The sequence below is a fragment of the Pseudomonas sp. DSV-1 genome (genome assembly GCF_035830915.1).
In the GTDB taxonomy this organism is placed as follows: Bacteria; Pseudomonadota; Gammaproteobacteria; order Pseudomonadales; family Pseudomonadaceae; genus Aquipseudomonas.
Genome location: NZ_JAYMYG010000001.1, coordinates 1,703,316 through 1,758,705 on the forward strand (window position 1 = coordinate 1,703,316; position 55,390 = coordinate 1,758,705).

The window sequence follows — 55,390 nt, forward strand, 5'->3', positions numbered from 1 at the left end:
CGTACCGACTCGTAACCCACCACGCGTTCGTTCTCGAAGATCGGGGTGACATACGCATTGACCCAGTAATGGTCGCCATTTTTGCAGCGGTTCTTGACGATACCCATCCACGGCGCACCCTTTTTCAGGGTGCTCCACATATGCTCGAACACGGCAGGCGGCACGTCGGGATGGCGCACAAGATTGTGCGGTGCGCGTATCAGCTCCTCACGCGAAAACCCGCTGATTTCCATAAAGTCATCGTTGCAATAGGAAATCACGCCTTTGGCATCGGTCGTGGAGATCAAGCGTTGTTGCGCGGGGAATGTGCGTTCGCGTTGAGTGATGGGCTGGTTGTTACGCATGTCGTTTCAATCCGCAAGACTTTGACAGGCTGTCGGCATGAGTAAGAAATTGTTTAATTTATATTTCAGGCGCCGGCGCGTCAGGGGGTCAGCATCGGGTAGGTGAAAAACACGAAATGCAGCACGTTGAGCCCAAAGTGGGTGGCAATTGCTGCGCCCAACCCGCCAAAGCGGTAAGCCAGGCCATAGCCGACCCCGGCCAGCCCCGCCAGCAACATCCATTGCCAGCCAGCGGCGGCATGCGCCAGGCCAAACAGCGTCGAGGCCGCGATCAGCGCTAAAGTCTGGCCATAAGGCAGCATTTTGAGTTTTCGGCTCAGCCCGCCCTGGATGTAGCCGCGAAACAGCGCCTCCTCCACCAGTGTTACCAGCAGCAGGTTGTTCAGCAGCCAGAGAGTGCCCTGGGGCGGCCATTTCGGTGCCCATGCAATCATGCCCAGCAGCATCGCACCGCCCAGCGCCATGCTCGCCGCCAGCGCCAGGCCCATTAAAGTGGCGCCCAAAGACACGCGCCAGGCAAAGCGTGGCGCGATCCACGGGCACACCAACAGCAGCCAGAAACCAATCAGTGGTTTGTCCAGATTGAAGTACATCGAAAACGGCACTGCATCAGGCGTCAGTCGCATGGGGCCGATGGCTTTTCCGTTGTGGAAACCGGGTAGCCAGTGCAGGGCCAGCGCGACAGCCAGCAGAACAAACAGTGCGTGCCCGGCATAGCGCAGGTAATGATTTTTGGTTTGTAGAACGGCGAGCCCGCTGAGGGTCAGCAGGCCAAGTGCGATAAGGGTTTGAACACCCAATTGCCCAAAGCTCAGGGCAAGGCCGTAGCCGAGGGTCAGAAGTGCCAGATAAGGCCATGGCAGAACAATCATGAAAATCCTTGGAATCGTTAAAAAAGCACCCCGGATCCAGTCCGGGGCGCGCCAGTATAACGACTCAAAAGGCTGAGCATGCGGGCAAGCCCGCTCCCACAGTGTTCAGGTGTGGCTAAGAGGCAATCAGCTGACGCAACACATAGTGCAAAATCCCTCCCGCTTTGAAGTATTCCACCTCGTTGAGCGTATCGATCCTGCACAGCACCTCGACTTTATCCTGGCTGCCATCCTCGCGGGTGATCACCAGCGTCAAGTTCATCCGTGGTTGTAGTTGCGCGCCGGTAAGCCCCAGGATATCCAGCGTCTCCTTGCCTGTGAGGTTCAGGCTCTTGCGGTTCTGGTCGAGCTTGAACTGCAATGGCAGAACGCCCATGCCCACCAGGTTCGAGCGGTGGATACGCTCAAAGCTCTCGGCAATGACCGCTTTGACCCCCAGCAGGTTAGTGCCTTTGGCTGCCCAGTCACGGCTTGAGCCGGTGCCGTATTCCTGACCGGCAATCACCACCAGCGGTGTACCGGATGCCTGATAGGCCATGGCTGCATCGTAGATCGGCAGTTTCTCGCCGGTGGGAATGTAGATCGTATTGCCGCCTTCTTCGCCCCCGAGCATTTCGTTGCGAATGCGGATATTGGCAAAGGTGCCGCGCATCATGACTTCGTGGTTGCCGCGTCGTGAGCCATAGGAGTTGAAATCCCGTGGCTCGACGCCTTTCTCACGCAGATAGCGTCCGGCGGGGCTGTCCGCCTTGATGTTGCCCGCGGGGGAGATGTGGTCGGTGGTGACCGAATCGCCCAGCAGTGCCAGGATATTCGCCGCCTTGACGTCAGCAATCACCGGCAACGGCCCGCTGATGTTGTCGAAAAACGGCGGGTGCTGGATGTAGGTCGAATCGGCCTGCCAGACATAAGTCGCGGCTTGGGGGACTTCAATGGCCTGCCACTGGGCATCACCGGCAAACACTTCGGCGTATTCCTTGTGGAACATACCGGTGGTGACCTGGGCCACGGCGTCGGCGATCTCTTTCTGGCTGGGCCAGATATCACGCAGGTACACCGGTTGGCCGTCTTTGCCGGTGCCCAGCGGGTCACGGCTGATATCAATCCGCACGGTGCCCGCCAAGGCATAGGCCACCACCAGCGGCGGTGAGGCCAGCCAGTTGGTTTTCACCAGCGGGTGGACGCGCCCTTCAAAGTTGCGGTTGCCCGACAGTACCGAGGCCACGGTCAGATCGGATTGGGTAATTGCCTTTTCAATCGGCTCAGGCAATGGCCCGGAGTTGCCGATGCAGGTCGTGCAGCCGTAGCCCACCAGGGCGAAACCCAGTTGGTCGAGGTAGTGGGTCAGGCCGGCGGCCTTGTAGTAATCGGTCACGACCTTGGAGCCTGGTGCCAGGGACGTCTTGACCCAGGGCTGGCTCTTCAGGCCTTTTTCGACGGCTTTCCTGGCCACCAGCCCGGCAGCCATCATCACACTCGGGTTCGAAGTGTTGGTGCATGAGGTGATGGCTGCAATCACCACGGCGCCGTTTTTCAGGCGATAGGTATGGCCATCAACGCTGTAATCCGCCTCGCCGATCAAGTCAGCATTGCCCACGGCCACACCGCCGCCGCCTTCGCTTTCCAGACGGCCTACTTCTTTAGGGGTGGGTTTGAATTGCAGGCTGAGAAACTCATCGAAGGCCTGGCCGACATCGGGCAGCGACACCCGGTCTTGCGGGCGTTTTGGCCCGGCCAGACTGGCTTCGACGGTGCCCATGTCCAGTGCCAGGGTTTCCGTGAAAACCGGTTCCTGGCCCGCTATCCGCCACAAACCCTGGGCCTTGCAATAAGCCTCGACCAGTTTGACGGTGGCGGCAGGGCGTCCGGACAAACGCAAGTAGTCCAGAGTGATTTCATCCACCGGGAAAAAGCCGCAGGTTGCGCCATATTCCGGGGCCATGTTGGCAATGGTGGCACGGTCGGCCAGAGGCAGATCGGCAAGGCCATCGCCATAAAATTCGACGAACTTGCCGACAACGCCCTTGCTGCGCAGCATTTGCGTAACTGTCAGCACCAGATCCGTCGCGGTGATGCCTTCTTTGAGTTTGCCGCTGAGCTTGAACCCCACCACTTCCGGGATCAGCATCGACACGGGCTGGCCGAGCATGGCGGCTTCGGCTTCGATCCCGCCCACACCCCAGCCCAGTACGCCGAGGCCATTGATCATGGTTGTGTGGGAATCGGTACCCACCAGCGTATCCGGGAAGGCATACGTGCGACCGTCTTCGTCTTTGGTCCAGACCGTACGACCCAGATACTCCAGGTTGACCTGATGGCAAATTCCGGTGCCGGGCGGGACAACGCTGAAGTTATCGAAGGCATTCTGCCCCCAGCGCAAAAACGCATACCGTTCGCCGTTGCGTTCCATCTCGATGTCGACGTTTTGCTCAAAGGCGCTGGCGCTGGCGAACCGGTCAACCATCACCGAGTGGTCGATCACCAGGTCAACGGGAGACAGCGGGTTGATTCGCTGCGGATCGCCACCCGCCTTGGCCATTGCGGCGCGCATGGCGGCCAGATCGACCACTGCCGGTACGCCGGTAAAGTCTTGCATCAGCACACGGGCAGGGCGGTACTGGATTTCCCGGTCGCTGCGCCGCTCCTTGAGCCAGGCAGCCAGCGCCTTGAGGTCAGGCGCGGTAACGGTTTTGCCGTCCTCCCAGCGCAGCAGGTTTTCCAGCAACACCTTGAGCGACATGGGCAGCCTGTTCAGGTCGCCCAGTGATCGGGCGGCGAGTTCAAGGCTGAAGTAGTGATAAGTCTTATCGTCGACTTTTAGTGTGGCTAGGGTGTTCAGGCTATCGAGGGAGGACATGAAATGACTCCTTTAGACGGATCACGTGGCACAAACAGAGCTTCTAACCTAGCTCTGATTCCGGGCTCTGGCTAATAACTGGACTGTCTATGGGGGTTCAAGGTTCCGAACTCGGCTATCATGCCGACCTTTTCGTGACAGTCCTTGCGCCAAATCAAGGATGCGCAGCTGGCCAATTCCTGCCAGCTGCCCAGGAGTAATTCAATGAACACCGTTTTTATGCACTGCCGGCCCGGGTTTGAAGGCGAAGTCTGCTCGGAAATCGCCGAACACGCCGCCCGCCTCAATGTGTCTGGCTATGCCAAGGCCAAGCCGAGCACTGCCTGCGCCGAATTTGTGTGTACCGAAGAAGGCGGCGCTGAACGCCTGATGAAAGGTCTGCGTTTTGCCGAGCTGATTTTCCCGCGGCAATGGGCCCGTGGCGGCTTTGTCGATCTCCCGGAAACCGACCGGATCAGCGTTATTCTTGAGCACATGGCGGACTTTCCGGTGTGCGGCAGCCTGTGGCTGGAAATAGTCGACACCAATGACGGTAAAGAGCTGTCCAACTTCTGCAAAAAGTTTGACGCCCATCTGCGCAAGGCGTTGATCAAGGCCGGCAAACTGGTTGAAGACGATGCCCACAAGCCGCGTCTGCTGCTGACCTTTAAAAGCGGGCGCGAAGTGTTTCTCGGGTTGGCCGAAGCCGATAACTCAGCCATGTGGCCCATGGGCATTCCGCGTCTCAAGTTCCCCCGTGAAGCGCCGAGCCGCTCAACACTCAAGCTGGAAGAGGCCTGGCATCACTTTATCCCTCGTGATCAATGGGATGAGCGCTTGCACAGTGACATGACCGGTGTGGACCTCGGCGCGGCGCCAGGTGGCTGGACCTGGCAGTTGGTCAATCGCGGCATGATCGTGACCGCCATCGACAACGGGCCGATGGCTGAAAGCCTGATGGACACCGGCCTGGTCCAGCACTTGATGGCCGATGGCTTTACCTTCAAGCCCAAGCAACCGGTGGACTGGATGGTCTGTGACATCGTTGAGAAGCCGGCGCGCAATGCCGCGATGCTTGAAGAGTGGATCGGCGAAGGTCATTGCCGTGAAGCGGTGGTCAACCTGAAACTGCCGATGAAGCAGCGTTATGCCGAAGTGCGCCGCTTGCTGGACCGTATTGCAGATGGCTTCAAGGCGCGGGGTATTCAGGTCGAAATCGGCTGCAAGCAGCTGTATCACGACCGTGAAGAAGTGACCTGTCATTTGCGTCGACTGGACGTTAAAAAACCTAAATCACGCTGATTCGGGAGTAACTGATGAGTTTTACTGACCTGCCGGTTGACGGCACCCTGGACGCCACCGGCCTTAACTGCCCTGAGCCGGTGATGATGCTGCACCAACACATTCGCGACCTGGCGCCGGGTGGCTTGTTGAAAGTCATTGCCACCGATCCCTCGACCCGGCGCGACATTCCCAAGTTCTGCGTGTTTCTTGACCATGAACTGGTGGGGCAACAGGAAGAGGCGGGCAAGTACCTGTACTGGATCCGCAAGAAGCAGGATTGAGCTGGATCCGTAGTCGCTGCCGAAGGCTGCGAAGGGTTGCGGAGCAACCCGTTATATTGAAGGCCCCGCAGTCCTTCCCGCAGCCTTCGGCAGCGACCACGTGTTATGCGGCGCGGCGAATGTGTTTCTTCGCACTGCGCGCCAGCCGCACGCCGAGCATCAGCGCGGCGCAGGTCAGGCCGACGATCAAACCTTGCCATAGCCCGCTCGGGCCATTGGCCTCGCCAAACCAGTCGGTCAGCCCCAGCGCGTAGCCCACCGGCAAACCAATGCCCCAATACGCGAACAGCGTCAGAACCATCGTCACCCGCGTGTCTTGATAGCCCCGCAGGGCACCGGCTGCGGTGACCTGGATCACGTCCGAAAACTGATACAGCGCAGCAAACATCAGCAGCATGGTTGCCACCTCGATCACCAGCGGGTCGGCGGTGTAGACGGTCGCAATCTGCTCACGCAGCAGGAGGATCAGGCTGGCGGAAATCGCCGCCCATACCAGCGCTGTGCCCATGCCCACGCCAGCGACAAATCGCGCTTCGCGAGGCTGTTGACGGCCCAGGGCCTGGCCAACACGCACGGTGATGGCCATGCCCAGCGAATACGGAATCATGAATACCAGCGAACTGAAGTTGAGGGCGATCTGATGGCCCGCCACCACGGTTGCACCGAGGCTGCCGATCAGCAGCGCAATCACCGCAAAAATGCTCGACTCGGCAAATACCGCGATACCAATTGGCAGGCCCACGCTGAGCAAGCGCTTGAGGATCGCCCACTGTGGCCATTCAAAATGGCTGTACACCTTGCTCGACTGGTAGACAACCCCTCGCCAGGTGCAGACCACCATGCCGATGGCCATGAACCACATCACAATGGCCGTGGCCCAACCACAGCCCACACCGCCCATGGCGGGGACGCCAAAATGGCCATAAATAAAGATGTAGTTGATCGGGATATTGAGTGCCAGGGCACTCAGCCCCAACACCATGCTTGGTCGGGTTTTGCCCAGGCCATCGCTGAAATTGCGTAATACGCAATACAGCCCGACTGCGGGCATGCCACTGGCGATCCCGTACAAATAACCCATGCTCGGCTCGATCAAGTCAGGGTCGACCTTCATTCCATGCAGCAGGGGTTCGGCACCGATCAGAATGAGGGCCGCACACAGGCCGGTAATCAGTGCCAGCCACAGCGCCTGGCGCACGATCGGGCCGATGTCGCTGTGGGCATCCGCGCCAAAACGTTGAGCCACTTTGGGTGTGGTGGCTAACAAAATGCCCGACATCAGCAAAAACACCGGGACCCAGATGGAGTTGCCCAGCGCCACGGCCGCCAGATCCCGCGGGCCGACGCGCCCGGCCATCACCGCATCGACAAACCCCATTGCGGTGGTGGCGATTTGCGAAATGATGATCGGAAACGCCAGTGCCAGGAGTGCGCGCACTTCTGTACGAACCCGGGCCGGGCGGCTGACAGCGGTAGAAGGGGGAGTATGAGTGACAGAGTTCACAAGCGTGCATCCACAGTGTTTAACGCGCAAAGCTGGCGATTGTACCCTTGACCAAATGGTCAGAAAACATTGAGTTGTAGGAGCTTTGTAAGCGTGACTGTGAGTACCTTCCACACCCGGCTGGCCCATTCATCGCAACAACGCCTACACTGCCACTCCGCGAAAGGAGCCTGCCATGTTGATTGTTGCTGACGAAAATATTCCGCTGATCGAAGAATTTTTTGCTGACTTCGGTGAAATACGCCGTTTTCCGGGGCGCCAGATCAGCCGTGCCGACGTGCATGACGCCGATATCCTGCTGGTGCGCTCCGTGACGAAAGTCGACCGCGACCTGCTCGAAGGCAGCGCGGTGCGGTTTGTCGGAACATGCACCATCGGCACCGATCACCTGGCCCTCGACTACTTTCAGCAAGCCGGAATTCAGTGGTCCAGCGCCCCCGGTTGCAATGCCCGGGGCGTGGTCGACTACGTGCTCGGCAGTTTGTTGACCCTGGCCGAGATCGAAGGTGTCGATCTGACGCAACGCACCTATGGCGTGATTGGCGCCGGTGAAGTGGGCGGGCGTCTGGTCAATGTGCTGCGTGCCCTGGGCCTCAACGTGCTGGTGTGTGATCCGGTGCGACAGGCAGTCGAGGGTGGCGATTACGTCAGCCTCGAACACATCATTGAGCATTGCGATGTGCTCAGCCTGCACACTCCGCTGGATAAAACGGGCGACTACCCGACCTGGCACTTGCTCGACCAGCAGCGTCTGGAGCAACTGAAGCCGGGCACCTGGTTGATCAACGCCAGCCGGGGCCCGGTGATTGATAATGCCGCATTGCGCACAGTGCTCACCCGGCGCGAAGACCTCCAGGCGGTACTGGATGTGTGGGAGGACGAGCCGCAAGTTGACGTCGAACTGGCTGACTTGTGCGTACTGGCGACCCCGCACATCGCCGGTCACAGCCTGGATGGCAAGCAGCGGGGCACCGCACAGATTTATCAGGCGTTGTGCGATTTCCTGGGCCATACCCCGCAGGTAAAACTTGCCGATCTGTTGCCTGCCCCTTGGCTGGCGAAGGTCGAGCTGAGTGCCAACACCGATCCTGGCTGGGCAATGGCCATGATCTGTCGCGGCGTGTACGACCCGCGCCGTGACGATGCGGATTTTCGCCGTAGCCTGATCGGCAGTGTCCAGGAGCAGAAGCTGGCGTTTGATGCTTTGCGCAAGCACTACCCGATTCGCCGCGAGATCGAAGGTTTGCCCGTACATATCGAGGGCGAATCAGTCGCCTTGACCCAACTGGTCAAAGCGTTGGGTGCGGTGCCGGTCTAAAAGTCCAGGGCACAAAAAAACCGGCCCTACGCAGTAGGGCCGGTCAGTGTCGCGAATGCAGTTTGATCATGAACAAGGTCTTGCAGGCAAGGATCAGTCCTTGCGAGACGGCTTGACCAGGCGTTGCTCCAGTTCGTGGCAAGCGTCCTGGATCATGGCTTCAGTGATCAGGATCTCCTGTCCATTCTCGTCGATAAACGCGCACCCCAGGGATTGCTGTGGTTGGGTGCGAATCACCGGTACGGCTTGAGCGTTCTGTTGCAAATCCATGGCCTGTCTCCTCATCAGGGTGTAGCGCTACTGTAGATCCGATTAATGACCAAGCGGTTACAAACTTGGCCACCAGCCCAGTCCAACAGAAATATCCTGAAACTTCCAGCCCGACTTTAGAACATTACTGCCTAGGGGTTGTTGTTGCGGGTCATAATCAAAGCAAGTGAGAAAGGTTTACCAGCGTAAGCCGAACTTCGTTGTAGGCTGTGTAAGGCTTTTTACGCTGATCCTCATTCTGGATACCCTCCCATGCTTTCGTCCCGTCATCGTCGTGCCATCCGCCTGGCCACCCATTTCATTGCGCCCTATCGTTGGCAGGCAGGTGGCGCACTGTTGGCCCTGATTGTGACAGCGGGTATTACCTTGTCGATGGGGCAGGGCATTCGCTTGCTGGTGGACAAGGGTTTTATGACCCAGTCCCCGCACCTGCTTAACCAGTCCATCGGTTTTTTTCTGATGCTGGTGCTGGGATTGTCCGTGGGCACCTTTGTGCGTTTTTATCTGGTGTCGTGGATCGGTGAGCGGGTGGTCGCGGACATTCGGCGCCAGGTGTTCAATCACCTGATCGATTTGCACCCGGGGTTCTACGAGAACAATCGCAGTTCGGAAATCCAGTCACGACTGACCACCGACACCACCTTGTTGCAATCAGTGATCGGTTCTTCGCTGTCCCTGTTCTTGCGCAACAGCCTCATGGTGATCGGCGGCGTGGTGCTGTTGTTTGTCACCAACCCCAAGCTCACCAGTATCGTGGTGGTCGCCTTGCCACTGGTGCTGGTGCCCATTCTGTTTTTTGGTCGCCGGGTGCGCAGCCTGTCGCGCCAGAGTCAGGACCGGATTGCCGATGTCGGCAGCTATGTCGCCGAGGCCCTGGGCCAGATCAAGACGGTCCAGGCCTATAACCATCAACAGCAAGACCAGCAGCGCTTCGCCAGCACCGTTGAGCATGCGTTTGCCACCGCACGCAAACGTATCCTGCAACGGGCATGGCTGATCACGTTGGTGATTTTGCTGGTATTGGGCGCCGTCGGGGTGATGCTGTGGGTCGGTGGCATGGACGTGATCGCGGGGCGCATCACCGGTGGCGAGCTGGCAGCCTTTGTGTTCTACAGCCTGGTGGTGGGCAGCGCGTTTGGCACCCTGAGTGAAGTCATTGGCGAACTGCAACAGGCGGCGGGTGCGGCCGAGCGAATTGCCGAGCTGCTGCAGGCAAAAAGCCTGATCTTGCCACCGAGCACGGACCTGCGCGTTTTACCCGAGCGGGTGGACGGTAATCTGCAACTCGAAAACCTGCGGTTTTCCTACCCGTCACGGCCTGAAAGCTACGCGATTGACGGGCTAAGCCTGTCGGTCAACGCGGGGGAAACCCTGGCGTTGGTGGGGCCTTCGGGGGCAGGCAAGTCCACGTTGTTTGACCTGCTGCTGCGCTTTTACGATCCCCAGCAGGGCCAGATCCTGCTTGAGGGGCAGCCGATCACCCAACTTGACCCGCAAGACCTGCGCCGTTGCTTTGCCCTGGTGTCGCAAACCCCGGCACTGTTTTTCGGCACCATTGAAGACAACATCCGCTACGGCAATGCGGGTGCCAGCGATGGGCAAGTTGAAGCCGCCGCACGGATTGCCCATGCCCATGACTTCATCCTGCAAATGCCCGAGGGCTACAAAACCCACTTGGGCGACGGCGGTCTGGGGTTGTCCGGCGGTCAGCGCCAGCGTCTGGCTATCGCCCGGGCGCTGCTGGTGGATGCCCCGATCCTGTTGCTGGACGAAGCCACCAGTGCCCTGGATGCCCAGAGCGAACACTTGATCCAGCAGGCACTGCCCAGCCTGATGCAAGGCCGCACGACGCTGGTGATTGCTCACCGCCTGGCCACAGTGCAGAACGCCGACCGCATTGCGGTCATGGATCAGGGCAAGCTGGTTGCCATCGGCACCCACGCACAGTTGATCGCCAGCAACCCGCTGTATGCGCGGTTGGCGGCGTTGCAGTTCAACGTAGGGGTGTAGCGGTGGGAGCGGGCTTGCTCGCGATGGCATCAACGCGATTCAACGGACAGACCGGGTCGTCTGTATCGCGAGCAAGCCCGCTCCCACATGGCAGCATCAAGACAGTTGCTGCCAGAGGGGGATTTAGCGGTACTCACACAGGTAAGCGGTGTCCACTGCAACCTTGAGCTGGAACTTGCTGTTGGCCGGCACGTTGAACTGGCTGCCGCTCTTGAAGGTTTCATACTCGCTGCTGCCCGGCAGCTTGACGCTCAGTTCACCCGAAACCACGTGCATGATTTCACGCTCGGCCGTGCCGAACTCGTATTCGCCCGCAGCCATGACGCCAATGGTGGCCTTGCCTTCGGTTTGTGCGAAGGCAATCGACTTGACGGTGCCGTCGAAGTATTCGTTGACTTTAAACATGGCGATTCCTCGGAATGGGCTAAAAAAGGCTGGCCAGTATGCAGAAGCCGTTTTATCCCGTCACGCCCTTTTGTGGCCGTCAGCCCTTGAGTACCAGTGGCAATAAACGTGCAGTATTTCGCGCATCTTCCAGGGCACGATGCTGCTGGCCATTGAACTGCATTCCGGCCAGTTGCAGGGCGCTGTTAAGTCCAAGTGCACGCTTGAGCTGGCGGGCCTGGGCAAATTGCTGCTTGAGGTTCATGTGCGGCAATTGCAGCAGGGCACTGTCCAGTTGCTTCTGGCGCCATTCCTGCTCCAGCTGTTTGCGATCGTAGTCGCCCCAACTGGCCCACCCTTCAAGCTTGGGCAGATGCTGGCCGAGCCAGCGCTCGAACTGCTCCCACACCACCGTCATCGGAGCCCCGGAGTCAATGTTGGCCTGGGTGATGCGAGTCAGTTGACGGCAAAAGGGCGTCAAGAGGGGACGACGTTGCGGGCGAATAAAGCGCTGAAAATGATCCACCTCCCGGCCGGCGCGAGTGACCACGCTGGCACCGATTTCAATCACTTCCATTTCTTCCAGGGGCCAGCCGCCATCATCGGTTGTGGCTTCCAGGTCAATTACCAGCCAGTGAGGCATGTGCAGCTTCCTTTAACAGCATCGGCGTTGAAGTGGGAGCGTAGCTAAAACACGGACCCGGGGACGTATTTTGTAGTGGGCCAGTCGACCGCTTGCTTGCTAGTCTATAGGCGGTTTAATGGTGTGCGTGCTCGATCTCAGGTCGTGTGTCGATCAATAAGTTCCAGCCATGGGCGGCGCGGGATGTATATGGTTTTGAAGTGTTCGCCGATACAGTTGGCTCATTGTGTGTTGCTGGCCCTCGGCATGATCTGGCTAACGCCGGTTTCGGCCGCCCAGGAAATCAGGGTTGGAGCTGCGCATTTTCCGCCGTATACCGTACGCCCCGAGCGCGGTGCCGACACCGGTCTGTTGTCACAATTGCTCAACGCCCTCAACCAGTTACAGAGCGACTACCGCTTTGTCCTGGTGCCCAGTTCGATCCCAAGGCGCGTGCGTGATTTTGAGCGGGGGCGGGTGGACATGATGATGTTCGAAAACCCGGCCTGGGGTTGGCAGGCGTTCTCGTATACGGCCGTCGACATGGGCCTTGAAGACGCCGAAGTATTTGTCGCCAGGTACCAACCTGATCGGGCCCAACGTTATTTTGATGAGTTGAGCGGCAAGCGGCTTGCGCTCTTTAGCGGCTATCACTACGCCTTTGCCGGGTTCAATTCGACCCCGAAATTCCTTGCCGATACCTTCAGCGCAACCCTGACCTATTCCCACGAAAGCAACCTGTTGATGGTCCTGCGCGGGCGGGCAGACATTGCATTGATGACACGCTCCAACCTGATCGACATTCAGCGCTACGACCCTGAGGTCAAGTCACAGATCATGATGTCCGAGCGTGTCGATCAGATCTATCGGCACTACGCGTTGCTGCGGCTCGATGCACCGATCAAGAGTCAGCAATTCGCGCAAATGATGAGCCGTCTTCGAGACAATGGGCAGTTGAGAGCCATTTTTGCTCCCTACCAGATTGACGTGGTCGAGATGTAGGGGAAGGTCAGTCAAGCGGCACTCTTTGCAGCAACTACCGAAGCAACGAGGCAACTGCCACGACGTTAGCGACGGGCGTAGGTATCGGGGTGCGTTCCCGAGACCTCGCGGCAGTGAATCAGGGCATCGCGAATCATGAAATTGACCAGCGTTGGCGACACGCCCAGCTCCTTGGCGATGTCTTTTTGCTGCACGCCGTGCAGGCGGTACATCTCGAACGCATAGCGCGTGCGGCTCGGCAGTTCGGTCAGTGCAAGCGCGATGTGTTCCAGGGTCGAGAAATTGATCAGCGAGGTTTCGGGGGAGGCGCCGTGGATGACTACGTTCAGGCCTTCCTCTTCGGTGCCCGAGTATTTTTGCTCCAGCGCCTGCTTGCGGTAGTGGTCAATCGCCAGGTTGCGCACGATCTGGAACAGGTAGCTGAGCTGTGCCTTGAATGAAGAGGTGATCTGCGGCGCGGACTGCAAACGGAAGAAAGCATCCTGCACAACATCCTCGGCCCTGTATCGACAACCGGTGATGCGTGCTGCGATTTTGACCAGGACCAGTCGGTTATCAACAAAGGCTTGAAGTAAGGGTGAGTCGCACTTGCCTGTGGACATTTGTTCCGTCATGGAGATCACCTGTTGCGAAAGTGTGAGTGAGGCGCTCTTCGTGGGAAGCGTCCTACACAGCTGTTCACAAGCTAGGCTGAATGATAATTATTGTCAATTGAGAAATAGAACTAATAGCGCTTAAGGAGGCGGACTGAGACATGCTTCACGACGGTGTCGGCAACTGGCTGCGATCTTGTGTGGGCAAGAACGCAGCCTGCGGTTTTTACTTGGGCCCGAGAATCTGCACCAGTTTTTCCGGCGACGGTGCGCCTTGCTGCTGTTGCAGGTTGCCTTGTTCATCCAGATAGAAAATCGCCGGGGTTGCAGCCACATCCAGCTCCTCCATCAGCTGGGCGTTGGCATCCAGCTTGGCCTGAACGTCAGCCGGGATTTTGGCCAAAGGCTTGAGCGTGCTGGCCTTGCCGGCTTTCTCGTGGTCGTGCAGGGCCTGCTGGGGATTTTTGGCGGCCAGCAAGGCGGCAGATTTGGCAGGGCTGTCTTCGCGGATGATACCCACCATGATGTGGCGCAATTGCACCTTGCCCGAGTCAACCCACGGACGGGCCTGTTCCCAGAACATGTTGCAGTACGGGCAGTTAGGGTCGCTGAACAGGTAAACAACCCGCGGTGCATCCTTTTTGCCGTCGGCGATCCAGTTGCTCTTTTCCATCTCGGCCCAGACTTGCTTGGCCATAGGTTCGTAAACCAGTTTTTGCAGCGGTGCCAGGCTCAAGTCATTGCCTTGGGCATCATACAAATTGCCCACCAGCACGTTGCCGTCCTGGGTCAGGTACAGCGCCATGCCACGGTTCTGGTACTGGGCGGCATAGCCACGCAAACCGCCGGGTGCATCGAAACTGCCAATGATTTTTGCGCCTTTGGCTTCAATCTTCTTGATCGCTGGCGGCAGTTCCTCGGCCTGCAGTGCAGGGGACTGCAAAAGTGCAGCGCCCAGCAGGGCGGTCATGCTCAGGGTCAGCAGTTTGCGGTTAAACATTTTTGCTCATTCCTTGCAGGGTCGGCCTGTTGGGCCGACATTGAATTGTTCAGATTTAAGGGCTCCATGGCCCGGGCCAGACTGGCTTGGGACAGTTCGCCCAGATGACTGCCCAGCAGCCTGCCTTCAGCGCTATAGAACAGCGTAGTCGGCAGGGCCATTGAACCGACTTTTTGTGCCAGTTGGCCGCCACTGTCGAACAGCACGTTACTGAGGTTCAGGCCCTGGGTTTCAAGGAAGGTACTGACGCTCTGCATGCTCTCGCCCTGATTGACGAAGAGGAACGTCACGTTCTGGTGCTGAAGCTGGGCGTTCTGCAGGACCGGCATTTCCCGTCGGCACGGCGGGCACCAGGTGGCCCACAGGTTGATCACCAGAGGGCCACCCTGATAGCTGCTCAACTCCACGGACTCGCCGTTGGCGTTGCGCAACACCATCTCCGGCAGCCGCGTGCCTTGTTCGTAAAGGCTGGACGAGAGACTGGCAAGTAGCCAGAACGCCAGGCCACTGCCCAGCCCCCAGCCCAGTGGCCGCCGCAGGCCGGCCCTGCGCCAGCCCCAGATGACTGCACCGGCCACCACTGCGATCAGCCCCGGCCACAGCAAGAAGCCGCCATCGCGCAAGTCCAGGACTTGCAGCGGGTCGTCCTTGAAGTAGCGCCAATAGCTGATGACAAAACCGATGCGCGCCACCAGCAAGCCCAGTAAAAAAAGGCTGAACAGCACTGACTCGGGGTTTTCGCCACCGCGCTTGGCCACCCGCCACCCCACCAGTGTCGCCAGGGCAAGGGCCAGAATCAGCAGCAAATGGTTGATGGCCAGCGCAAACGAACCGATGGTCAGGGTGAGCATTTAGAGGAGTTCCCGAGTGGCGTTCCAGTTATTCAAGAAGGTCTGGGCGTTGACTTCGCCAGTGATGCGTTGCCCGCGACGCTCGATTCCGTTGGGGCCGATCCAGACAAAGCTGGGCGGGCCCGGTACCTGATAGCGGCTGAGCAGTTCGCGGCTGGCGACATTATCGGCGGTCACGTCAAGACGCAACAGGCGCACCCCTTGCAGTGCATCCATGACCTGGGGTTTGCCGAACACCTGCTTCTCCATGACCTTGCACGACACACACCAGTCGGCGTAGTAATCGAGCATGACCCACTGGCCATCGGCCTTGGCGCTGGCCAGTTCTCGGTCCAGGCCTGCGGGGTCCTTGATGGTGATGAAAGCGTCGTGGGCCGTGCTTGCAGAGCTGGCGCCCGCCACTGTCCCGGCGGTGTAGACCTGCAAGGGTTGCCACAGATCGGTACCGCCACCGGCAGCACCCACCAGCAACAGGCTGCCCCACAGGCCTGCCAGCAGACTTGACGGAGTGAACAGCGTTTTGGCCCGCTGTTGCCACAGGCTGCACCCCAGAATGACCAGCAGGACGCCCCACAGGCCGACCCACAGGGACTCATCGAGTACCGGGCGCACCAGCAACAGCGCCGTACCCAGGAACAGGAAGCCAAACAGGCCTTTCATCAGGTTCATCCAGGCGCCGGGCTTGGGCAGGAAGCGGCTGCCTACGGTCACCAGCAGCAACAGCGGTACGCCGATTCCCAGGCCCATCACAAACAGCACCAGGCCACCTTCGACGGCATTGCCACTTTGCGCGATATACAGCAAGGCACCGGCCAGGGGGGCGGTCATGCAGGGGCCAACGAGCAAGCCGGACAGGGCGCCGAGAATACCTGCGCCGATCAGGCTGCCGCCCTTGCGCCCACGCCCGGCAGTTTCGAGGCGGTCCCGCAGGGCGGCAGGCAATTGCAGTTCAAAAAAGCCGAACATGGGCAGCGCCAGCACCACGAACAGCGCGGCAAAGCTGCCCAGCAGCCACGGCTGTTGCAGCAGGGCCTGCAAGTTGGCGCCCAGCAGGGCAGCCAGCACGCCCAGTCCGGCATACACCAGCGCCATGCTGATCACATAACTGCCGGCCACGGCAAAACCGCGTCCGGCTGTGGCACCACTGCCCACGACCAGACCGGCCAGAATCGGCAGCATCGGCAGTGAGCATGGAGTGAAGGCCAGCAGCAGGCCCAGGCCGAAGAACAGCAGTAAACTCCAGCCCAGCGAGCGCTGCTGCAAGCTTGCCGCCAGTGACTGGTCTTGCGCCTGGCCTTGGGCTGTCACAGGCTGCGCGCCGCCCAGATCGACCGTCTGGCTTTGTGGCGGATAGCACAGGCCTGCATCGGCGCAGCCTTGCCAGCTGACCTTGACCTGACCGCTGGCGCCTGCCGGGATCAGTATCGAAACACTGTCGCGATACACCTGGGTGGCGCCAAAGAATTCATCGCTGTGTTCCAGCCCCTGAGGCAGTACCGGGGTTTTTGCCGGGTCCAGCCCGTCGAACTTGAAGCGCTTTTGATACAAATAGTACGTATCGGCTATTTTCCACTGCAGGCGGGTTTCGCCTGAGGGCAATGGCTCGGCACTGAAGGTAAAGGCCTTGTTGACCGGCAGAAAGTCAGGCTGTGCAAACGGATTGTTCGCGGTCTGGGCCTGGGCCACACCGACCAAACACATCAATAGAAAGGACAGCAGCAAACGCATGGGTAAAGCCTTGGGCAAGTTCAAGTCCAGCTACAGTGTGTTCCTGCGATTAACCGATCATTAACCGATGCACACTGCGGTGTAGACGGCATAATCGGCCCTTAATCCCATGACCTTTTAATCGGCTCATTTAAGCGGGTATCAGCATGCATGTACTGGTTTGCGAAGACGACGAACTGATCGCCAGCGGCATCAAGGCCGGGCTGACTGCCCAGGGGCTGACAGTTGAGCACGTCGGCACGGCCAGTGCCGCGCGGGCCATGTTGAAGGCTGCCGAGTTCGATGTGATGGTGCTCGACCTGGGCCTGCCCGACGAAGACGGCCTCAAGCTGCTGCAACAGTTGCGCCAGCAGGGGCTGGAGTTGCCCGTGCTGATTCTGACGGCCCGTGACTCGGTGACCGATCGTGTCGACGGTCTGCAGGCCGGTGCCGATGATTACCTGCTCAAACCCTTCGATCTGCGTGAACTCGCAGCGCGACTGCATACGTTGCTGCGCCGGGTGGCCGGGCGCAGCGTCAACCTGATCGAGCACGGCAGCCTCACTTACGATCCCAGCAGTCGCGTGACCTTGCTGGCGGGTCAGCCGGTGGACTTGTCCCGTCGTGAACAGGCGTTGTTGCAAGCCTTGCTGCACAACCGGGGGCGTGTGCTGTCCAGTGAGCAACTCAAGGACAGCATCTACGGCTTTGGTGACGAACTGGAGAGCAACGCCCTGAACGTTCATATCCATCACCTGCGGCGTAAATTGGGCAACGGTATCGTTGAAACCGTACGCGGCCTGGGCTATCGCCTGGGGCATGCCGATGGCGCAGAGTCACAGGCATGATGAGCCTGCGCCTGCGCTTGAGCCTGACGATCGGTTCGGCGTTTGTTCTGGTCTGGGCCCTGGCAGCGGCCTGGATGCTCAGCGATCTGCGTCAGCAAATGATGTTTTCCCTCGATCAGCGGCTGGTGGCCTCGGCGCGTATGGTCGCGGGGTTGCTGGAGCAGTTGCCGCAATTGCCGGTAAAAGGCGAGGGTACCCATTTCAGTGCCGAGCAACTGACCGTTCCAGGCGGCATGGCCTGTCAGGTCAGCTCGTTGCGCGGCGAGATCCTGGCCCGCAGCCACAACAATCCGGACCAGCCGATGCAGTCGCAAGCGGCAGGTTTTCATGACCAGGTCATCGACGGCGCCGCCTGGCGCACCTTTACCCTGGATCGAGGAGATCTGCGCATCACCACGGCTGATCGCCAGGTCGAGCGCGAGGCACTGAACCTGTCGGTGCTGCTGGCGGCATCGGTGCCGGTGGGCATGGCACTGATGGTCTGTTTATTGCTGCTATGGCTGGGGATCGGCCAGGGGCTGGCGCCGCTCAACCGGATGCGCGATGCCTTGATGCGCCGCGATGCCGATTCATTGCAACCGCTGCAGATCACGCCATTGCCCAGTGAGCTGAAACCGCTGCTCGACTCCCAGAACCAGCTCTTTGCGCGCATTGCCAAGACCATCGAACGGGAGCGGCGCCTGACCGGTGATGCTGCCCATGAACTGCGCAGCCCGCTGACCGCGATCAAAACCCACCTGCAAGTGGCGCGCATGACCGATGGCGAGGCCCGTGAACAGTCACTGGCCCATGCCGAAGCGGGTGCCGACCGCTTGCACCGCACCCTTGAGCAATTGCTGCTGCTGGCGCGGGTTGAAGGCAGCCTGTCGTTTGATGACGGGGTCAATTGTTCGGCCGAGCAAGTGGCGCGTCTGGCGATCCATGATGCCGCCAGTGCCGGTGGTGAGCACATACGTTTGCATTTACCGCCAGACCTCCCGGCCACGGCACTTGAAGTCCCTTCGGTATTGGCCATCGCGGCGTTGCGCAACTTGCTGGACAACGCCTTGCGCCATACCCCGCCAGACACTCAGGTGGAGTTGACGGTTGCCGTGGATGGCCCGCACGTCAGCTTCGTGGTCCGTGACCACGGCCCCGGCATAGCCCCCGAAACACTGCAACACATGACCCAGCGCTTCTGGCGCAACGGCAACAGCAACGGTTGCGGGCTGGGCCTGGCGATCGTGCAGGCGATTGTCGAGCGTTGCCGTTGCGAACTGACTTTCGACAGCCAGTCCGATGGCTTGCGGGTTGAATTGCGGATGCCATTGAAAAGCACTGTTTAAGGGGGTGGGAGCGGGCTGGCTCGCGATGCAGGCGACGCGGTCTGGCAGGTCGGCCGCAGTGATGCCATCGCGAGCAAGTCCGTTCCCACAATGGTCATGTCGGTTCGAATGCGCTCCAATGTACTGATTTCGTTACAACTTCAGTTGGACCATGGTTTACAGTACCCGCGCTCTACTGAACCACCCACAGACGGCATTTTTGTGGAGTGATTCCATTCCGGATAAACAGACCCCCACGGCGCATAAACGGCCCGCTTGACCGCTTCTACGGGGATGGCACAGAACGTGCTCATGTCCTTTCGTCCACACCGGGTGAACATGATGTTTGTCTGGTGAGAGGACCCCGTACAAGAACAATAAGAGGATGATTCATGCAAAATCACCGACCTGCCACAGAAGAACCAGAACTGCAGCGCAGCCTGTCCAATCGTCATATCCAGCTGATCGCCATCGGCGGTGCCATCGGTACCGGCCTGTTCATGGGCTCCGGCAAGACCATCAGCCTCGCAGGCCCCTCGATCATCTTCGTCTACATGATCATCGGCTTCATGCTGTTTTTCGTGATGCGCGCCATGGGCGAGTTGCTGTTATCCAACCTCAAGTACAAGTCGTTCATCGATTTTGCATCGGACCTGCTGGGCCCTATGGCGGGTTACTTCACCGGTTGGACCTACTGGTTCTGCTGGATCGTGACCGGCATCGCCGACGTGATCGCGATCTCTGGCTATACGCACTTCTGGTTCCCGGACATCCCCCTGTGGCTGCCTGCAATCGGCTGCGTCGCGCTGCTGCTGTCGCTGAATCTGATCACGGTGAAAATGTTCGGTGAGCTGGAATTCTGGTTTGCCATGATCAAGATTGTGGCCATTTGCGCGCTGGTCTGCACCGGGCTCTATATGGTGACCACTGCGTTCCAGTCGCCGACGGGCAACTCCGCATCCCTGACCAATCTGTGGAATGACGGCGGAATGTTCCCCCACGGCGTGATGGGCTTCTTTGCCGGTTTCCAGATTGCCGTGTTTGCCTTTGTCGGTATCGAGCTGGTGGGTACCACCGCCGCAGAAACCAAAAATCCGGAGCGCAATCTCCCCCGTGCGATCAATTCGATTCCGCTGCGCATCATCATGTTCTACGTGTTTGCGCTGATCGCGATCCTGGCCGTTACCCCGTGGCGTGATGTCGTGGCCAACAAGAGTCCCTTCGTTGAACTCTTCATGCTCGCCGGTCTGCCTGCTGCGGCTGGCATCATCAACTTCGTGGTTCTGACCTCTGCGGCCTCTTCGGCCAACAGTGGCGTGTTCTCAACCAGTCGCATGCTGTTTGGCCTGGCAATGGATGGCGATGCTCCGAGCAAATTCAAGAACCTGTCCCGGCGATCGGTGCCTTCCAACGGCCTGATCTTCTCCTGTATCTGCCTGCTGGCGGGGGCGCTGGTGATCTATGTGGTGCCCAACCTGATGGAGGCGTTCACCCTGATCACCACGGTATCGGCCACCCTGTTCATGTTTGTCTGGACCATGATCCTGCTGTCCTACCTGGCCTATCGCAAAAAACGTGATCACCTGCACCGCGCATCGAAATACAAGATGCCCGGTGGCAAGGTCATGGTTTGGGTCTGCCTGACGTTCTTCGTGTTTATTCTGGTACTGCTGGCTCTGGAAACCGACACCCGCCAGGCGCTCTACATGGTGCCCGTCTGGTTTGTGCTGCTGGCTTTGGGTTATCGCTCGGTTCGGCGCAATAAACAGGAGATCGAGAACCTGGCCTGCCAGGCAGAGTAATCGCGGTTTTCACGACACAGGTTTTGCCCGGGGGGCGGCACATGAGGTGCCGCCCCTTCGTTGTTTGCTGTCAGGGAGCGGTTGGTCATGCGAATTCACGTCACGTTCAAAGACCGCGTCGGCATCACCCAGGAAATCCTGATGCTGCTGGGCGCGCGTAACCTCAATCTCGACGCGGTGGAAATGAGCCCGCCGAATGTCTATATCGATGCACCTACCCTGTCCCGAAGCGTGCTTGAAGAGCTCGACCATGCGCTGATGCGGGTAGCAGGCGTGCAGGCCGTGAAGCTGGTTGACATCCTGCCGGGCGAGCGTCGGAGCCTGCAGCTGGAAGCCTTGCTCGCCGCCATGAGCGATCCGGTGATGGCCGTAGACCCCGACGGTTGCGTGCTGCTGGCCAATCCCAGGCTGACTGACCTTTACGGTCGCGATCCCACGGGTGAGCCGCTGTCGAATCTGTTCGCTGCACCGGATCTGGCCCGTACCCTGATCAATAAAGGCTTTCGCCTGCCCATGTGTGAAGTGAGTTTCAAGGGCTGCGACCTGCTCCTCGATGCCACGCCCATCAGCGGCGGTACAGAGGTGCTGGTGGGGGGGCTGCTGACGCTTTACCCGCCCAGCCGCATTGGTGAGCGATTGGCGTCGTTGCTGCGCGACCCGGCTGAAGGGCTGGAGGCCTTGCTGGGCAAGTCTGCGGTGCTTGAAGACCTCAAGTCGCGCTTGCACAAAGTGGCGAGCCTGGATGCGCCGCTGCTGATCCAGGGCGAAACCGGCACCGGCAAGGAACTGGTGGCTCACGCCTGTCATGCCATGAGTGCCCGGCGTGATGCATCGTTTTTGGCCCTCAACTGCGCAGCGTTGCCCGAGAGCCTGGCCGAGAGCGAGCTGTTCGGCTACTCCGCCGGAGCCTTCACCGGCGCCCAGCGTGGCGGCAAGCCGGGCCTGCTGGAGTTGGCGGACCGTGGCACGGTGTTTCTCGATGAGGTAGGAGAGATGTCGCCGTACCTGCAGGCCAAGCTGCTGCGGTTCCTCAGCGACGGCTGCTTTCGGCGCATCGGTGGCGAGCGCGAGGTGCGGGTCAACGTGCGGGTGCTCTGTGCAACCCACCGCGACCTGGAACGCATGGTGAGGGAGGGCACCTTTCGCGAGGATCTCTACTACCGGCTCAACGTCCTTAACTTGCTGGTGCCGCCGTTGCGTGAGCGTGGCATGGACATCCTCCTGCTGGCCGAGCACTTCCTGCGACAGGCGTGCGAGCAGATCCACCGGCCGCCCTGCCGGCTGGCGGCGGCGACCCATCCGCTGTTGCTGGGTAATCGCTGGGCGGGCAACGTGCGCCAATTGCAAAACGTCATCTTCCGCGCTGCAGCGACCAGCGAGGGCGATGTGATTGATTGCGACAGCCTGGAGCTGGCCGGGACTGAACTGACCAGCCAGAAGGCGGATGCCGAAGAAGTCGTCAGCCTGGAAGCGGCAATGCAGGGTTTCGAAAAAACCTTGCTGGAACGTTTTTACGTGGCCTACCCATCTACCCGTCAGTTGGCTTCGCGCCTGCAAACCTCGCACACGGCCATTGGGCAAAGGCTGCGTAAATACGGGATAACCTCGCGCAATTGACCACGGCGCGGATCCCGTTGCAGCTGCCTCGTTCCCTTGGCAGCTGCAACGGCAATGGCAGGCAATATGTCAGTGGTTTGAAAATGCTCCACCGGAGTGATTTCACTCCGCTCCCGCCTGAACCCCGCCTGTGCAGGACTAACCCCCCATCACCCTGTCACGGCTGGAGCGGTATCGCTCCAAAGACCCGCTCGCAATACGCTTAAACTAATGTAAGTAACTGTTTTTAAAGTACTTTATTGAGTTGGCATCACACTTGCTCTTGTTCAGTCAGTAGCACCGTACCTGCGGTGGCCTGTCCGTCCTGCACCAGGACACATTGATAACAAGAGAAAAGTCCATGAGCACTCTGCGTTTTACTCCTGAACATGAATGGCTGCGTCTGGAAGCGTCGGGCGAGTTGACCGTCGGCATTACCGATTTTGCCCAGCAAGCGCTGGGTGATGTGGTGTTTGTGCAGTTGCCCGATCTGGGGGTGTTCAGTGCAGGTCATGAGGTTGCAGTGCTGGAGTCGGTGAAAGCAGCCAGCAATATCACCATGCCGCTGACGGGGGAGATCGTGGAGGTGAACCAGGCGTTGGCGGATGACCCTGAGCAGGTCAACGCTTCGCCCATGGGCGACGGCTGGTTCTTCCGGATTCGCATCGACAACATGGCGGCTTTCAACGACCTGCTGGACCAGCAGGCCTACGACGCCTTTGTGGCCGAAAACGCCTGAGCCGGAGCATCCCCATGACCCAAGCACATTTGCCTCTGAGCACTGACAACGAGTTTATTGCCCGCCACATCGGCCCCGATGACGATGACATACGCGCGATGCTTGCGCGGGTTGGCCACGACTCTCTTGAAGCGCTGATTGAAAGCGTGGTGCCGCACAGCATCAAAGACACCAGCGTGCTCGAACTGACTGCCGGTGAGGGCGAAGCCCGGGCGCTGGCTGCAATCAAGACGATTGCTGGCAAAAACCTGTTGTTTCGCAATCACATCGGCCAGGGCTATTACCCGTGCCATACACCGCCTCCCATCTTGCGCAACCTGCTGGAAAATCCGGCCTGGTACACCGCCTATACCCCTTACCAGCCAGAGATCTCCCAGGGGCGGCTTGAAGCCTTGCTCAACTTCCAGACGATGGTCAGCGACCTGACCGGCATGGAAATCGCCAATGCCTCATTGCTGGACGAGGCGACAGCGGCGGCCGAGGCAATGACCTTCTGCAAACGCCTGGCAAAAAACCGGGCCCCGGCCTTTTTTGCCTCCCATCACTGCCACCCGCAAACCCTCGACGTGCTGCGCACTCGTGCCCAGCCGCTGGGAATTGAAGTGGTGGTGGGTGATGAGTGCGAGTTGGTGCAGGAAGATTTCGAGGGTTATTTCGGCCTGCTGCTGCAATATCCCGCCAGCACCGGGGCTATCGTGGATCACCGGGCACTGGTGCAGGGCGCCCACGGGGCCGGTGCCCTGGTGGCTGTGGCGGCGGACCTGCTGGCACTGACCCTGCTGACGCCGCCCGGTGAATTCGGTGCCGACGTGGTACTGGGCAGTGCCCAGCGCTTTGGTGTGCCGTTGGGTTTTGGCGGACCTCATGCGGCTTATTTTGCAACCCGCGACGGATTCAAGCGCGATATGCCGGGGCGTCTGGTAGGCATTTCAATCGACCGCCACGGCAAACCGGCCATGCGCCTGGCCATGCAGACCCGCGAGCAACATATCCGCCGCGAAAAGGCCACGAGCAACATCTGCACGGCACAGGTGCTTCTGGCCAATATCGCCAGCATGTTCGCCGTCTACCACGGCCCTCGGGGCCTTGCGGACATTGCCCGACGGGTCCATCGCCTGACCTCTATTGTGGTTCAAGGGCTGCAACAGCTCGGGCACAAGGTCGAGCAGCAGCACTTCTTCGACACGGTCAGCGTGGTGCCTGCCACATCGGTTCAAGACGTGATTGACGCTGCAACCGCAGCGCAGATCAACCTGCGCCGGATCGACCCGTTGCGTGTCGGCCTGTCGCTGGACGAAACCTGCGAGCAGGCCAGCGTCGAAGCCCTGTGGTCGGTGTTTGCAACACAGGGTCAGGCATTGCCGGACTTCGCCGCACTGGCGGCAGCGACGGGTGATTGCCTGCCGCTGGCGCTGTTGCGTGAGACGCCGATTCTGCAACACCCGGTGTTTAACCGCTACCACAGTGAAACCGAGTTGATGCGTTACCTGCGCAAGCTGGCCGACAAGGATCTGGCGCTGGACCGCACCATGATTCCATTGGGCTCCTGCACCATGAAGCTCAATGCCGCCAGCGAGATGATCCCGATCACCTGGCCTGAGTTCGGCGCCTTGCATCCCTTTGCCCCGAGCGAGCAGACCCTGGGTTATCAGCAACTGACCCGGGAGCTGGAAGCCATGCTCTGCGCGGCCACAGGCTACGACGCCATGTCGTTGCAGCCCAATGCCGGTTCCCAGGGTGAATACGCCGGTCTGCTGGCGATTCGCGCTTACCACGCCAGCCGTGGCGAGGCCGGTCGTGATGTGTGCCTGATCCCGTCTTCAGCCCACGGTACCAACCCCGCCACCGCACACATGGTCGGAATGCGCGTGGTAGTCACGGCCTGCGATGCGCGGGGCAACGTCGTCATTGAAGACCTGCGTGCCAAGGCCATCGAACACCGTGATCGCCTGGCTGCACTGATGATCACCTATCCCTCGACCCATGGCGTGTTCGAAGAAGGCATCCGCGAAATCTGCTCGATCATCCATGAGCACGGCGGGCAGGTGTATCTGGACGGCGCGAACATGAATGCAATGGTGGGCCTGTGTGCGCCGGGCAAGTTTGGTGGCGACGTGTCCCACCTCAACCTGCACAAAACCTTCTGCATTCCCCACGGCGGCGGTGGCCCCGGTGTCGGCCCGATCGGGGTCAAGGCGCATCTGGCACCGTTCCTGCCGGGGCATCAGACCCTGGCCCGCAAGCAGGGCGCAGTGAGTGCGGCGCCCTATGGCAGCGCGAGTATTTTGCCGATCACCTGGATGTACATGCGCATGATGGGCGGGCAGGGCCTCAAGCGCGCCTCGCAGCTTGCAATTTTGAATGCCAACTACATCGCCCGTCGTCTGGAGGAACACTACCCGGTGCTTTATACCGGCGACAACGGCCTGGTGGCCCACGAATGCATCCTCGACCTGCGCCCGCTCAAGGAAACCAGCGGGATCAGTGTCGATGACGTTGCCAAGCGTCTGATCGACTACGGCTTCCACGCGCCAACCATGTCCTTTCCGGTGGCCGGCACATTGATGGTAGAGCCCACGGAGAGTGAGTCCCTGGCCGAGCTGGACCGCTTCTGCGACGCGATGATCAGCATTCGTGAAGAGATCCACGCCGTGCACAACGGCACGCTGGACAAGGATGACAACCCGCTCAAAAACGCGCCGCACACGGCTGCAGAGCTGGTTGGCAAGTGGACGCACCCCTACAGCCGCGAGCTGGCGGTATTCCCGCTGGAGTCATTGCGTGACGGTAAATACTGGCCGCCGGTGGGACGTGTCGACAACGTCTACGGCGATCGCAACCTGGCCTGCGCCTGCCCACCGATAGCCCTGTATCAGGACGCCTGATCGCTCTGCCCGGATTACGATCCGGGCAGAGCCTGAAACGTGAATCTCTAATAAAAAGGAAAATCTCATGTTCCATAAAAGCCTGACCCTGTCTGATTTCGACCCAGCTCTGTTCGACGCCATCACTCGCGAGGCGCAACGTCAGGAAGACCATATCGAGCTCATTGCTTCCGAGAATTACACCAGCCCGCAAGTGATGCAGGCCCAGGGCACCGAGCTGACCAACAAGTACGCCGAGGGCTACCCGGGCAAGCGCTATTACGGTGGCTGCGAATATGTCGATGTGGTGGAGCAGTTGGCAATCGATCGCGCCAAGGAGCTGTTTGGCGCCGGGTATGCCAACGTGCAGCCGCACTCGGGCTCCCAGGCCAACTCGGCGGTGTACCTGGCGTTGCTGCAGGCGGGCGATACCATTCTGGGCATGAGCCTGGCCCACGGCGGCCACCTGACCCACGGGGCAAAGGTCAGTTCCTCGGGCAAGCTGTACAACGCCGTGCAATACGGGATCGACGGCAATGGCCTGATCGACTATGACGAAGTCGAGCGTCTGGCCCTGGAACATCGGCCAAAAATGATCGTTGCCGGTTTTTCGGCTTACTCCAAGACCCTGGACTTCCCGCGTTTTCGTGCCATTGCCGACAAGGTCGGGGCTTATCTGTTTGTGGACATGGCCCATGTTGCGGGTCTGGTTGCCGTTGGTCTGTACCCCAACCCGCTGCCGTATGCCGATGTGGTTACCACCACAACCCACAAGACCCTGCGCGGCCCACGCGGCGGACTGATTCTGGCCAAGGCCGATGCGGACCTGGAGAAAAAACTCAACTCGGCGGTGTTTCCGGGTGGCCAGGGCGGGCCCCTGATGCATGTGATCGCGGCCAAGGCCGTGTGCTTCAAGGAGGCGCTGGAGCCGGGCTTCAAGGATTACCAGTTCCAGGTCATCAAGAACGCTCAGGCCATGGCAGAAGTCTTCAAGCAGCGCGGGTATGACGTGGTCTCCGACGGCACCGATAACCACCTGTTTCTGGTCAGCCTGATACGCCAGGGCATCACCGGCAAGGACGCCGATGCCGCATTGGGCCGGGCCCATATCACCGTCAACAAAAACGCCGTGCCCAATGACCCGCAGTCGCCGTTCGTGACATCGGGTTTGCGCATTGGTACACCCGCGGTGACCACCCGTGGTTTGCAGATCCCCGAGTGCCGTGCGCTGGCGACCTGGATCTGCGACATCCTCGACCATCCGGGTGATGCCGCCATCGAGGCCCGGGTTGCGCGGCAGGTCAGCGAGATGTGCGCTTTGTTTCCGGTGTATTCGAAGTAGAGGCGAGCATGTCGCTAAGTGTGTTTGATCTGTTCAAAGTGGGGATCGGTCCTTCCAGTTCGCATACGGTAGGGCCGATGAAAGCTGCCGTGGCGTTTGCCCTGGGGCTCAAGGCGCAAGGGCTGCTGGAGCAGACAGAAAGTGTGCGTGCCGAGTTGTATGGCTCGCTCGGTGCTACCGGCAAGGGTCATGGCAGCGACAAGGCCGTCATGCTGGGGCTGGAAGGGGATTACCCGGACACCCTGGACACCACCACGGCGGATGCCCGGGTTAGCGCGATTCGCAGTTCGGCCAGTCTGTCGTTGCTCGGTGAAAAAGCGATCCGCTTTGTCGAGAAAGAGCACCTGGCGATGATTCGCAAGCCCCTGCCTTACCACCCCAACGGCATGATCCTGCGAGCGTTCGACCAGGCCGGATTGCAAATGTGCAGCCGTGAATATTATTCGGTGGGTGGCGGCTTTGTGGTCGATGAGCAAGCCATCGGGGTCAATCGCATCGTTGCTGATCGAACCCCGTTGCGCTATCCGTTTTTGTCGGGCCGTGAACTGCTGGAACAATGTACCCGCAGCGGTCTTTCGATCAGTGCGTTGATGGCCCGGAACGAGGCGGCCTGGCACACCCCGCAGCAGCTTCGTGAGGGATTGCTGCATATCTGGCAAGTGATGCAGGACTGCGTGCTCGCCGGGTGCCGCAATGAGGGAATCATGCCTGGCGGACTCAAGGTCAGGCGCCGTGCGGCGCAGCTCTACCGCCAGTTGAGCAGCAATCCGGAAGCGGCACTCAAGGACAGCCTCTCGGTGCTCGACTGGGTCAACCTGTACGCGCTGGCCGTCAATGAAGAAAACGCCAGCGGTGGCAGGGTCGTGACGGCACCCACCAATGGCGCGGCGGGGATCGTGCCTGCGGTATTGCACTACTACGTACGATTTGTGCCGGGAGCGGATGAAAACGGGGTGCAGCGCTTTCTGTTGACGGCGGCGGCCATCGGCATTCTGTACAAGGAGAACGCCTCGATTTCCGGTGCCGAAGTCGGCTGCCAGGGCGAGGTGGGTGTTGCCTGCTCGATGGCTGCCGGGGCGCTCTGCGAGGTGCTGGGCGGCACGGTGGAGCAAGTGGAAAACGCTGCCGAAATCGGTATGGAACACAATCTGGGCCTGACCTGCGACCCGATTGGCGGTCTGGTGCAAGTGCCCTGCATCGAGCGCAACGCGATGGGCTCGGTCAAGGCGATCAATGCTGCGCGCATGGCCTTGAGGGGCGACGGCAAGCACTTTGTCTCCCTCGACAAAGTGATCCGCACCATGCGTCAGACAGGCGCCGACATGAAGAGCAAGTACAAGGAAACCGCACGCGGTGGCCTGGCCGTGAACATCATCGAATGCTGACATCTTTTCAACTCATTCAAGGATTCACCCATGTCTGACGAACAACTGCTGAAAACCCCGTTGCACGTTTTGCACCTGGAGCTTGGCGCCCGCCTGGTGCCTTTTGCCGGTTACGAAATGCCGGTGCAATATCCGTTGGGCGTGATGAAAGAGCATCAGCACACCCGCGAACAGGCGGGCCTGTTCGACGTATCGCACATGGGCCAGATCCGCCTGCACGGTGCGGGTGCGGCCAGGGCCCTGGAAGCACTGGTGCCGGTGGACATCATCGACCTGCCCGTGGGTATGCAGCGCTATGCCATGTTCACCGATGAGAACGGTGGCATCCTCGACGACCTGATGGTGGCCAATGCCGGGGAGTACTTGTTTCTGGTGGTCAACGCCGGTTGCAAGCAACAGGACCTGGCGCATTTGATCCGGCACCTGGGCGCTGCCTGCGAAGTGGAGTCGCTGTTCGACAGCCGCGCCTTGCTTGCCCTGCAGGGGCCGAAGGCTGCTCAAGTGCTGGGGCGCCTGGCCCCGGAGGTACAGGCCATGACCTTTATGCAGTTTGCCACCGTGCGTTTGCTCGGTGTCGATTGTTACGTCAGTCGCTCCGGTTACACCGGCGAAGATGGCTACGAAATTTCCGTTCCGGTCGAACAGGCAATACGGCTGGCCCGTGCGCTTCTGGCCGAGCCCGAGGTCAAGCCTGTCGGTCTGGGTGCCCGGGATTCGCTGCGCCTGGAAGCGGGCCTGTGCCTGTACGGCCATGACATGGACGTCACCACGACACCGGTTGAGGCCAGCCTGGGCTGGGCTATTTCAAAGGTGCGGCGCACCGACGGCGAGCGTGCCGGTGGCTTCCCCGGAGCCGGGCGCATCCTCGGGCAGCAGCGCGAAGGCGTGGCCAGCAAACGCGTTGGCTTGTTGCCTCTGGAGCGTGTGCCGGTGCGTGAAGGCACACCAATCGTCAATGCCCAGGAGCAGGTGATCGGCCATGTCACCAGCGGTGGTTTTGGTCCCAGCCTCGGCGGTCCGCTTGCGATCGGCTATGTGCAAAACGCCCATGCTGCACTCGACAGCGAAGTCTTCGCCGTGGTGCGGGGCAAGTGGGTGCCGATGCGGGTGGTTAAAACGCCTTTCGTCCCTCAGCGTTACTACCGGGGCTGAGGCCGCGATGCGAGGAGCACTAGCATGAGTGAACACCTGTCTGTCGCCACCCGCCCGCAACCGTTGCAGGCGGGGATCAAATTGCGTGGAGCCGACAAGGTTGCCCGTATCCCGGTGAAGATCCTGCCGACCGAAGATATACCGCGTAAGCCTGACTGGATCCGGGTGCCGATATCCACCTCGCCGGAGGTGGCGCGGGTCAAGGCGCTGCTGCGCAAACACAAACTGCACAGCGTGTGTGAAGAGGCTTCTTGCCCGAATCTGGGCGAGTGTTTCTCGGGCGGTACCGCGACGTTCATGATCATGGGTGATATCTGTACCCGTCGCTGCCCGTTCTGTGACGTGGGGCACGGCCGCCCGAGGCCGCTGGATGCAGATGAACCGAAGAACCTGGCGATTGCCATCGCCGACCTTCGACTCAAATACGTGGTCATCACCTCGGTGGACCGTGACGACTTGCGAGACGGCGGTGCCGGACACTTTGTCGACTGCCTGCGCGAAATTCGCAAGCTGTCACCGGGCGTACAGCTGGAAACCCTGGTGCCCGACTATCGCGGTCGCATGGACGTGGCACTGGCGATCACAGCGCAAGAGCCGCCTGATGTGTTCAACCACAATCTGGAAACAGTGCCGCGGCTGTACAAGGCGGCGCGCCCCGGATCGGATTTCGAGTGGTCACTGGACTTGCTGCAGAACTTCAAGCACAAGGTGCCCCATGTGCCCACCAAGTCCGGCTTGATGCTGGGTTTGGGGGAGACGGACGAGGAAGTGATCCAGGTGATGCAGCGCATGCGCGAGCATGATGTCGACATGCTGACGCTGGGGCAGTACCTGCAGCCCTCGCGCAGCCACCTGCCGGTGCAGCGTTTCGTGCACCCGGACACCTTCGCCTGGTTTGCAGAGGAGGGGCAGCGCATGGGTTTCAAAAACGTCGCGTCGGGGCCGCTGGTGCGCTCCTCTTACCACGCTGATGAGCAGATGAAGGGGGTTTGATACAAGAGCCGTAGCCGCTGGCGAAGGAATGAGGCTGCGTCCACGGGCGCAGCCTTCGGCCGTTGCCACGAACGGGCGGGCCCCATTGAAAGCGTCGTAATGGGTCAGGTGACGAAGCTTAATCGGTGCTCAGTACCTTGACGATGGCGTCAATATTGCCCTGCAACTCGGCCACAGGATCGGTGCCGTCTGCCGTCACCACCACCAGCTCACTGCCACCCTCGGCAATTGCAGCGATGACTGCAGCCGAAGGCTGGCGGTGATCCAGCACCAGCGCCACATCATTGTCTTTCAGGGTGTGGGTCAGCGCTTGCAGCGACTCGGGCGTCCAGGTCTCATCCCCTTTGTGATCGACTTCGACCCGTTCCAGATTCAACCCGCCAATCAAGTAGTCCAGCCGATCCGACAGGCTCACCACGGCCAGATTGTCGGCCTTGGCCAGCTGTGCCTCGCTGTCGGCGCTGAGCTTGAGCAAACGCTGTTTCAGACTCGCCAGGTTGGCTTCGATCTTCGGCTTGGCAGCAGGCGCCAACCGCACCAGGTCGGCCGCGATCACATCCGCCATGCGTCCCATGTTGTTGCTGGTCAGCCACGGCTGGCTGTTCAGGCCATCGCTGTGAGCTCCCGGCTGTACGGCTATGCCCGGCAGGCTGCCGTCCACTGGCCGCGCCGCGTCAACTTCAACAATGCGGATATTGCTGCGTCGTGCCATCGGATACAGCGGGTCATCGCTCCACAATGAGCGCAGGCCGATCACGGCATCGGCCTGTGTGGCCAGCGTGTGCAGGGCAGGGGCGCCGCGCCCGCTGAAGTAGGCGTTCTGTCGGCTTCCGGGCAGGTTGGCCGCTGCGGCCCGTTCCAGGGTCACGTTACTGTCCTTGAGCAGCAACTCGCCCAGCCCGTAGGTGATCGGCAGAGTGGCGAGGACGCGCACCGGTTGCGTCGCTGTGTCGGCTGCCAGCAGAGGCGTGCTGAGCAGGCCGGTAATGGCCAGGGCCAGTGAGAGTTTGCGCAGAGTGAACATTTATCCAATATTCCCTTTCAGGCTGGGCACCACGCCCCGGGCGATGGCGGCGAGGGCGAAGGCGATACCGGCCATCAAAATAATTGCGGCGCCGGACGGGATCGGCAGGTCAAACACGATGGGCAGCAGGATGCCGCACAGGGTGCTGACGGTGGCGATCAGTACTGAAATCCAGAAAAACCCCTTCAGCGACTGGCTGAGCAAACGCGCCGCCGCTGCCGGAATCACCAGCAGGGCGCCCACCAGAATCGCGCCAATGACTTTAACGGCCGCGACGGTAATCAGCGTCACCAGGATCACAAACAGATAGTCCAGGGACTTCACTGCCACCCCGCGTACAGCGGCCAGTTGCGGGTTGAAACTGGCGAGCATGATGCGGTTGTACAGCGGCAGGCTGAGGCCCAGCACCAGCGCGCCGACAATCGCCAGTACCAGCAGATCATTGCCGTTGACCGTCAACACTGAACCGAACAGCACGTTTTCCAGGATATGCACGTTGATCTTGCCCGCCAGAATCAGCAGCAGGCTGGCGCCCAGTGCCAATGACACCGACAGGAACACGCCGATCAGGGTATCCGGTGCCAGCCCGGTGCGATTGCGCAGGTAATTGAGCGAGATGCCGAACAACAGGCAGTAGCCGAACAGGCTGCCATAAGGTCCGGTGTAGGGCTCACCCAGCAGGATGCCGATGGCCACGCCGGTCAGCGCGGCATGGCCCACGGCTTCGGAAAAAAACGCGAAACGCTTGACCACCACCAGCGTGCCCAGGCCGCCGAGTACCGGGCCAATCAGCAAACCGGCAAGCAATGCATTGACCACAAAACCGTAAGCCAGCACTTCGGGCAAATAGCCTGCAGATGCCCAGCCCTGAACCATCAGACGGAACGCTTCGTAACTCATGAAAGGGCGCTCCCGTGAGCCTTGGGATGGGTTGAAAACAGGTTGAGCAAGCGTTCGGGGCTCAGGGTCTGTTCAGGCGGGCCGTCGAACAGGACCTGGCGATTGAGCCCGGTCACCCGTTCTGCCAGTCGTTTCACGGCGGCCAGATCGTGCTCGATCCACACCACGGTAACTCCGGCCTGACGCCAGTCAGTCAGCAAGCGCTCAAACACTCGGGAACCGGCCTCGTCCAGCGCCGACATGGGTTCATCCAGCACCAGCAGTTGCGGTGCGGGGATCAGGCCCTGTGCCAGCAACACGCGCTGGCGTTCACCGCCGGACAGCGCACCCATGCGCCGCTTGCGCTTGTCCTGCATGCCCACACGCTCCAGCGCGTCGCCGATGGCCGGAGCCACCTTGCGCGACAACCCCATAAACGCCGGGCGGCGCTGGCACATGGCGGCCATGAAATCATCCACGGTCATGGGCAGTCCGCGATCGAACTCCAGCGCCTGGGGAACATAGCCGATCAGCCCCGGTTCACCGGGCCAGTCAAGGCACAGGCGACCCTGATGGGGCATTTGCCCCAGCAGCGTCTTGATCAGCGAGCTTTTGCCCCCGCCGTTTGGCCCCACTAGCGCATGGACGCTGCCGGGGCGAATGCTGAAACTGACGTGATCCAGAATGGGCGTTCGACCCAGGGTCAGCGACACCTGATCAAACGTCACTCCCGGCCCGCAGGCCGCTACCGGCAAGTGTTCAACGGCAGTCATGCTCCGGCCTCCTGAATGGCCCTGACCACGGTATTGAGGTTGCCGGTCATTTCTTTTTCGTACTTGTCAGCACTGTAGTCGCCATAGGAAATATGTGAGAGCGGGTACAGTTTGACCCCGGACTCGCGCTGAATGGTCTCGACATAAGTGGACGGGAAGTCCATCTCGGAGAAGATCACCTTCACATCCAGCTCGCGCAGTTGATCGATGGTTTTCTTCAACTGGCTGGGGCTTGGCTCAATGCCGTGGGCCGGCTCGACCACGGCGGTGACCTCCAGGCCGAACTCGCGCAGCAGGTAGTCGTAAGCCGCGTGCACCGTGGCCACGCGCAGGTCGGCGTTCGGTGCCTGGGTCAACTTGGCCAGGGCATCGGCCCGCATTTGACGCAGGCGCTTGCCGTAGGCGCGGGCATTGGCGGTGTAGGTCCTGGCGTTGGCCGGATCGAGTTTGCCCAGTTCACGGGCAATGTTGTTGACCTGGGCAATCGAGGCGCTGATCGACAGAAAGGTGTGGGGGTTGACCACCTTGCCCGCACCGCGCGCCGCGTTGCCGGTGGCGGCCAGCAAGGGGACATTCTGGTTGGCCTCGATCACCGGGATGTCGGGTTTTTCGCTGGCCTCGATCATGCGGTCGGCAAAGTCATCATGGCCCACGCCATTGAGCACGATTACATCCAGTGTACCGATGCGCTTGATGTCTTCAGCGCGGGGCTCATAGGCGTGGGGGTTAAAGCCTGCGGGAATCAACGGCACCACTTCGGCCTTGTCGCCGACGATATTGGCCACGTAGCTGTAGTAAGGGTGCAGGGTGATACCGATGCGCAGCGGCTTGGCCAGCGGGGTCGGGGCATCGGCAAATGCCTGGGGTGACAGACAAAAGGCAAACAGGGCGGCCAGCAGCACGGTGCGGCGACGCACAACAGATGAAATCGACATGGCGAGCAGTCTTCTCTCAGGTCAAGCGGTGGGTTCAGTGCCGATGCTGGCGTGTGACCCCGGCATCGAATTGCGCGATCACTTGCTGCCAGCCACTTTGATTAAGGGCGGCATCGCTGAAGTCGGCGGGGGCTTTTGCGTCGGGATTGCGGTTGAGCCATATATCCGGCTGGGTGCTGATTCGCATCAAGAACGAACCCGCCACCTCAGGGTTGGGGCTCAGGCCCAGGTAGGCCTGTTCACCGAGCAGCTGCCAGGCATGGTTGCCACGGCTGACGGAGCTGGCATCGCTGGCAAAGGGGGCAAAGCCTTCTTCGGCCAGTTGGACGGGTTGGGGCAGGGCGCTGGACGCTTCGCGCAGCAACTGGATTTCGTCCAGCGTGACCCGCAGGTCGGCGTAGATGCCTTGTTCGGCAGCGCTCAGGTCCCGTCGTGCATCCAGTTGATGGGCGGCCACGGAAGTCACTTCCTGGGATTCGTGACGCCAGGCCACCACGGAGCCGGCCACGGTCAGAATCAACAGGCACAGCAGCAACACATACAGGGTTTCATGACCGGCACCGGCCGGGCGCACTACGTGAGTACTCATGGGGCCTCGATATCGGCTTGGTCGATTTCGACGATGTGACCCGGACCCGCGTCGAACAGCACATAAAATTCGGAATCGGGGCGCTTGAACGTCAGGGTTGAATCCGCGCCCAGCTTGCCGGGCACCAGGATGGTTTCGTCGTAGCCGATGACATCCAGGGTCACTCCCGGTGCGCCGCTGCCGTCGGAAAACCCGCCGGTACAACGGATCTGTCCGTCTTCCACGGCCTTGCACTCACACATCGGGTTGTGGGCCAGTGCCTGGCTGCAAACACCGAGCAACGCAATCAATCCTGCCGCCAGGGCAGGTTTTTTAAACAGGCGCGAATGCATTATTTGGCTCCTCGTTGGGCCAGCCAGGCGACCGTTGCCGGTGAGGCCTGACTCAGGGGAATGGAGGCCTGATGCATGGAGCCGTCCCACCCCTCAAGAGTGATCCATAGCTCGGCGTCGGGCTTGGTGCGATCAGGGATCGGCATGGTGGCGCCCATGCGGTATGGCGTGCCGAAGAAAATCACCCCGGCGGCCCGCAGGCTGCGAGGTTTGCCGATTCGCAGATAGGCAGCCTTGACCTGATTGATGCAGGTGTCGCACAGGGCAGCGTTAAAGCTCTTCATGTAGCCCGCCGGGCCGTCCGGGCGCGGGGCTTCGTTGCGCAATTCGGCCAGTTTCAGGCTCCAGGGACCGACCTGCACGGTGCCGATTTCACGCTCGCCCAGGCCGCTGTCCCCGCGAAACAGCGAGGCATCGGCGAAGTACTTGGGCATAAAGCCCAGCGGCACCAACAGCAGCAGAATGTTTATGTGAAAGCGCCATTTGTGCCACAACCGGCCAAGGGTGGACGAGGGCTGTGCAGCCACTGCCTTGCTCATACATTGGCCTCTTCGGGCTGTTGGCTGTGCGCCGTGACGGTCTGGGTTGCGGCAGGTTTACGCTGGGATTTCTCGCTGCGCTTGAGGGCGTTGGCGGTGGCCAGCGCCGTGCGTTTGGTCCAGATCAGCAGGCCGCTCAGAATCATCATGCTGAGGATCAGGCCGAAGAAGAACCAGATCAGCTTGACCCACAGTCCGCCAAAATCGCCGGTGTGCAGCGGGCGCATGGATTCGGTTACCAGCTCCAGCCCGGACCGGTCGGCAATCATTCGCGAGCCTTCGATCGCGCCGTTGTACGGGTTGATGTCTGCGGTCTGGAACAGCAGCGGGTACCAGCCCGGGCCGCCGACTTCGATATGTCCGTAGGCATTGCTTGGCAGGCTGACAAAACTCGCGTCCAGCCCGGGGATTTTTTCGGCGGCAATTTTTACTGCCTGGTCGAGGTTGATCTGCGGTGCGGGCTGGCCGTCCGGCATGATCGGTACATCCTGGCGCGCCACAACGGGCGGGTTGCCAGTGGTTGAAATCGAAATCTGGTTATCGAACATAAAGGCTTCGATCAAGAACCACAGGCCGGTGATGGAAATCACGGCAATAAACCAGATCGACCAGATGCCGCACAGGCGGTGGAAATCGCCCCAGAAAATGCGCGCTCCGTGATTAAAACGCAGGTTGGGTTTGAAAAAGCCTTTCCAGAATTTTTTGTAGACCACCAGCCCGGTAATCAGCGACCCCAGCAGCGGAAGGCCGAGGAACGACACCAGGTACCAGCCCCAGCTATAGCCATTGGTAAATGGCACCAGCCACCAGCCGTGCAGGGCGCGAGTAAAGGCCTGGAAGTTGAAGCTGGGGCTCTCACCCTGAATCGCTCCGGAATACGGGTTGATGTAGAGCGATGGCGAGCGGCCGTCGGGATAGACCACACGGGCCACCAGGGCAAAATGCGACTCGTCCGGGCGGCTGATCGACTGTACGGCCAGGTTCGGTTCGGCCTTTTTAATGGCGGTCAGCACCTGTTCGTAAGTCAGCAGCGGTGCATCATCATCCGGCTGAGTGGCGCGGGCCTCGGGGGTGGCAAGCCATACGATCTCCTGGCTGACCACGGCCAGTGTGCCGGTTACGCAGACGATCAGGACGAAGAACCAGATAGGCAGGGTCAACCAGCTGTGAACCAGAAACCAGAGTTTGGAACGGGACTTTTTGGACATGGGAAACGGCAAACTCGCAGCAGGGCGGGTGTGTAATCGCCATTGAGAAGCGATTGCTTATCCATGTAGGACGAATGAGATGAGCAAAACCCGAAGCTGGACTTGTAAGAAAATGTTTCCGGTGTGGCCAGGTCCGGGTGCTCCCACATTCTGTACCCTGGCGGTGCGGTCGCTATTGCTAGCCCAATGACCGCCCCAGCTTCCAGTACCCCATCAAGGTCAGTGCCTTGCGGTCCATGCCGCATTCATGGACGAAAAACTTTCTGATCGCCATCACCGCCATCGATTCCCCGGCCACCCAGGCATAAAACTCGTTGTGCCTGGCGCTGGCCCGCTCCCAGAGCCGCTGGTTGTCCAGATCAAGTTCTTGCAGGACAGCACAGGCCTTGGCTTGCAGGCGCCGGGGCGGCAGGCTGGCCAGTTCGCGGGCCGCGATGATCATGCCGTCACCATGCTGTTTGCCCAGACTGGCGCGGGGCAGCCAATGGACTTTGGTATTCGGGCCACAGACCAGGGCATGGCAGTCGGACTCTTCGGGCACTTCGATAAAGGCTTGTACCTGGGGTGTGTCGGGGTGATGTGCCAGCTCTTCCAGGATACCGGCGATGGCCGGGAGCGCAGTTTCGTCGCCGATCAGCAGTACTTTTCGCATGCCCTGTGGGGGTTGCCACTCATAGCCCCCCGGGTCGTCCGGGTAGGCGCCATTGGGGGCCGCAATTTGCAGGAGATCACCCGCTTTGGCCTGGGTTGCCCAGCGCGTGGCGGGGCCGGTGACGCCATGCAGGACAAAGTCGATATCCAGTTCGCCTGACTCCACGCGCAAGTTGCTAAGGGTGTAAGAGCGCATGGGCGGTACCTGCTCGGGGCTCAAGTCACGCAGGGTCGCTCGCCAGTCTCCCCGTTTGGGCAGGTTGGAGGCCTCGCCGTTGGCGGTGGGGAACAGCAATTTGACCCGCTGATCCGGTGCCAGGGTACGCATCAGCGCCACATCGTTGCCGCCGAACACAAAGCGCGTCAGTGACGGGCTCAAGGTGATGCGGCGCTTGAGCTGGATATCGAACAGTCGGTAGGCAGCGGGTTTACTGAGTCGATTGCGCAGGTTCTGCACCAGGGCGGCAGCGGCGGACATAACAGCACCTCAATAAGCAGGAGTCGTTTTGTATAACGATCCATTGAGTGAGGAATTTAAGGTGCTGTCGCAGTCCTGGGTCAGGCGGGGTGGGGCATTGGCACCGGAGTGAGGACGGGCTTGCCGGCAAAAAAAGCCTGCAGGTTATCGACCACCAATTGCACCGTGGCTTCGACCGCATCGGGTGACTGGCCAGCCACATGGGGAGTCATGACCACGTTGCCGAGGGTTTTGAGCGGGTCCGGCACCAGGGGTTCGTCTTCAAACACGTCGAGCCCGGCCCCGGCGATTTTGCCTGTGGCCAGGGCGCTGATCAGGGCATCGGTGTCGACTACGCTGCCACGGGCAATATTGATCAGGTAGCCGTCTGCGCCCAGAGCATCGAGCACGGGAGCGTCGATCAGGTGGTGGGTGGCGCTGCCGCCGGGCGTGGCGATCATCAGGAAGTCCACTGCTGCGGCCAGTTCAAGCACGCTGGCGCAGTAGGTGTAGGGCGAGTCGGGACGCGGCTGGCGGCTGTGGTAGCTGATGCTCATGTCAAAGCCGCAGGCCGCACGCTTGGCGATGGCCTGGCCGATCGCGCCCAGGCCGATGATGCCCATGCGTTTGCCCGACAGTGAGGGCTGGCGCACCTTGACCCACTCGTTGCGGCGGATGCTGGCGTCGGCCTGGGGGATGCCGCGCACCGCGCTCAGCAACAGCGCCATCGCGTGGTCGGCCACAGACGAGGCGTTGGCCCCGGCGCCGAAGGTCACGGTAATGCCAAGGTTGCTGGCGGCTTGCAGGTCGACCTGCTCGAAGCCGGCGCCGATCACGCAGATGATCTTGAGCAAGGGCAGGGCAGCCATTTCTTCGGCATGCAGGCCCAGCGGGCCACGGGTCAGCACGGTGTCGATGCGGGCGCCGTGCTGGGCTATGGCCTGGGCGCGGCTGACGGGGGTGGGCGCCAGGATCAGTTCGTAGCCTTGGGTTTCAAGCATGTGCAGATAATCGTTAACGCTCTCTACCAGCACCAGCACAACTCGGGACATGGGTATCTCCAGCCAAGGGATGTCAAGAATGGACCGAGATTAACACCGGTCTGTGCTGTTTTTCGCGGCACCCATTCGATCCGGGCGCTCTATTCAGGCTTTTTTCAGCCGTGTGGCGGATGGGCCGAGTCCTGCGCTGGAGCCAAGCCGGGTCGGCCTGTTACCATTCGCCCTTTGTTTTATCTCCACTTCGAGACCGCCCATGACCACCGTTCGCACGCGCATTGCGCCATCGCCTACCGGCGACCCCCACGTCGGCACCGCTTACATCGCTTTGTTCAACTACTGCTTTGCCAAGCAGCATGGCGGCGAATTTATCCTGCGGATCGAAGATACCGACCAATTGCGTTCGACCCGCGAGTCCGAGCAGCAGATCTACGACGCCTTGCGCTGGTTGGGTATTACCTGGAGCGAAGGCCCGGACGTTGGCGGCCCGCACGGCCCGTACCGTCAAAGCGAACGCAGCGAGATCTACAAGAAATACACCCAGCAACTGGTCGACATGGGTCATGCCTTCCCGTGCTTCTGCACGAGCGAGGAGCTGGACCAGATGCGCGCCGAGCAAATGGCCAAGGGCGAAACCCCGCGCTACGACGGTCGTGCGCTGCTGTTGTCCAAAGAAGAAGTAGCGGCCCGTCTGGCAGCTGGCGAACCCCACGTGATCCGCATGAAAGTGCCGACCGAAGGCGTGTGCGTTGTGCCGGACCTGCTGCGCGGCGATGTCGAGATCCCGTGGGATCGCATGGACATGCAAGTGTTGATGAAGACCGATGGCCTGCCGACCTACTTCCTGGCCAACGTGGTCGACGATCACCTGATGGGCATCACCCACGTGCTGCGTGGCGAAGAGTGGCTGCCATCAGCGCCCAAGCTGATCCTGCTGTATGAGTATTTCGGCTGGGAACAACCGCAGCTGTGCTACATGCCGCTGTTGCGTAACCCGGACAAGAGCAAGCTGTCCAAGCGCAAGAACCCGACGTCGGTGACGTTCTACGAGCGCATGGGCTTCATGCCTGAAGCGATGCTCAACTATCTGGGCCGCATGGGCTGGTCGATGCCGGACGAGCGCGAGAAGTTCTCGCTGCAGGAAATGGTCGATAACTTTGACCTGTCCCGCGTCTCGCTGGGCGGCCCGATTTTCGACGTAGAGAAGCTGTCGTGGCTCAACGGTCAATGGTTGCGTGACCTGCCGCTGGAAGAGTTCGCCAGCCGCGTGCAGCAATGGGCGTTGAACCCTGAGTACATGATGAAAATCGCGCCGCTGGTTCAGGGCCGGGTTGAAACCTTCAGCCAGATCGCGCCATTGGCCGGGTTCTTCTTCTCGGGCGGCTTGCAGCTCGATGCCAAGCTGTTCGAGCACAAGAAGCTGTCCAACGAACAGGTGCGTCAGTTGATGCAGCTGATTCTGTGGAAGCTGGAGAGCCTGCGTCAGTGGGAAAAGGACGCGATCACCGGCTGCATCCAGACCGTGGTCGAGTCCCTGGAGCTGAAGCTGCGTGATGCCATGCCGCTGATGTTCGCTTCGATCACCGGCCAGGCAAGCTCGGTGTCGGTGCTGGACGCGATGGAGATTCTGGGGCCGGACCTGACCCGTTTCCGTCTGCGCCAGGCACTCGACCTGCTGGGCGGTGTGTCGAAGAAAGAAAACAAAGAGTGGGAAAAGCTGTTTAACGCCATGGGTTAACGGTTTTTCTTTGTAGTCGCTGCCGCAGGCTGCGAGGGGTTCAGTGGCGTTTCCAGGAAAACGGGCTGCTCCGCAACCCTTCGCAGCCTTTGGCAGCGGCTACAGGTTTTGTGGGTTTGGGCCAGTATTTACGGGGCAGGGAAGGTAAGTGGTTGTTCTCACGGCAAATTTTTTTAAAAAAGTTTAAAAATAAGTTTGACAGCCTATCCATCCAGTCTTAATATGCGCCCCGTCCACACAGCAACATGAAACAAGCAGCAACAACACGCTGCAGTGACTGTCTGGGGCTATAGCTCAGCTGGGAGAGCGCTTGCATGGCATGCAAGAGGTCAACGGTTCGATCCCGTTTAGCTCCACCAAATTTACAGTTCAATGTCTGGCCACACCGGCATTGAATCGATCAGCACTCAGCGCTGATCAGTTAGAAGGTTTGTGTCCCCTTCGTCTAGTGGCCTAGGACACCGCCCTTTCACGGCGGTAACAGGGGTTCGAGTCCCCTAGGGGACGCCAGTTTTACAGAAGCAGCACTTCGGTGATGCTCCGCCGCCAGGCGATAAATCGGGGCTATAGCTCAGCTGGGAGAGCGCTTGCATGGCATGCAAGAGGTCAACGGTTCGATCCCGTTTAGCTCCACCAATTTACAGTTCAATGTCGGGCCACACTGGCATTGAATCGATCAGCACTTGCTGCTGATCACTGTTAGAAGGGTTTGTGTCCCCTTCGTCTAGTGGCCTAGGACACCGCCCTTTCACGGCGGTAACAGGGGTTCGAGTCCCCTAGGGGACGCCACGATTACCCGCTATGCGGGATTTATAAGGGTCATTCGATTATTGAATGGCCCTTTTGTTTGTCTGCAGTTTTTATATTCCTCGCCTCGAAGCTTGCAGCCGCCCCCTCTGCGTTACACTGCGCTCCTTATTTTTTTAGGGGGAGACAAGGCATGAGTTGGGATTTGGCAGCACCGTTCATCATTGACCTGACCGTTCAGGCCGAAGACATCGACGGGTTCGGTCATGCCAATAACGCGGCCTATGTAGTCTGGCTGGAACGTTGTGCCTGGCGCCACTCGCAGCGTCTGGGGCTGGATCTCACCGAGTACCGTCGCCTTGATCGCGCCATGGCGGTGTCCCGCCATGAAATCGATTATCTGGCCAGTGCCTATGAAGACGATGAGCTGCAATTGGCAACCTGGATTGTCGATTGTGACCAGCGCTTGCGCATGACCCGCCACTTTCAGCTTGTACGCCCCAGCGATGGCGTGACCCTGTTGCGTGCGCAAACCACGTTTGTCTGCATCGAGCTGTCCACGGGCAAGGCCAAGCGCCTGCCGCCCGAGTTCCTTGAAGGTTATGGTCCGGCTGTCGTCACGGCCTGATCAGCAGCGCCTGCTCATACCGATTGCCCACATAACGGCGTAAACTGCCGCACGTTTTTCATGAGAGTCACCCATGCAAATTGCTTTGGCGCCGATGGAGGGGTTGGTCGACAACATCCTGCGTGATGTCCTGACCCGCACCGGCGGTATTGATTGGTGTGTGACCGAATTTATTCGGGTCACCGAGCGGTTGTTACCGGAAGCCTACTTCCATAAATTCGCCCCCGAATTGCAGCACGGTGCGCAGACGCGTTCCGGCGTGCCGTTGCGCGTACAGTTACTGGGTTCTGATCCGGCCTGTCTGGCCGACAACGCGGCGCTGGCCGTTGAGTTGGGTTCCGGGGTGATTGACCTCAATTTTGGCTGCCCGGCCAAGACCGTGAACAAGTCCCGTGGTGGTGCGGTGCTGCTCAAGGAGCCCGAGCTGCTGCATGCGATCCTGCTGCAGGTGCGACGCACTGTGCCTGCGCATATCCCGGTGACCGCCAAGATGCGCCTGGGCTTTGATACGCCAGACAGCGCCAATGAGTGCGCGATTGCCCTGGCCGAAGGGGGCGCAAGCCAGATCGTGGTGCACGCGCGGACCAAGATGGATGGCTACAAGCCGCCTGCCCATTGGGAGTACATCGCCCAGGTACAGGAAGCGGTGAAGGTGCCGGTGTTTGCCAATGGCGATATCTGGTCGGTTGAAGATTGGCGCCGTTGCCGCGAAATCAGCGGTGCTGAAGACATCATGCTGGGTCGCGGTCTGGTGTCGCGGCCCGATCTGGCCCGGCAAATTGCCGCAGCCCGTGCCGGTGTTGAAGTGGTGCCGATGACCTGGGCTGATTTGCAGCCCATGATCCGCGATTTCTGGGCGCAGGCCGAAGCCCAGCTGACGCCACGTTCAGCCCCCGGGCGCCTGAAGCAGTGGTTGGCCATGCTGACCCGCAACTACCCTGAAGCCGTGCTGCTGTTCAATGCCATGCGCCGTGAAACCGACTGTGAGAAGGTCCGGCATATGGTCAACAACCCGCCTGCTGACGCTGCCTGAAACGGCTGAAAAAAATTTTCAGAAAAACCCTTGAAACGGTTTTGACGGTCCCTATCTAAGGGGTACGCGATGCCGAAACCGGGTCGCGTAACAAAATCTCGCTGAAATCAGGAGGATGAAATTATGAGCAACGCATTTTCAATGGCGCCACTGTTCCGTAATTCTGTCGGCTTTGACCGTTTTAGTGATTTGTTTGAAACCGCTTTACGCAACGATTCGAGCGGCGGCTACCCACCTTACAACGTTGAAAAACGTGGTGAAGACAGCTATCGCATTGTGGTTGCGGCTGCAGGCTTCCAGCAGGATGATCTGGACCTGCAAGTTGAGAAAGGCGTGCTGACCGTGAGCGGCAGCAAACGTGAAAGCACCAGCGAAGAAGGCGTGACCTTCTTGCATCAAGGCATTGCACAGCGGGCATTTAAATTGTCCTTCCGTCTCGACGACCATATCGAGATCAAAGGCGCAAACCTGAGCAATGGTTTGCTGAGCATCGACCTGCAGCGGGTGGTGCCGGAAGAGGCAAAAGCCAAACGCATCCCGATCAATGGGGATTCGCAGCCTGCTCTGCAAAACTGATCTGAGCACGTGCTGAAAAAGAACCCCGTCTTCAGGCGGGGTTCTTTTTATCCGGATGAATATCAAGAGCAGCACGCAGGCATTTGTCCCCGACCTCTCCCCGGGGCAAGTGCCTGCTTTTCATGTCCAGAACGTCACTTTCCAGCCTGACCTGCGGTCAGCTGGTGTTTTTGCAGGTTCTTGTCGGCTTTGTAGCGCAAGGCTACGTCGGGAACGCTGCCGCTTTTACCGGTTTCAACCCAGTTGCGAATCCGCCCTGCATCGGCGAAGTGGGTGTATTTGCCAAAGGCATCCAGAATCACCAGCGATACCGGGCGATTGCCCATCTCGGTTACCAGCACCAGGCAGTGGCCAGCCTGATTGGTAAATCCGGTCTTGGTGATCTTGATATTCCACTTGTCCTTTTTGACCAGATGATCGGTGTTATGAAAGCCCAGTGTGTAGTTGGGTTTGCGGAATGCCACGGTTTTTTCTTTGGTGGTGCTCAGCTGGCTGAGCATCGGGTAGTGCCGTGCCGTTGCCAGCAGCTTGCTCAAATCGCGCGCGGTGGACACGTTGTGAATCGACAGGCCGGTCGGCTCAACGTAGTGGGTGCTCATCATGCCCAGGCTTTTGGCCTTGGCGTTCATGGCTGCGATAAACGCCACATAGCCGCCCGGGAAGTGATGGGCAAGGCTGGCAGCCGCACGGTTTTCCGATGACATCAGGGTGATCAGCATCATTTCGCGACGCGAGAGTTCGCTGCCAATCTTGACCCGGGAAAACACGCCTTTCATTTCTGGCGTGTCGCTGATGTTGACCGAAATGTATTCATCCATCGACTGTTTGGCGTCCAGCACCACCATGGCGGTCATCAGTTTGGTCACGGAGGCGATGGGGACGATGGCGTCAGGGTTGCTGGCAAAAATGACCTTGTTGGTCTGCAGGTCGATCAGCATCGCGCTGCCTGAGGCGATATGCAGCTGTGAGGTATCCCTTGGGGCCGAAATGCTTTCAGCCGCTGCGGCGATTGAAGAGGCGCTGGTGCCTGCCAGAACTAAACACAGGCTCAAAATAGAAAGATGAATTTTCACGCAGAATGACTCAAGGATGGTTGGGAAGTACCGGGCTGCAACGGCTGTTACACACATAACGTTACATTTTGTCAGTATGGATCAATAGCGGCAGAAATGCCTGATTTCGCAGGGTTTATCAGAGAATATTCATGGCCGGGGCTTCGAGGTGCCAGTGCAGCTGGCAGGCCTCAACGGGAGGTGCTGGCGAATCAAGGATTCGTGCTCGGGCGAGCCTAGCAGTGCAATGCTGTTGGCTGGCTGAACGACTTGAGCGTTCGACCCTGGCTCTGGAGGCCGCGAAAAGTCAGTAACGCAGGAGGCGGGGATTTATCAGGTTCGACGCCTGTGAGGCTGTGGCCCCACAGGCGTGAACGGGTGCTTCAGGATTCAGCTCGATAGTGCAGCAAGTCCCCCGGCTGGCAATCGAGTGCGATGCAAATGGCTTCCAGGGTGGCGAGCCTTATACCTTTGACCTTCCCTTGCTTGAGCAGTGACAGGTTCTGCTCGGTAATGCCGACCATTTGCGCGAGGTCCTTGGATTTGACCTTGCGCATGGCCAGCATGACGTCCAGCTTAATTTCGATCGGCATCTTGGCCTCTTAAACAAACTGCTGATTTTCCCGTGCCATCGAACAGGCGTTGTATAGGCTGCGGGCGATGATCATAAGAGAAGCGGAGAGGAATAAGGCAACAAGATGCGACGGTTCAAAGCTGATGGTGAACAAACGCTCGCCGTCAGGGCGCAAAAATGTGATCCAGACGCTCATGACCGGTGTCAGCAAGAGGCAGGCCAGCACCCATGAAGCGACACTCTTGCCTACTTTCCCCAGCAGTTCAGCCGACTCCGCCGAGAAGTATTCCCCGTTGCTGTAGGCCAGAAACAGGCTGCGCAGCGCCAGCAAACCCTTGGCCAGTATCAGCAGGGGGATGCTGGACAGCACAATGGCCCCTGCGACTTGCCACCAGGGCATCTGCAGAATGTCTGCGTTCAATGTTTTGGTCATGGCGCTCAGGCTGAATCCGCCGACGTAGGTGCCAATGACGTTGGGGAAGATCCAGTAAGCGATATTGGCCAGGAGCATGCCCACCACGAGCGCCAGGGTGGCGGTTGCCAGGGTTCTGCTGCGATCGGCCAGGTGATCGGTTTTCATCTGAAAGTCCTTCTGTAGTACTGATGATTAAGTGCCCGGATTCTGCGCAGAAACGGTAGGCGATGTTTTAAGGCCTTGGTATCGTAATTCGATAATAAATGATTGTAAAACGATAATTTAACGGGTGTAGAAATGGCTTTGGCGGATGTAGACGCGCGAGGTGTTGATTAGGCAGGGCTGTGCAATTGTGTAAAATGCCGGCCCTTGAAATTGACCGGCCGGCCTGATGACTCCTGAAGCGTTAACCACTCTGCATTTGCACCTATTGACTGCTCTGGACGCTGCGCCCGAAGAAACCCGGCGTTTGTTTCATGGGCGCGGGCGGTGCTGGCCGGGGCTTGAGCAGTTGACAGTCGACTGGCTGCAAGGCGTGGTACTGGTCTCGCTGTTCAAGGAGCCCGATGCCGGGCATCTGGACGCCTTGAAGCAGCTGTTGATGACGCTCGTGCAGTCCCCTTCATGGCGAGCCAGCGGGGCCCACACGCTGGTGCTGCAACATCGCTATACGCTGCAGAGCGACACTGAATGGCTGGTGGGTGAGGCGGTTGATGAGTGGACGCTGACTGAAGGCGGGTTGCGCTATCGAGTGGACCTGGGCCGCAAGCAGAACAACGGCCTGTTTCTGGACATGCGTTACGGTCGGGACTGGGTGCGGGCCAACGCCGAGGGCAAGCGTATCTTGAATCTGTTTGCCTATACCTGCGGCTTTTCAGTGGCCGCGATCGAAGGCGGTGCGCAGCATGTGGTCAACCTCGACATGTCCCGTGCGGCGCTGAGCCGTGGGCGCGACAACCATCGGTTGAACGGGCATGACATGAGCAAGGTGACGTTCCTGGGGCATGACCTGTTCAAGTCCTGGGGCAAGGTGAAAAGCACCGGCCCTTATGATCTGGTGATCATCGACCCGCCGTCGTTTCAGAAGGGCAGCTTTCTGCTGACCAAGGATTACCAGCGGGTAGTGCGCCGGTTGCCTGAGTTGCTGAGCGAAAACGGCACGGTACTGGCCTGCATGAACGACCCGGCACTGGGTTCGGACTTCCTGATCGATGGCGTTACCCTTGATGCGCCGAGCCTGCGTTTTGTCCAGCGCCTGGATAACCCGCCGGAGTTTCCTGATGCCGACGCAGAATGCGGTTTGAAAGCGCTGGTGTTCAAACAGGGCGTTTGACGGGCAAAAAAAGGCCCGCTGGGGGAGTTGCGGGCCAAGGGGTTCATTGAATGAGCAATGAGCGCAGCGAATATACCGCCCGCTGCGCTCAAAGACTGTGAAACAAAATTCATCTTTCTTGTGGGAGCGGGCTTGTTCGCGATGGCATCGACCAGGTGCCCTGGCCGAACCGCGTCGCCTGTATCGCGAGCAGGCCGCTCCTACAAAATTTGCCGGTTACTTGGTGCGCGACGACTCGAACAGGAACCACACGCGGCGCTCGGCTTCATCGATCCAGTTTTCCAGCAGGCTGGTGGTGGCCACGTCTCCGAGTTCGGAGCACATGTCGTGGGTTTCACGCATGTACGCGGCCAGCTGGATGTTGTCTTCGCGCAGCTCTGCCAGCATGTCTTCCGGGGTTACGAAGTCGGCATCGTTATCCAGCAGGCGCTGGAGCTTTGTGATATGGCCAATCGAGCGAATGGTCGTGCGCCCCAGCTTGCGTACGCGTTCGGCAATGGCGTCGGTGGTCGCATAGATCTGATCGGCCTGTTCGTCCAGCAGCAGATGAAAGTCACGGAAATGCGGGCCGGACATGTGCCAGTGGAAGTTCTTGGTTTTCATGTAAATGGCGAATGTATCAGCCAGCAGCGCATTCACTTCGGCCGCAATGTTGATACAGGCTTTTTCGCTTAGTGCCGAAGGTGTCCGCAGATCGGCCTTTCTGCTTTCCTTCGCGGATTTCAGGTCTGTCATGGTGGTTCCTCGTGGCAGCGGTTGATCGGAATAACGTCACTTGAGTGCGGCTGACTAAAGACCAGGATCAGCCTCTCGTCAAACGCGTCGGGGCGTCTCAAACAGCCCGCGTAAAGTTTTGAGGGCCTCTGAGCAAGATCGTTCAAGACTTTCTTCTGTCAGGTTGCGACCCTTTGCCGCTGCTTACTGCCGGAATGTTTGTAATGTCTGATTCCCTTGCTCGATCCGCGTTTGTGCGCGGCACCATGGCCTGTCTTCCGCTCACGCTGGCGTGTGCCCCTTGGGGGTTGCTGGCGGGTTCCACTGCGATTGATGCCCAATTGACCCCGGCGCAAAGCCAGGGGCTCTCGCTTTTTGTGTTTGCCGGTGCGGCGCAATTGGTGGCGATCGGCATGATCAAAGGAGGGGCCAGTGCGATTTCGATCCTGGTGACCACCTTGCTGCTGACGTCACAACATTTGCTCTATGCCATGCATTTGCGACCGGTGGTGGCGCCACTCGAACCGAGATGGCGTCTGGGGCTGGGCTTTCTGCTGACCGATGAGTTCTTTGCCCTGGTCAGCCCGTTTGACCAGAAGACGTTCAATCGCTGGTACGCGCTGGGCGTGGGGCTGTGCATGTACGTGGGCTGGAATATTTTCACCCTTCTGGGCGTGGTGCTGGGCAAGAGCATCCCGGGACTGGACCAACTCGGGCTTGAGTTCTCGATTGCCGCAACCTTCATAGCGTTGATTACGCCCATCGTGCGCAATGTTCCAACCATTGTGTGCGTGGCGGTCTCATTGTTGAGCGTGGTGCTGTTCAGTTACTGGCAGTGGGAGTCGGCCATTGTGCTGGCAGGGCTGGCGGGTATGGTCGCGGGTTATCTGTGCAAGCGGCTGGTAGGGTACTGGGCATGATTTGGATCATTATTGGCGGGATGACGCTGATTCTGTTTTTCAACCGCTACCTGTTTTTGGAGCCGCGGCTGCCGATTCGCTTGAATCGTGGGGTGAGGGAGTTTTTGGGATTCGCGGTACCGGGGATGCTCACGGCGATTTGCGGGCCGATCATCTTCGTCAAGAATCATGAGGTCGACCTGAGCCTGGGCAACCCGTACCTGCTGGCCGGGATGTGCGCCATAGGGCTTATGCTCTGGAGCCGCAACGTACTGCTCAGTGTCGCGTTGAGTGTGGGGCTGTTCTATCTGTTTCGCTGGTGGCTTTGATTTGCGCTGCGGCGCGGGAAGTAAAGGGGCCGCTCAGGGCAACGCCGTCACTGACCACGTACCAGCACGCCAGCAGGCCGTCCGCGCGAAGCGGAGCGGGGACTGCACTGCCGATGACCGACATGACATGAATCTTGGGCATAAACACCTCCTTCAAACAATGTCGCTACCTTACGGGCTGGGCCGCTGCGCAAAAAATCATTGCGCGTGATAGTCGTCATTGATGTCGATGAGGTGTCAGTCAACCACCTGGTCGAGCATGTGCATGACTTCCTGATCGCTCAGCAATCCCTCGCGTACGAGGTGCTGGGCCAGCAGTGACACCAGCTTGGCGGTGCGATGGCCCTCGAGCTGCTTGAGCTCGGTCAGGGTGTTGTAAACCTTGCTTGAAGTGCAGAGCCCGACGATGTGGTGCGGGTTTTGTGTAGGCATAAAGGTCGTCCTTGTTTTTATGAGTGTGCCGATGATCGCGCCAGTGGCGCTCCATAATGCCGCAGTCCGGGCCACTAGGGTGTCTCATCCGCGACATTCACAGTGTCAATTGGGCCCTGCCGGCAGCTGCAAAAGCCTGCCGGTTTGCCTGCGCCGGTGTTACCAGCGCGGCGGGCCGTAATAGCCCCGTGGCGGGCCGTAGTACGCCGGGTGTGGCCGACCGTAGTAGCCCTGGTAATAAACGGGCTGAGGCGGCTGGACATACACCGGTTGTGGTTGGTAGTAGACCGGTGGGGCCTGAACGTAAACAGGTTGCGGCTGGACATAGACCGGTTGCTGAACGTAAACCGGGCGTGGCTCGGGGCCAGCAATGATTGAACCTACAACTGCGGCGCCGACTACCGCGCCAAAAATGGCAGGTCCGGGCCCCCAACCGCCATGAGCAGATGCCTGGCCTGCGACAGCCAGAGCGCCGATAAGCAAAGCGACTTTGGGGATGGTACGCATCATGACGATTCCTCGAATTTCAGCCCCGACTTTTGGCCTGCACCAGGCCACGGATAATCGCGGGGATAACGTTAAGACCGTGTTTTATTAAAAAACTGCGAAGCGCTTTGGTAAATTTTGTGTAAGGTCTGCGGGCGCTGAGACGTTTCAGCGCTTGCAGCTGCAATATGATCTAACAAAATTTCCGGTACGGCTTGTGCCGTCCATCTAAAAGCATTCAGCAAGGAGATGAGCATGCAAATGAATCCGAATAAAGACACCCAACTGTGCATATCGCTGTCGGGCCGACCGGGGAACTTCGGACTGCGTTTTCATAATCATCTATACGAACAGCTGGGCCTGAACTTTTACTACAAGGCTTTCAGCAGCAAAGACCTCAAGGGGGCAGTGACCGGTATTCGCGCCCTGGGGATTCGTGGTTGCGGTGTGTCCATGCCTTTCAAGGAAGCGTGCATTGAGCTGGTGGACGAGCTGGACGCATCGGCCCGTGCCATCGCGTCGATCAATACCATCGTCAACACTGACGGGCACCTCAAGGCCTACAACACGGATTACATCGCCATCGCGCAATTGCTCGACAGTCACAAGGTGCCCACGGACACCACTTTTGCATTGCGTGGCAGTGGCGGCATGGCCAAGGCCGTGGCTTCGGCGTTGCGCGACGGTGGCTATCGCAAGGGTGTGATCGTGGCGCGAAACGAAGCGACAGGAGGGGCGCTGGCGGCAAGTTGTGGCTACGAGTGGCAGCCGGAGTTGGCTGCGCACAGGCCCCGGATGCTGATCAATGTCACGCCGGTGGGCATGGCGGGCGGGGCTGAAGCCGACGACCTGGCCTTTGAGGCAGATGCCATCGATCAGGCCGATATCGTTTTTGATGTGGTGGCGATCCCGGTTGAAACGCCATTGATCGTGCGTGGTCGTGCCCAGGGCAAGCAGGTGATTACGGGCCTTGAGGTCATTGCAATTCAGGCATTGGAGCAGTTTGTGCTGTACACCGGTGTTCGACCGTCCGCCGAGCAGTTCCAGGCTGCGGTGGCGTTTGCCCGCAGCTGATTGCAGGGTCGGGCGAGTGACCTCGCCCGACACTCGCGTTACTCCAGCTCTGCCAGGCGAGCCTCTAGCGCTGCGATGCGCGCTTCAAGTGCTTCGAAGCGCTCCAGCGATACCATGGAGCCACTGCTGCGCTCTGCAGGTTGTTGACGGCTGGCCATGATTGTCTCGATGTCAGCCGGGTCGCCCAGTGCATGCATGTAGCGGTCTTCGCGCTGGCCGCTCTGGCGAGGCACCAGCAGCGCAAGATCACGGGCAATCAGGCGCTCCAGTTGATGCTGAACCTGTTCAGTGTCTTCGAAATCGTGCATGCGCGAGCTGCGGGTCAAGAGCTCGTTCAAGGTTTGCGGGCCCCGCAGAAACAGCAGGCCCAGCAGCACCACCTGGGCAGGCACCAGTTCCAGCGCCTTGTCGACCTTATGCTCCCAGCGGTCAGCACGGCTGCCCATCACCAGCCGGGTAAAGCCGCGACCTTCGAGTGCGCGCAAGCTTTGTCCGACTTGTCCTTGAGTGAGATTGAGCACGGGTTCACGGCTGGTTTTCTGGTTGCACGCCAGAACCAGCGCGTTGAGCGTCAGGGGGTAGGTTTCAGGGTTGGTGGCCTGTTTCTCGATCAGGGAGCCGAGAATCCGGATCTCGATGCTGTTGAGCAGAGGTCCGGAGTCAGATTCGATCTGTGTGTTTTCTGAAAGCTGACTAGCGGGAACTTCCATTTTCTTCTCCAAATTGAGTAACCGTTGCCAGCGGTCATTGTGGAGTCTTTTGCACGATAGGGCGACTGCCGCGTCAAATCTGCGGGAGCGGGCTTGCTCGTGACAGTCATAGTGCGGTGAGCCGGGCTCGTCGCGATGCAGGTATCGCGAGCAAGCCCGCTCCCGGGGCTGTCAGCGGTTGACCAGTTTGGCTGGCAATGCGATCACCAGCAGGCTGCTCAGGAGCAGGCAGCCTGCGAAGAACCACAGCGCCCCTGAGCCGCTGCCGGTTACGTCAATGGCGATACCCATCAGCGAGTTGCTCACCAGTCCGGCGATATTGGCCAGCGAGCACGCCAGGGCAAACCCCGTAGCCGCTGCCCGCCCTTTGAGAAAGGTTGCCGGCAAGCTGAAAAACACCGGCACGGCACCGATGATGGCGGCCGAGGCAATGGCGAACAGTAAAACGGTGGCAAAGACGTTATGGCTGTAGAAAGTTGTACCGGCCATGGCGGCCGCACCGATCAGGAAGGGCACGATGATGTGCCAGCGGCGTTCGCGATGACGGTCTGAACTGGCGCCAATCAACAGCATGCCAATCAGGGCGGCGGCGCTGGGCAGGGCGGTCAGTACACCAATATGGAAGTTGTCGGCCACGCCCGCATTGCGAATGAAGGTGGGCATCCAGAAAGCCATGGCGTAGGCGCTGAGCAGGATGGAAAAGTCGATACCGCCGAGCATCCAGACCTTGAGGTTGAAAAAGCCGTCGCGAAAGCTGTGCTTGCTGTTTTTGCCTTCGACGTCGTCCTTGCGCAGCTCGTTTTCAAGCAGTGCTTTTTCTTCGTTGTTAAGCCATTTGGCGGTGTGATGGCTGTTGGGCAGGGCCCAGAACGTCAGAATGCCCAGCAAGACGCTGGGAATCGCCTCGATGATAAACAGCCACTGCCACCCCTTGAGCCCTGCCGTGTTGTCGAACGCGCCCATGATCCAGCCCGAAAGTGGTCCGCCGATCACGCTTGAAAGCGGCATGCCGATCATGAACAGGGCGATGATGCGTCCCCTGCGGTGGGTTGGAAACCAGGTGGTCAGGTAGTACAGCACGCCCGGCAGAAAGCCGGCCTCGGCCGCGCCCAGCAAGAAGCGCACAACATAGAACTGGGTGGGGGTGGTGACCAGCATGGTGCAGGCCGAGAGCAGGCCCCAAGTGATCATGATCCGGGCAATCCAGATCTTGGCACCGACTTTCTCCAGGGCCAGGTTGCTCGGCACCTCGAAAATGATATAGCCGACGAAAAACAGCCCGGCGCCAAGGCCGAACGCTGTTTCGCTGAACTGCAGGTCACCCAGCATTTGCAGCTTGGCGAAGCCAATATTGATCCGGTCCAGGTAGGACGCCAGATAACAGAAGCAGAGGAAGGGGATGAGTTTCCAGGTGATCTTGCGATAGAGCACCTGGACCGGGTCCGCGATAACGGTCGCGGTGGTAGTACCAGCATTTGCAGAGGGCATGTGTGTCTTCCTGGCGGTGACTTTATGGTTGTTGTGTAGCCGCGATCAGTGCTTTGGCAGGCTCGTGAAGCGGCTTCCAAAGGCAGTGTCAGAAGACTGGGCAGGCCTGGTGAGGGCCCTTGCTCAGTAATGGTGACCAGTGCTCTACGGCCTGGTTCTATGGCAGATATCCCTGTCTGCCAGTTGTTGCCTAAACAGTTTTGGTGAAGTGATTCATGGCCTCCTGCTTGCTGACGACGTCGCCATATTTACTGTCGATATCAAACAGGTTGGCCTCGTGGGGGGCGCTGTGGCGATCACCGACACATTCGCGCACCACGATGGTTCGAAAGCCGTGCTGCACTGCATCCACCGCCGTTGCCCGGATACACCCGCTGGTCGAACAACCTGCCAGAACCACAGTGTCGATGCCCTGGGCACGCAACAGTGATGCAAGGCTGGTGCCGAAAAACGAGCTGGCGTACTGCTTGCTGATGACGACTTCATCCGGGGTTGGCAGCACCTCTTCGCAGAAGGCGGCCAGCGGGTTGCCCTCCACCATGTCCTGCATGACCGGGGCCTTTTTTACCCAGATGCCGCCGTCAAGAAAGTGACCGGGGTGGTAGCGAATATTGGTATGCACCACCAGCACTGCATTTTTGCGCGCGCAGGTTAGCAGTTCGACGCTTTCGGCCACAGCGCTGACGACGCCGGGTGCGAACAGCGGCGCATCTTTTTGTGTGTAGCCTTGCATGAAGTCGATCATCAGCAGCGCAGGCTTTTTACCAAAGCCTATGCGATGGCCCCATACACCTTGATAGTTGGCGTCTGCGCTTTGCTGTTCATTGTGGTGCTCGGTCATGACCCGCTCCTATTTGTATGCGCCGGACAGCAGAGCCCCGGCACCCGGCACGATGGGCTCAAGGTTGAGGGCCTTGAGCATGGCGTAGGTGGTGGCAATGGCGGCGGTGAGCACCGGCTTGCCGGTTTGCGCTTCAACCTGGGCAACCACGGGCAGTGATTGCATCTGCACGCAGGCCGACAGCACGATCACGTCCACGCCTTCAAGGTTCATGCTGCTGACAATGGCGGGCAAGTTGGCCGGGTCGTGGCGGGCCACTTCCAGGTTGTCGGGGATTTCCAGGGCGCGCCAGTCCACCACCTCAAAGCCTTCTGCGCGGATGTAATCCACCACGAGTTCGGTCAGTGGTTTCATGTAAGGCGCGACGATAGCGATTTTTTTCGCACCCATTACCTTGAGGCCGTCGATCAAGGCACCGGCGCTGGTAATGACCGGGGCGTTTCCGTCATTCTCGGCAGTAGCCAGGGTCAGGCGTTGCTCGGATTTTCGGTGGTAGCCCAGTCCCATGGCCATGATTGCCACCAGGCAGGCGTAACCCAGAACGTCGACCCTGGCGTCGGACAGTTCGATCGCGCAGCGGTCGGATTCGCCGTCCATGGCTGCCAGTTCTTCTTTGCGCACCTGTTTCATGCGCATGCGGCTGGAGTGAAAGGTAAAGCGTTCCGGGCGGATCAACTGGCGTGCGGTCAGCATCGCCGGGATCTCGGTTTCCATGGTGGTGTTGGAACTCGGCACAATCTGGCCGATACGGTAAGGCTTGATCACGGGATGTCTCCTTAAACGGTGCGCTGAGTGCGGGTCGGGGGGTGGTCATAAAACTCGCCAAAGGTGGCGAGGAAACCCTCAAGGTCGTCCCACGGGATCATGTGGCCAGCGTTCTCGACACGAGCAATGTTGATGGCAGGGTTGAGGTCGAGGATTTCTGCTTCGTCCTCATCCAGGATCACGCCACCTCGTCCGGCGACCATCAGCAGGGTGGGCACCGCCAGTTTCGGCAGGTCCTGATGGAAGTCGACGTCATGGAAGTCGTTAA

56 protein-coding genes and 4 tRNA genes (2 of these 60 only partly in view) are annotated in these 55,390 nt (G+C 59.7%); 27 read left to right on the forward strand and 33 right to left on the reverse strand.

The window, feature by feature from the left end; translation table 11 throughout:
• The 3 genes from VSQ83_RS08045 to acnA all read right to left on the reverse strand — a co-directional run.
• A protein-coding gene (locus tag VSQ83_RS08045; RefSeq protein WP_133077166.1) for a methyl-accepting chemotaxis protein crosses the window boundary here: on the reverse strand, nt 1-344 show its 5' portion. 1,222 nt of this gene lie to the left of the window's left edge; 344 of the gene's 1,566 nt are visible here — the first part of the coding sequence; its start codon is at nt 342-344; its stop codon lies off the left edge, out of view.
• An 80-nt stretch (nt 345-424) separates the two neighbouring features.
• Entirely contained in the window at nt 425-1,216 is a 792-nt protein-coding gene (locus VSQ83_RS08050; protein WP_219261515.1) for a CPBP family intramembrane glutamic endopeptidase, read from the reverse strand.
• A gap of 115 nt (nt 1,217-1,331) precedes the next feature.
• Nucleotides 1,332-4,073: an aconitate hydratase AcnA gene (gene acnA, locus VSQ83_RS08055; protein ID WP_219261514.1), complete on the reverse strand. Its 2,742-nt coding sequence runs from the start codon at nt 4,071-4,073 to the stop codon at nt 1,332-1,334.
• A gap of 204 nt (nt 4,074-4,277) precedes the next feature.
• Here acnA and rlmM point away from each other — a divergent pair, with 204 nt between their 5' ends.
• Entirely contained in the window at nt 4,278-5,354 is a 1,077-nt protein-coding gene (gene rlmM, locus VSQ83_RS08060) for a 23S rRNA (cytidine(2498)-2'-O)-methyltransferase RlmM (protein WP_133077169.1), read from the forward strand.
• A gap of 14 nt (nt 5,355-5,368) precedes the next feature.
• A complete protein-coding gene (gene tusA, locus VSQ83_RS08065) occupies nt 5,369-5,617 on the forward strand; it encodes a sulfurtransferase TusA (protein WP_019826659.1) in 249 nt (82 codons plus the stop codon).
• 103 nt (nt 5,618-5,720) lie between these two features.
• Here the strand turns inward: tusA and VSQ83_RS08070 are convergent, their stop codons facing one another.
• Entirely contained in the window at nt 5,721-7,121 is a 1,401-nt protein-coding gene (locus VSQ83_RS08070) for an MATE family efflux transporter (protein WP_326425960.1), read from the reverse strand.
• A 175-nt stretch (nt 7,122-7,296) separates the two neighbouring features.
• On the opposite strand from VSQ83_RS08070, the gene pdxB reads away from it, so the two are divergent.
• The gene (gene pdxB / locus VSQ83_RS08075; protein ID WP_219261513.1) at nt 7,297-8,439 is read left to right on the forward strand and encodes a 4-phosphoerythronate dehydrogenase PdxB; all 1,143 of its coding nucleotides are present in this window, start codon (nt 7,297-7,299) and stop codon (nt 8,437-8,439) included.
• A 93-nt stretch (nt 8,440-8,532) separates the two neighbouring features.
• On the opposite strand, the gene VSQ83_RS08080 is transcribed toward pdxB, so the two are convergent.
• Complete coding sequence (locus tag VSQ83_RS08080) at nt 8,533-8,709, reverse strand: PA1571 family protein (RefSeq protein ID WP_219261512.1); 177 nt, start codon at nt 8,707-8,709, stop codon at nt 8,533-8,535.
• A 252-nt stretch (nt 8,710-8,961) separates the two neighbouring features.
• On the opposite strand from VSQ83_RS08080, the gene VSQ83_RS08085 reads away from it, so the two are divergent.
• On the forward strand, nt 8,962-10,719 hold the full coding sequence (locus tag VSQ83_RS08085) for an ABC transporter transmembrane domain-containing protein (protein ID WP_133077172.1): 1,758 nt from the start codon (nt 8,962-8,964) through the stop codon (nt 10,717-10,719).
• 123 nt (nt 10,720-10,842) lie between these two features.
• Here the strand turns inward: VSQ83_RS08085 and ppnP are convergent, their stop codons facing one another.
• Together ppnP and VSQ83_RS08095 are read right to left on the reverse strand one after the other, a co-directional pair.
• Complete coding sequence (gene ppnP / locus VSQ83_RS08090) at nt 10,843-11,124, reverse strand: pyrimidine/purine nucleoside phosphorylase (protein ID WP_133077173.1); 282 nt, start codon at nt 11,122-11,124, stop codon at nt 10,843-10,845.
• 79 nt (nt 11,125-11,203) lie between these two features.
• Complete coding sequence (locus tag VSQ83_RS08095; RefSeq protein ID WP_133077174.1) at nt 11,204-11,746, reverse strand: exonuclease domain-containing protein; 543 nt, start codon at nt 11,744-11,746, stop codon at nt 11,204-11,206.
• A 189-nt stretch (nt 11,747-11,935) separates the two neighbouring features.
• Here VSQ83_RS08095 and VSQ83_RS08100 point away from each other — a divergent pair, with 189 nt between their 5' ends.
• On the forward strand, nt 11,936-12,727 hold the full coding sequence (locus VSQ83_RS08100; protein WP_326425962.1) for a substrate-binding periplasmic protein: 792 nt from the start codon (nt 11,936-11,938) through the stop codon (nt 12,725-12,727).
• A 65-nt stretch (nt 12,728-12,792) separates the two neighbouring features.
• Here the strand turns inward: VSQ83_RS08100 and VSQ83_RS08105 are convergent, their stop codons facing one another.
• The 4 genes from VSQ83_RS08105 to dsbD all read right to left on the reverse strand — a co-directional run bounded on the left by VSQ83_RS08105 (nt 12,793) and on the right by dsbD (nt 16,899).
• Nucleotides 12,793-13,341, reverse strand: coding sequence for an RNA polymerase factor sigma-70 (locus VSQ83_RS08105; protein WP_133077176.1), 549 nt, complete (start codon nt 13,339-13,341; stop codon nt 12,793-12,795).
• 205 nt (nt 13,342-13,546) lie between these two features.
• Nucleotides 13,547-14,320, reverse strand: a complete 774-nt coding sequence (gene dsbG, locus VSQ83_RS08110; protein ID WP_133077177.1) for a thiol:disulfide interchange protein DsbG — start codon at nt 14,318-14,320, stop codon at nt 13,547-13,549.
• Nucleotides 14,299-15,171 carry a TlpA disulfide reductase family protein gene (locus VSQ83_RS08115; protein ID WP_133077178.1) on the reverse strand — a complete coding sequence of 291 codons (873 nt, stop codon included), beginning with the start codon at nt 15,169-15,171 and terminating at the stop codon, nt 14,299-14,301. Before VSQ83_RS08115 ends, dsbG begins: the two co-directional genes overlap by 22 nt.
• On the reverse strand, nt 15,172-16,899 hold the full coding sequence (dsbD, locus tag VSQ83_RS08120; RefSeq protein ID WP_326425964.1) for a protein-disulfide reductase DsbD: 1,728 nt from the start codon (nt 16,897-16,899) through the stop codon (nt 15,172-15,174).
• A gap of 146 nt (nt 16,900-17,045) precedes the next feature.
• Here dsbD and VSQ83_RS08125 point away from each other — a divergent pair, with 146 nt between their 5' ends.
• The 10 genes from VSQ83_RS08125 (at nt 17,046) to lipA (ending at nt 30,903) form a co-directional block, all read left to right on the forward strand.
• The gene (locus VSQ83_RS08125; RefSeq protein ID WP_133077180.1) at nt 17,046-17,726 is read left to right on the forward strand and encodes a response regulator; all 681 of its coding nucleotides are present in this window, start codon (nt 17,046-17,048) and stop codon (nt 17,724-17,726) included.
• The gene (locus tag VSQ83_RS08130) at nt 17,723-19,051 is read left to right on the forward strand and encodes an ATP-binding protein (RefSeq protein ID WP_219261509.1); all 1,329 of its coding nucleotides are present in this window, start codon (nt 17,723-17,725) and stop codon (nt 19,049-19,051) included. Before VSQ83_RS08125 ends, VSQ83_RS08130 begins: the two co-directional genes overlap by 4 nt.
• Before the next feature lie 371 nt (nt 19,052-19,422).
• On the forward strand, nt 19,423-20,832 hold the full coding sequence (cycA, locus tag VSQ83_RS08135; RefSeq protein WP_133077181.1) for a D-serine/D-alanine/glycine transporter: 1,410 nt from the start codon (nt 19,423-19,425) through the stop codon (nt 20,830-20,832).
• Between the two features lie 87 nt (nt 20,833-20,919).
• Nucleotides 20,920-22,449, forward strand: coding sequence for a sigma-54-dependent transcriptional regulator (locus VSQ83_RS08140; protein ID WP_133077182.1), 1,530 nt, complete (start codon nt 20,920-20,922; stop codon nt 22,447-22,449).
• Between the two features lie 340 nt (nt 22,450-22,789).
• A complete protein-coding gene (gene gcvH / locus VSQ83_RS08145) occupies nt 22,790-23,167 on the forward strand; it encodes a glycine cleavage system protein GcvH (protein ID WP_133077183.1) in 378 nt (125 codons plus the stop codon).
• Between the two features lie 14 nt (nt 23,168-23,181).
• Nucleotides 23,182-26,052: an aminomethyl-transferring glycine dehydrogenase gene (gene gcvP / locus VSQ83_RS08150; protein ID WP_326425966.1), complete on the forward strand. Its 2,871-nt coding sequence runs from the start codon at nt 23,182-23,184 to the stop codon at nt 26,050-26,052.
• 67 nt (nt 26,053-26,119) lie between these two features.
• Nucleotides 26,120-27,373, forward strand: coding sequence for a serine hydroxymethyltransferase (gene glyA, locus VSQ83_RS08155; protein ID WP_133077185.1), 1,254 nt, complete (start codon nt 26,120-26,122; stop codon nt 27,371-27,373).
• An 8-nt stretch (nt 27,374-27,381) separates the two neighbouring features.
• Nucleotides 27,382-28,758, forward strand: coding sequence for an L-serine ammonia-lyase (locus VSQ83_RS08160; RefSeq protein ID WP_219261507.1), 1,377 nt, complete (start codon nt 27,382-27,384; stop codon nt 28,756-28,758).
• 30 nt (nt 28,759-28,788) lie between these two features.
• Nucleotides 28,789-29,910, forward strand: a complete 1,122-nt coding sequence (gcvT, locus tag VSQ83_RS08165) for a glycine cleavage system aminomethyltransferase GcvT (protein WP_326425968.1) — start codon at nt 28,789-28,791, stop codon at nt 29,908-29,910.
• A 24-nt stretch (nt 29,911-29,934) separates the two neighbouring features.
• Nucleotides 29,935-30,903, forward strand: a complete 969-nt coding sequence (gene lipA, locus VSQ83_RS08170; RefSeq protein WP_326425970.1) for a lipoyl synthase — start codon at nt 29,935-29,937, stop codon at nt 30,901-30,903.
• 118 nt (nt 30,904-31,021) lie between these two features.
• On the opposite strand, the gene VSQ83_RS08175 is transcribed toward lipA, so the two are convergent.
• The 10 genes from VSQ83_RS08175 to VSQ83_RS08220 form a co-directional block, all read right to left on the reverse strand.
• Nucleotides 31,022-31,927: a metal ABC transporter solute-binding protein, Zn/Mn family gene (locus VSQ83_RS08175; RefSeq protein WP_326425972.1), complete on the reverse strand. Its 906-nt coding sequence runs from the start codon at nt 31,925-31,927 to the stop codon at nt 31,022-31,024.
• Entirely contained in the window at nt 31,928-32,827 is a 900-nt protein-coding gene (locus VSQ83_RS08180; RefSeq protein ID WP_133077190.1) for a metal ABC transporter permease, read from the reverse strand.
• Nucleotides 32,824-33,579: a metal ABC transporter ATP-binding protein gene (locus VSQ83_RS08185; RefSeq protein WP_326425975.1), complete on the reverse strand. Its 756-nt coding sequence runs from the start codon at nt 33,577-33,579 to the stop codon at nt 32,824-32,826. Before VSQ83_RS08185 ends, VSQ83_RS08180 begins: the two co-directional genes overlap by 4 nt.
• Nucleotides 33,576-34,514: a metal ABC transporter substrate-binding protein gene (locus VSQ83_RS08190; RefSeq protein ID WP_326425977.1), complete on the reverse strand. Its 939-nt coding sequence runs from the start codon at nt 34,512-34,514 to the stop codon at nt 33,576-33,578. The genes VSQ83_RS08185 and VSQ83_RS08190 overlap by 4 nt, the downstream gene beginning before the upstream one ends.
• Nucleotides 34,515-34,548: 34 nt before the next feature.
• Nucleotides 34,549-35,103, reverse strand: coding sequence for a DUF6162 family protein (locus VSQ83_RS08195; RefSeq protein WP_326425979.1), 555 nt, complete (start codon nt 35,101-35,103; stop codon nt 34,549-34,551).
• Complete coding sequence (locus VSQ83_RS08200; protein ID WP_133077194.1) at nt 35,100-35,435, reverse strand: hypothetical protein; 336 nt, start codon at nt 35,433-35,435, stop codon at nt 35,100-35,102. The genes VSQ83_RS08195 and VSQ83_RS08200 overlap by 4 nt, the downstream gene beginning before the upstream one ends.
• Nucleotides 35,435-35,974: a thiamine pyrophosphate-binding protein gene (locus VSQ83_RS08205; protein ID WP_326425981.1), complete on the reverse strand. Its 540-nt coding sequence runs from the start codon at nt 35,972-35,974 to the stop codon at nt 35,435-35,437. The genes VSQ83_RS08200 and VSQ83_RS08205 overlap by 1 nt, the downstream gene beginning before the upstream one ends.
• Entirely contained in the window at nt 35,971-37,182 is a 1,212-nt protein-coding gene (locus VSQ83_RS08210; RefSeq protein ID WP_133077196.1) for a PepSY-associated TM helix domain-containing protein, read from the reverse strand. The genes VSQ83_RS08205 and VSQ83_RS08210 overlap by 4 nt, the downstream gene beginning before the upstream one ends.
• A gap of 178 nt (nt 37,183-37,360) precedes the next feature.
• Nucleotides 37,361-38,311 (reverse strand): siderophore-interacting protein, encoded by a 951-nt coding sequence (locus VSQ83_RS08215; protein WP_326425983.1) that lies wholly within the window; start codon nt 38,309-38,311, stop codon nt 37,361-37,363.
• An 80-nt stretch (nt 38,312-38,391) separates the two neighbouring features.
• Nucleotides 38,392-39,342 (reverse strand): 2-hydroxyacid dehydrogenase, encoded by a 951-nt coding sequence (locus VSQ83_RS08220; protein WP_326425985.1) that lies wholly within the window; start codon nt 39,340-39,342, stop codon nt 38,392-38,394.
• A 202-nt stretch (nt 39,343-39,544) separates the two neighbouring features.
• Here VSQ83_RS08220 and gltX point away from each other — a divergent pair, with 202 nt between their 5' ends.
• From gltX to VSQ83_RS08260, 8 genes are all read left to right on the forward strand, one after another.
• The gene (gene gltX / locus VSQ83_RS08225) at nt 39,545-41,026 is read left to right on the forward strand and encodes a glutamate--tRNA ligase (protein ID WP_219261499.1); all 1,482 of its coding nucleotides are present in this window, start codon (nt 39,545-39,547) and stop codon (nt 41,024-41,026) included.
• 283 nt (nt 41,027-41,309) lie between these two features.
• Nucleotides 41,310-41,385: transfer RNA gene (locus tag VSQ83_RS08230), tRNA-Ala, on the forward strand.
• 75 nt (nt 41,386-41,460) lie between these two features.
• A tRNA-Glu gene (locus tag VSQ83_RS08235) sits at nt 41,461-41,536 on the forward strand.
• Between the two features lie 50 nt (nt 41,537-41,586).
• Nucleotides 41,587-41,662: transfer RNA gene (locus tag VSQ83_RS08240), tRNA-Ala, on the forward strand.
• Nucleotides 41,663-41,739: 77 nt separating this feature from the next.
• Nucleotides 41,740-41,815: transfer RNA gene (locus VSQ83_RS08245), tRNA-Glu, on the forward strand.
• A gap of 151 nt (nt 41,816-41,966) precedes the next feature.
• A complete protein-coding gene (locus VSQ83_RS08250; RefSeq protein ID WP_133077200.1) occupies nt 41,967-42,401 on the forward strand; it encodes an acyl-CoA thioesterase in 435 nt (144 codons plus the stop codon).
• 73 nt (nt 42,402-42,474) lie between these two features.
• Complete coding sequence (locus VSQ83_RS08255; RefSeq protein WP_219261498.1) at nt 42,475-43,434, forward strand: tRNA dihydrouridine synthase; 960 nt, start codon at nt 42,475-42,477, stop codon at nt 43,432-43,434.
• A gap of 123 nt (nt 43,435-43,557) precedes the next feature.
• Nucleotides 43,558-44,010 (forward strand): Hsp20 family protein, encoded by a 453-nt coding sequence (locus VSQ83_RS08260; RefSeq protein WP_133077202.1) that lies wholly within the window; start codon nt 43,558-43,560, stop codon nt 44,008-44,010.
• 134 nt (nt 44,011-44,144) lie between these two features.
• Here VSQ83_RS08260 and pbpG read toward each other — a convergent pair whose 3' ends face one another.
• The 3 genes from pbpG to VSQ83_RS08275 all read right to left on the reverse strand — a co-directional run bounded on the left by pbpG (nt 44,145) and on the right by VSQ83_RS08275 (nt 46,216).
• Nucleotides 44,145-45,083 (reverse strand): D-alanyl-D-alanine endopeptidase, encoded by a 939-nt coding sequence (gene pbpG, locus VSQ83_RS08265; RefSeq protein WP_133077203.1) that lies wholly within the window; start codon nt 45,081-45,083, stop codon nt 44,145-44,147.
• Nucleotides 45,084-45,445: 362 nt separating this feature from the next.
• On the reverse strand, nt 45,446-45,655 hold the full coding sequence (locus tag VSQ83_RS08270; RefSeq protein WP_095036595.1) for a helix-turn-helix domain-containing protein: 210 nt from the start codon (nt 45,653-45,655) through the stop codon (nt 45,446-45,448).
• 9 nt (nt 45,656-45,664) lie between these two features.
• Complete coding sequence (locus tag VSQ83_RS08275) at nt 45,665-46,216, reverse strand: DUF2975 domain-containing protein (RefSeq protein WP_133077204.1); 552 nt, start codon at nt 46,214-46,216, stop codon at nt 45,665-45,667.
• 226 nt (nt 46,217-46,442) lie between these two features.
• Between VSQ83_RS08275 and VSQ83_RS08280 the strand changes: the two genes are divergently transcribed.
• On the forward strand, nt 46,443-47,384 hold the full coding sequence (locus VSQ83_RS08280) for a class I SAM-dependent methyltransferase (RefSeq protein ID WP_326425988.1): 942 nt from the start codon (nt 46,443-46,445) through the stop codon (nt 47,382-47,384).
• Nucleotides 47,385-47,600: 216 nt separating this feature from the next.
• On the opposite strand, the gene VSQ83_RS08285 is transcribed toward VSQ83_RS08280, so the two are convergent.
• On the reverse strand, nt 47,601-48,119 hold the full coding sequence (locus VSQ83_RS08285) for a Dps family protein (RefSeq protein WP_326425990.1): 519 nt from the start codon (nt 48,117-48,119) through the stop codon (nt 47,601-47,603).
• Between the two features lie 203 nt (nt 48,120-48,322).
• Between VSQ83_RS08285 and VSQ83_RS08290 the strand changes: the two genes are divergently transcribed.
• Entirely contained in the window at nt 48,323-49,018 is a 696-nt protein-coding gene (locus tag VSQ83_RS08290) for an AzlC family ABC transporter permease (RefSeq protein ID WP_326425992.1), read from the forward strand.
• On the forward strand, nt 49,015-49,326 hold the full coding sequence (locus VSQ83_RS08295) for an AzlD domain-containing protein (protein WP_326425995.1): 312 nt from the start codon (nt 49,015-49,017) through the stop codon (nt 49,324-49,326). The genes VSQ83_RS08290 and VSQ83_RS08295 overlap by 4 nt, the downstream gene beginning before the upstream one ends.
• On the opposite strand, the gene VSQ83_RS08300 is transcribed toward VSQ83_RS08295, so the two are convergent.
• The 3 genes from VSQ83_RS08300 to VSQ83_RS08310 form a co-directional block, all read right to left on the reverse strand.
• Nucleotides 49,274-49,468, reverse strand: a complete 195-nt coding sequence (locus VSQ83_RS08300; RefSeq protein ID WP_257622833.1) for a hypothetical protein — start codon at nt 49,466-49,468, stop codon at nt 49,274-49,276. The genes VSQ83_RS08295 and VSQ83_RS08300 overlap by 53 nt on opposite strands.
• Before the next feature lie 95 nt (nt 49,469-49,563).
• On the reverse strand, nt 49,564-49,758 hold the full coding sequence (locus VSQ83_RS08305) for a hypothetical protein (protein ID WP_019826144.1): 195 nt from the start codon (nt 49,756-49,758) through the stop codon (nt 49,564-49,566).
• Between the two features lie 159 nt (nt 49,759-49,917).
• Nucleotides 49,918-50,268 carry a hypothetical protein gene (locus VSQ83_RS08310; protein WP_133077210.1) on the reverse strand — a complete coding sequence of 117 codons (351 nt, stop codon included), beginning with the start codon at nt 50,266-50,268 and terminating at the stop codon, nt 49,918-49,920.
• Between the two features lie 231 nt (nt 50,269-50,499).
• On the opposite strand from VSQ83_RS08310, the gene VSQ83_RS08315 reads away from it, so the two are divergent.
• Nucleotides 50,500-51,318 carry a shikimate 5-dehydrogenase gene (locus VSQ83_RS08315; RefSeq protein ID WP_133077211.1) on the forward strand — a complete coding sequence of 273 codons (819 nt, stop codon included), beginning with the start codon at nt 50,500-50,502 and terminating at the stop codon, nt 51,316-51,318.
• Between the two features lie 38 nt (nt 51,319-51,356).
• Here VSQ83_RS08315 and VSQ83_RS08320 read toward each other — a convergent pair whose 3' ends face one another.
• From VSQ83_RS08320 to VSQ83_RS08340, 5 genes are all read right to left on the reverse strand, one after another.
• On the reverse strand, nt 51,357-52,028 hold the full coding sequence (locus VSQ83_RS08320) for a YceH family protein (RefSeq protein ID WP_326398235.1): 672 nt from the start codon (nt 52,026-52,028) through the stop codon (nt 51,357-51,359).
• 171 nt (nt 52,029-52,199) lie between these two features.
• Nucleotides 52,200-53,516, reverse strand: a complete 1,317-nt coding sequence (locus VSQ83_RS08325; protein ID WP_133077213.1) for an MFS transporter — start codon at nt 53,514-53,516, stop codon at nt 52,200-52,202.
• 190 nt (nt 53,517-53,706) lie between these two features.
• The gene (locus tag VSQ83_RS08330; protein WP_133077214.1) at nt 53,707-54,357 is read right to left on the reverse strand and encodes an N-carbamoylsarcosine amidohydrolase; all 651 of its coding nucleotides are present in this window, start codon (nt 54,355-54,357) and stop codon (nt 53,707-53,709) included.
• Nucleotides 54,358-54,366: 9 nt separating this feature from the next.
• The gene (locus VSQ83_RS08335; RefSeq protein ID WP_133077215.1) at nt 54,367-55,122 is read right to left on the reverse strand and encodes a maleate cis-trans isomerase family protein; all 756 of its coding nucleotides are present in this window, start codon (nt 55,120-55,122) and stop codon (nt 54,367-54,369) included.
• Nucleotides 55,123-55,133: 11 nt separating this feature from the next.
• Nucleotides 55,134-55,390 carry the end of an alpha/beta fold hydrolase gene (locus VSQ83_RS08340; protein ID WP_133077216.1) on the reverse strand. The gene runs 580 nt beyond the window's last position, so 257 of the gene's 837 nt are visible here — the last part of the coding sequence; its start codon lies off the right edge, out of view; it ends in the stop codon at nt 55,134-55,136.

Bases quoted from the DNA above. Each gene is read 5' to 3' on its own strand.
- VSQ83_RS08260 (WP_133077202.1), top strand. From the start codon at position 43,558: ATGAGCAACGCATTTTCAATGGCGCCACTGTTCCGTAATTCTGTCGGC.
- gltX (WP_219261499.1), top strand. From the start codon at position 39,545: ATGACCACCGTTCGCACGCGCATTGCGCCATCGCCTACCGGCGACCCC.
- VSQ83_RS08095 (WP_133077174.1), bottom strand. From the start codon at position 11,746: ATGCCTCACTGGCTGGTAATTGACCTGGAAGCCACAACCGATGATGGC.
- rlmM (WP_133077169.1), top strand. From the start codon at position 4,278: ATGAACACCGTTTTTATGCACTGCCGGCCCGGGTTTGAAGGCGAAGTC.
- VSQ83_RS08310 (WP_133077210.1), bottom strand. From the start codon at position 50,268: ATGATGCGTACCATCCCCAAAGTCGCTTTGCTTATCGGCGCTCTGGCT.
- VSQ83_RS08180 (WP_133077190.1), bottom strand. From the start codon at position 32,827: ATGAGTTACGAAGCGTTCCGTCTGATGGTTCAGGGCTGGGCATCTGCA.
- VSQ83_RS08195 (WP_326425979.1), bottom strand. From the start codon at position 35,103: ATGAGTACTCACGTAGTGCGCCCGGCCGGTGCCGGTCATGAAACCCTG.
- VSQ83_RS08115 (WP_133077178.1), bottom strand. From the start codon at position 15,171: ATGCTCACCCTGACCATCGGTTCGTTTGCGCTGGCCATCAACCATTTG.
- cycA (WP_133077181.1), top strand. From the start codon at position 19,423: ATGCAAAATCACCGACCTGCCACAGAAGAACCAGAACTGCAGCGCAGC.
- VSQ83_RS08050 (WP_219261515.1), bottom strand. From the start codon at position 1,216: ATGATTGTTCTGCCATGGCCTTATCTGGCACTTCTGACCCTCGGCTAC.
- VSQ83_RS08105 (WP_133077176.1), bottom strand. From the start codon at position 13,341: ATGACGGAACAAATGTCCACAGGCAAGTGCGACTCACCCTTACTTCAA.
- VSQ83_RS08325 (WP_133077213.1), bottom strand. From the start codon at position 53,516: ATGCCCTCTGCAAATGCTGGTACTACCACCGCGACCGTTATCGCGGAC.
- glyA (WP_133077185.1), top strand. From the start codon at position 26,120: ATGTTCCATAAAAGCCTGACCCTGTCTGATTTCGACCCAGCTCTGTTC.
- gcvH (WP_133077183.1), top strand. From the start codon at position 22,790: ATGAGCACTCTGCGTTTTACTCCTGAACATGAATGGCTGCGTCTGGAA.
- gcvP (WP_326425966.1), top strand. From the start codon at position 23,182: ATGACCCAAGCACATTTGCCTCTGAGCACTGACAACGAGTTTATTGCC.
- pdxB (WP_219261513.1), top strand. From the start codon at position 7,297: ATGTTGATTGTTGCTGACGAAAATATTCCGCTGATCGAAGAATTTTTT.
- VSQ83_RS08210 (WP_133077196.1), bottom strand. From the start codon at position 37,182: ATGTCCAAAAAGTCCCGTTCCAAACTCTGGTTTCTGGTTCACAGCTGG.
- VSQ83_RS08140 (WP_133077182.1), top strand. From the start codon at position 20,920: ATGCGAATTCACGTCACGTTCAAAGACCGCGTCGGCATCACCCAGGAA.
- VSQ83_RS08280 (WP_326425988.1), top strand. From the start codon at position 46,443: ATGACTCCTGAAGCGTTAACCACTCTGCATTTGCACCTATTGACTGCT.
- dsbD (WP_326425964.1), bottom strand. From the start codon at position 16,899: ATGCGTTTGCTGCTGTCCTTTCTATTGATGTGTTTGGTCGGTGTGGCC.
- VSQ83_RS08130 (WP_219261509.1), top strand. From the start codon at position 17,723: ATGATGAGCCTGCGCCTGCGCTTGAGCCTGACGATCGGTTCGGCGTTT.
- VSQ83_RS08220 (WP_326425985.1), bottom strand. From the start codon at position 39,342: ATGTCCCGAGTTGTGCTGGTGCTGGTAGAGAGCGTTAACGATTATCTG.
- VSQ83_RS08125 (WP_133077180.1), top strand. From the start codon at position 17,046: ATGCATGTACTGGTTTGCGAAGACGACGAACTGATCGCCAGCGGCATC.
- VSQ83_RS08275 (WP_133077204.1), bottom strand. From the start codon at position 46,216: ATGAAAACCGATCACCTGGCCGATCGCAGCAGAACCCTGGCAACCGCC.
- VSQ83_RS08255 (WP_219261498.1), top strand. From the start codon at position 42,475: ATGCAAATTGCTTTGGCGCCGATGGAGGGGTTGGTCGACAACATCCTG.
- VSQ83_RS08330 (WP_133077214.1), bottom strand. From the start codon at position 54,357: ATGACCGAGCACCACAATGAACAGCAAAGCGCAGACGCCAACTATCAA.
- VSQ83_RS08080 (WP_219261512.1), bottom strand. From the start codon at position 8,709: ATGGATTTGCAACAGAACGCTCAAGCCGTACCGGTGATTCGCACCCAA.
- VSQ83_RS08160 (WP_219261507.1), top strand. From the start codon at position 27,382: ATGTCGCTAAGTGTGTTTGATCTGTTCAAAGTGGGGATCGGTCCTTCC.
- VSQ83_RS08320 (WP_326398235.1), bottom strand. From the start codon at position 52,028: ATGGAAGTTCCCGCTAGTCAGCTTTCAGAAAACACACAGATCGAATCT.
- gcvT (WP_326425968.1), top strand. From the start codon at position 28,789: ATGTCTGACGAACAACTGCTGAAAACCCCGTTGCACGTTTTGCACCTG.
- VSQ83_RS08300 (WP_257622833.1), bottom strand. From the start codon at position 49,468: ATGCCCAAGATTCATGTCATGTCGGTCATCGGCAGTGCAGTCCCCGCT.
- VSQ83_RS08185 (WP_326425975.1), bottom strand. From the start codon at position 33,579: ATGACTGCCGTTGAACACTTGCCGGTAGCGGCCTGCGGGCCGGGAGTG.
- VSQ83_RS08175 (WP_326425972.1), bottom strand. From the start codon at position 31,927: ATGTTCACTCTGCGCAAACTCTCACTGGCCCTGGCCATTACCGGCCTG.
- VSQ83_RS08200 (WP_133077194.1), bottom strand. From the start codon at position 35,435: ATGCATTCGCGCCTGTTTAAAAAACCTGCCCTGGCGGCAGGATTGATT.
- tusA (WP_019826659.1), top strand. From the start codon at position 5,369: ATGAGTTTTACTGACCTGCCGGTTGACGGCACCCTGGACGCCACCGGC.
- VSQ83_RS08285 (WP_326425990.1), bottom strand. From the start codon at position 48,119: ATGACAGACCTGAAATCCGCGAAGGAAAGCAGAAAGGCCGATCTGCGG.
- lipA (WP_326425970.1), top strand. From the start codon at position 29,935: ATGAGTGAACACCTGTCTGTCGCCACCCGCCCGCAACCGTTGCAGGCG.
- VSQ83_RS08315 (WP_133077211.1), top strand. From the start codon at position 50,500: ATGCAAATGAATCCGAATAAAGACACCCAACTGTGCATATCGCTGTCG.
- dsbG (WP_133077177.1), bottom strand. From the start codon at position 14,320: ATGTTTAACCGCAAACTGCTGACCCTGAGCATGACCGCCCTGCTGGGC.
- ppnP (WP_133077173.1), bottom strand. From the start codon at position 11,124: ATGTTTAAAGTCAACGAATACTTCGACGGCACCGTCAAGTCGATTGCC.
- VSQ83_RS08305 (WP_019826144.1), bottom strand. From the start codon at position 49,758: ATGCCTACACAAAACCCGCACCACATCGTCGGGCTCTGCACTTCAAGC.
- VSQ83_RS08085 (WP_133077172.1), top strand. From the start codon at position 8,962: ATGCTTTCGTCCCGTCATCGTCGTGCCATCCGCCTGGCCACCCATTTC.
- VSQ83_RS08290 (WP_326425992.1), top strand. From the start codon at position 48,323: ATGTCTGATTCCCTTGCTCGATCCGCGTTTGTGCGCGGCACCATGGCC.
- VSQ83_RS08205 (WP_326425981.1), bottom strand. From the start codon at position 35,974: ATGAGCAAGGCAGTGGCTGCACAGCCCTCGTCCACCCTTGGCCGGTTG.
- acnA (WP_219261514.1), bottom strand. From the start codon at position 4,073: ATGTCCTCCCTCGATAGCCTGAACACCCTAGCCACACTAAAAGTCGAC.
- VSQ83_RS08250 (WP_133077200.1), top strand. From the start codon at position 41,967: ATGAGTTGGGATTTGGCAGCACCGTTCATCATTGACCTGACCGTTCAG.
- VSQ83_RS08215 (WP_326425983.1), bottom strand. From the start codon at position 38,311: ATGTCCGCCGCTGCCGCCCTGGTGCAGAACCTGCGCAATCGACTCAGT.
- VSQ83_RS08100 (WP_326425962.1), top strand. From the start codon at position 11,936: ATGGTTTTGAAGTGTTCGCCGATACAGTTGGCTCATTGTGTGTTGCTG.
- VSQ83_RS08190 (WP_326425977.1), bottom strand. From the start codon at position 34,514: ATGTCGATTTCATCTGTTGTGCGTCGCCGCACCGTGCTGCTGGCCGCC.
- VSQ83_RS08270 (WP_095036595.1), bottom strand. From the start codon at position 45,655: ATGCCGATCGAAATTAAGCTGGACGTCATGCTGGCCATGCGCAAGGTC.
- VSQ83_RS08295 (WP_326425995.1), top strand. From the start codon at position 49,015: ATGATTTGGATCATTATTGGCGGGATGACGCTGATTCTGTTTTTCAAC.